This is a genomic window from Brevibacillus fulvus, assembly GCF_016908525.1.
Classification (GTDB): domain Bacteria; phylum Bacillota; class Bacilli; order Brevibacillales; family Brevibacillaceae; genus Brevibacillus_G; species Brevibacillus_G fulvus.
Genome location: NZ_JAFBEB010000012.1, coordinates 57,672 through 115,342, shown reverse-complemented (window position 1 = coordinate 115,342; position 57,671 = coordinate 57,672). Strand labels below are relative to the sequence as shown.

The 57,671-nt window shown below is 48.5% G+C and carries 57 protein-coding genes, 1 pseudogene and 1 riboswitch (1 of these 59 only partly in view); of the genes and pseudogenes, 56 read left to right on the top strand and 2 right to left on the bottom strand.

Annotation, left to right across the window (positions count from 1 at the left end):
• The first annotated feature begins 44 nt into the window (after positions 1–44).
• From JOD01_RS15630 to JOD01_RS15590, 9 genes and pseudogenes are all read left to right on the top strand, one after another.
• Positions 45–718: pseudogene (locus JOD01_RS15630) on the top strand (SOS response-associated peptidase).
• Positions 719–999: 281 nt separating this feature from the next.
• A complete protein-coding gene (locus JOD01_RS20060) occupies positions 1,000–1,701 on the top strand; it encodes a flagellin (protein WP_204519242.1) in 702 nt (233 codons plus the stop codon).
• A 10-nt stretch (positions 1,702–1,711) separates the two neighbouring features.
• Positions 1,712–2,260: a flagellin gene (locus tag JOD01_RS15620; protein ID WP_338028573.1), complete on the top strand. Its 549-nt coding sequence runs from the start codon at positions 1,712–1,714 to the stop codon at positions 2,258–2,260.
• A gap of 138 nt (positions 2,261–2,398) precedes the next feature.
• Positions 2,399–4,393 (top strand): hypothetical protein, encoded by a 1,995-nt coding sequence (locus tag JOD01_RS15615; RefSeq protein WP_204519241.1) that lies wholly within the window; start codon positions 2,399–2,401, stop codon positions 4,391–4,393.
• A 1,019-nt stretch (positions 4,394–5,412) separates the two neighbouring features.
• Positions 5,413–6,057 (top strand): hypothetical protein, encoded by a 645-nt coding sequence (locus JOD01_RS15610; RefSeq protein ID WP_204519240.1) that lies wholly within the window; start codon positions 5,413–5,415, stop codon positions 6,055–6,057.
• 924 nt (positions 6,058–6,981) lie between these two features.
• On the top strand, positions 6,982–7,617 hold the full coding sequence (locus JOD01_RS15605) for a hypothetical protein (protein ID WP_204519239.1): 636 nt from the start codon (positions 6,982–6,984) through the stop codon (positions 7,615–7,617).
• A gap of 505 nt (positions 7,618–8,122) precedes the next feature.
• Positions 8,123–8,479, top strand: coding sequence for a hypothetical protein (locus tag JOD01_RS15600; RefSeq protein ID WP_204519238.1), 357 nt, complete (start codon positions 8,123–8,125; stop codon positions 8,477–8,479).
• A 437-nt stretch (positions 8,480–8,916) separates the two neighbouring features.
• Positions 8,917–9,573 carry an amino acid ABC transporter permease gene (locus tag JOD01_RS15595; RefSeq protein ID WP_204519237.1) on the top strand — a complete coding sequence of 219 codons (657 nt, stop codon included), beginning with the start codon at positions 8,917–8,919 and terminating at the stop codon, positions 9,571–9,573.
• Positions 9,574–9,617: 44 nt separating this feature from the next.
• A complete protein-coding gene (locus JOD01_RS15590; protein WP_420829094.1) occupies positions 9,618–10,385 on the top strand; it encodes an ABC transporter substrate-binding protein in 768 nt (255 codons plus the stop codon).
• A 71-nt stretch (positions 10,386–10,456) separates the two neighbouring features.
• On the opposite strand, the gene JOD01_RS15585 is transcribed toward JOD01_RS15590, so the two are convergent.
• On the bottom strand, positions 10,457–11,314 hold the full coding sequence (locus JOD01_RS15585; RefSeq protein WP_204519236.1) for a Cof-type HAD-IIB family hydrolase: 858 nt from the start codon (positions 11,312–11,314) through the stop codon (positions 10,457–10,459).
• Positions 11,315–11,669: 355 nt separating this feature from the next.
• Positions 11,670–11,720 (bottom strand): putative holin-like toxin, encoded by a 51-nt coding sequence (locus tag JOD01_RS19730; RefSeq protein ID WP_239565496.1) that lies wholly within the window; start codon positions 11,718–11,720, stop codon positions 11,670–11,672.
• A 524-nt stretch (positions 11,721–12,244) separates the two neighbouring features.
• Here JOD01_RS19730 and JOD01_RS15580 point away from each other — a divergent pair.
• The 47 genes from JOD01_RS15580 to JOD01_RS15350 all read left to right on the top strand — a co-directional run.
• Entirely contained in the window at positions 12,245–12,784 is a 540-nt protein-coding gene (locus JOD01_RS15580; RefSeq protein ID WP_204519235.1) for a hypothetical protein, read from the top strand.
• A gap of 170 nt (positions 12,785–12,954) precedes the next feature.
• On the top strand, positions 12,955–14,085 hold the full coding sequence (locus tag JOD01_RS15575; RefSeq protein ID WP_204519234.1) for a copper amine oxidase N-terminal domain-containing protein: 1,131 nt from the start codon (positions 12,955–12,957) through the stop codon (positions 14,083–14,085).
• Positions 14,086–14,272: 187 nt separating this feature from the next.
• Positions 14,273–15,430, top strand: coding sequence for a cation:proton antiporter (locus JOD01_RS15570; RefSeq protein ID WP_204519233.1), 1,158 nt, complete (start codon positions 14,273–14,275; stop codon positions 15,428–15,430).
• Between the two features lie 113 nt (positions 15,431–15,543).
• Positions 15,544–16,242, top strand: a complete 699-nt coding sequence (locus JOD01_RS15565) for a DUF421 domain-containing protein (RefSeq protein ID WP_204519232.1) — start codon at positions 15,544–15,546, stop codon at positions 16,240–16,242.
• Between the two features lie 113 nt (positions 16,243–16,355).
• On the top strand, positions 16,356–17,288 hold the full coding sequence (locus JOD01_RS15560; RefSeq protein WP_204519231.1) for an aldo/keto reductase: 933 nt from the start codon (positions 16,356–16,358) through the stop codon (positions 17,286–17,288).
• A gap of 261 nt (positions 17,289–17,549) precedes the next feature.
• Entirely contained in the window at positions 17,550–18,926 is a 1,377-nt protein-coding gene (locus JOD01_RS15555; RefSeq protein ID WP_204519230.1) for a copper amine oxidase N-terminal domain-containing protein, read from the top strand.
• Positions 18,927–19,142: 216 nt separating this feature from the next.
• On the top strand, positions 19,143–20,831 hold the full coding sequence (locus tag JOD01_RS15550; RefSeq protein WP_204519229.1) for a phospho-sugar mutase: 1,689 nt from the start codon (positions 19,143–19,145) through the stop codon (positions 20,829–20,831).
• A gap of 91 nt (positions 20,832–20,922) precedes the next feature.
• On the top strand, positions 20,923–21,882 hold the full coding sequence (locus tag JOD01_RS15545) for an accessory Sec system S-layer assembly protein (RefSeq protein WP_204519228.1): 960 nt from the start codon (positions 20,923–20,925) through the stop codon (positions 21,880–21,882).
• Between the two features lie 48 nt (positions 21,883–21,930).
• A complete protein-coding gene (locus tag JOD01_RS15540; protein WP_239565489.1) occupies positions 21,931–22,926 on the top strand; it encodes an SLAP domain-containing protein in 996 nt (331 codons plus the stop codon).
• Positions 22,927–23,016: 90 nt separating this feature from the next.
• Positions 23,017–23,997, top strand: coding sequence for an SLAP domain-containing protein (locus tag JOD01_RS15535; RefSeq protein WP_204519227.1), 981 nt, complete (start codon positions 23,017–23,019; stop codon positions 23,995–23,997).
• Between the two features lie 186 nt (positions 23,998–24,183).
• Positions 24,184–26,742, top strand: coding sequence for a S8 family peptidase (locus tag JOD01_RS15530; protein ID WP_204519226.1), 2,559 nt, complete (start codon positions 24,184–24,186; stop codon positions 26,740–26,742).
• A 24-nt stretch (positions 26,743–26,766) separates the two neighbouring features.
• Entirely contained in the window at positions 26,767–27,219 is a 453-nt protein-coding gene (locus JOD01_RS15525) for a hypothetical protein (protein WP_204519225.1), read from the top strand.
• Positions 27,220–27,273: 54 nt separating this feature from the next.
• Positions 27,274–27,374, top strand: a riboswitch (SAM riboswitch).
• A 126-nt stretch (positions 27,375–27,500) separates the two neighbouring features.
• Positions 27,501–28,709 (top strand): methionine adenosyltransferase, encoded by a 1,209-nt coding sequence (metK, locus tag JOD01_RS15520; protein ID WP_204519224.1) that lies wholly within the window; start codon positions 27,501–27,503, stop codon positions 28,707–28,709.
• A 195-nt stretch (positions 28,710–28,904) separates the two neighbouring features.
• Complete coding sequence (locus tag JOD01_RS15515; RefSeq protein ID WP_239565488.1) at positions 28,905–29,948, top strand: polysaccharide deacetylase family protein; 1,044 nt, start codon at positions 28,905–28,907, stop codon at positions 29,946–29,948.
• Complete coding sequence (locus JOD01_RS15510) at positions 29,932–31,077, top strand: sensor histidine kinase (protein ID WP_204519223.1); 1,146 nt, start codon at positions 29,932–29,934, stop codon at positions 31,075–31,077. The genes JOD01_RS15515 and JOD01_RS15510 overlap by 17 nt, the downstream gene beginning before the upstream one ends.
• A gap of 28 nt (positions 31,078–31,105) precedes the next feature.
• On the top strand, positions 31,106–31,813 hold the full coding sequence (locus tag JOD01_RS15505; protein ID WP_204519222.1) for a response regulator: 708 nt from the start codon (positions 31,106–31,108) through the stop codon (positions 31,811–31,813).
• A gap of 81 nt (positions 31,814–31,894) precedes the next feature.
• Positions 31,895–32,272: a glycosyltransferase family 2 protein gene (locus JOD01_RS15500; protein WP_204519221.1), complete on the top strand. Its 378-nt coding sequence runs from the start codon at positions 31,895–31,897 to the stop codon at positions 32,270–32,272.
• A gap of 87 nt (positions 32,273–32,359) precedes the next feature.
• Entirely contained in the window at positions 32,360–34,240 is a 1,881-nt protein-coding gene (locus tag JOD01_RS15495; RefSeq protein WP_239565487.1) for an ATP-dependent helicase ComFA, read from the top strand.
• A 61-nt stretch (positions 34,241–34,301) separates the two neighbouring features.
• Positions 34,302–35,009, top strand: a complete 708-nt coding sequence (locus JOD01_RS15490; protein WP_204519220.1) for a ComF family protein — start codon at positions 34,302–34,304, stop codon at positions 35,007–35,009.
• Positions 35,010–35,082: 73 nt separating this feature from the next.
• Complete coding sequence (locus tag JOD01_RS15485; RefSeq protein ID WP_204519219.1) at positions 35,083–35,499, top strand: TIGR03826 family flagellar region protein; 417 nt, start codon at positions 35,083–35,085, stop codon at positions 35,497–35,499.
• Between the two features lie 161 nt (positions 35,500–35,660).
• Complete coding sequence (gene flgM / locus JOD01_RS15480) at positions 35,661–35,936, top strand: flagellar biosynthesis anti-sigma factor FlgM (protein WP_204519218.1); 276 nt, start codon at positions 35,661–35,663, stop codon at positions 35,934–35,936.
• Between the two features lie 19 nt (positions 35,937–35,955).
• Positions 35,956–36,459, top strand: coding sequence for a flagellar protein FlgN (locus JOD01_RS15475; RefSeq protein ID WP_204519217.1), 504 nt, complete (start codon positions 35,956–35,958; stop codon positions 36,457–36,459).
• A gap of 12 nt (positions 36,460–36,471) precedes the next feature.
• Positions 36,472–38,022 carry a flagellar hook-associated protein FlgK gene (gene flgK, locus JOD01_RS15470; protein WP_204519216.1) on the top strand — a complete coding sequence of 517 codons (1,551 nt, stop codon included), beginning with the start codon at positions 36,472–36,474 and terminating at the stop codon, positions 38,020–38,022.
• A 33-nt stretch (positions 38,023–38,055) separates the two neighbouring features.
• Positions 38,056–38,955 (top strand): flagellar hook-associated protein FlgL, encoded by a 900-nt coding sequence (flgL, locus tag JOD01_RS15465; RefSeq protein WP_204519215.1) that lies wholly within the window; start codon positions 38,056–38,058, stop codon positions 38,953–38,955.
• Between the two features lie 18 nt (positions 38,956–38,973).
• Positions 38,974–39,552, top strand: a complete 579-nt coding sequence (locus JOD01_RS15460) for a DUF6470 family protein (protein ID WP_204519214.1) — start codon at positions 38,974–38,976, stop codon at positions 39,550–39,552.
• A gap of 19 nt (positions 39,553–39,571) precedes the next feature.
• Entirely contained in the window at positions 39,572–40,000 is a 429-nt protein-coding gene (fliW, locus tag JOD01_RS15455; RefSeq protein WP_204519213.1) for a flagellar assembly protein FliW, read from the top strand.
• An 8-nt stretch (positions 40,001–40,008) separates the two neighbouring features.
• On the top strand, positions 40,009–40,251 hold the full coding sequence (csrA, locus tag JOD01_RS15450; protein ID WP_204519212.1) for a carbon storage regulator CsrA: 243 nt from the start codon (positions 40,009–40,011) through the stop codon (positions 40,249–40,251).
• Between the two features lie 163 nt (positions 40,252–40,414).
• Positions 40,415–41,239, top strand: coding sequence for a flagellin Hag (gene hag, locus JOD01_RS15445; protein WP_204519211.1), 825 nt, complete (start codon positions 40,415–40,417; stop codon positions 41,237–41,239).
• 80 nt (positions 41,240–41,319) lie between these two features.
• Positions 41,320–41,616 carry a hypothetical protein gene (locus JOD01_RS15440; RefSeq protein WP_204519210.1) on the top strand — a complete coding sequence of 99 codons (297 nt, stop codon included), beginning with the start codon at positions 41,320–41,322 and terminating at the stop codon, positions 41,614–41,616.
• 11 nt (positions 41,617–41,627) lie between these two features.
• A complete protein-coding gene (locus tag JOD01_RS15435) occupies positions 41,628–43,643 on the top strand; it encodes a motility associated factor glycosyltransferase family protein (RefSeq protein ID WP_204519209.1) in 2,016 nt (671 codons plus the stop codon).
• The gene (locus JOD01_RS15430) at positions 43,643–44,008 is read left to right on the top strand and encodes a DUF8042 domain-containing protein (protein WP_204519208.1); all 366 of its coding nucleotides are present in this window, start codon (positions 43,643–43,645) and stop codon (positions 44,006–44,008) included. The genes JOD01_RS15435 and JOD01_RS15430 overlap by 1 nt, the downstream gene beginning before the upstream one ends.
• Positions 43,995–45,380, top strand: coding sequence for a motility associated factor glycosyltransferase family protein (locus JOD01_RS15425; RefSeq protein ID WP_204519207.1), 1,386 nt, complete (start codon positions 43,995–43,997; stop codon positions 45,378–45,380). Before JOD01_RS15430 ends, JOD01_RS15425 begins: the two co-directional genes overlap by 14 nt.
• A gap of 12 nt (positions 45,381–45,392) precedes the next feature.
• Positions 45,393–46,406, top strand: coding sequence for an SDR family NAD(P)-dependent oxidoreductase (locus JOD01_RS15420; protein ID WP_204519206.1), 1,014 nt, complete (start codon positions 45,393–45,395; stop codon positions 46,404–46,406).
• A gap of 13 nt (positions 46,407–46,419) precedes the next feature.
• Positions 46,420–47,148 carry a cytidylyltransferase domain-containing protein gene (locus JOD01_RS15415; protein WP_204519205.1) on the top strand — a complete coding sequence of 243 codons (729 nt, stop codon included), beginning with the start codon at positions 46,420–46,422 and terminating at the stop codon, positions 47,146–47,148.
• A gap of 53 nt (positions 47,149–47,201) precedes the next feature.
• Entirely contained in the window at positions 47,202–48,746 is a 1,545-nt protein-coding gene (gene fliD / locus JOD01_RS15410; RefSeq protein WP_204519204.1) for a flagellar filament capping protein FliD, read from the top strand.
• Positions 48,747–48,758: 12 nt separating this feature from the next.
• Entirely contained in the window at positions 48,759–49,139 is a 381-nt protein-coding gene (gene fliS, locus JOD01_RS15405) for a flagellar export chaperone FliS (RefSeq protein WP_204519203.1), read from the top strand.
• Positions 49,140–49,154: 15 nt separating this feature from the next.
• Positions 49,155–49,523: a flagellar protein FliT gene (gene fliT, locus JOD01_RS15400; protein ID WP_204519202.1), complete on the top strand. Its 369-nt coding sequence runs from the start codon at positions 49,155–49,157 to the stop codon at positions 49,521–49,523.
• A 19-nt stretch (positions 49,524–49,542) separates the two neighbouring features.
• A complete protein-coding gene (locus tag JOD01_RS15395) occupies positions 49,543–49,890 on the top strand; it encodes a flagellar protein FlaG (protein ID WP_338028572.1) in 348 nt (115 codons plus the stop codon).
• Between the two features lie 53 nt (positions 49,891–49,943).
• A complete protein-coding gene (gene pseG / locus JOD01_RS15390; protein ID WP_204519201.1) occupies positions 49,944–51,083 on the top strand; it encodes a UDP-2,4-diacetamido-2,4,6-trideoxy-beta-L-altropyranose hydrolase in 1,140 nt (379 codons plus the stop codon).
• Positions 51,084–51,086: 3 nt separating this feature from the next.
• Positions 51,087–52,148 carry a pseudaminic acid synthase gene (gene pseI / locus JOD01_RS15385; RefSeq protein WP_204519200.1) on the top strand — a complete coding sequence of 354 codons (1,062 nt, stop codon included), beginning with the start codon at positions 51,087–51,089 and terminating at the stop codon, positions 52,146–52,148.
• Positions 52,149–52,166: 18 nt separating this feature from the next.
• Positions 52,167–53,114, top strand: coding sequence for a dTDP-glucose 4,6-dehydratase (locus JOD01_RS15380; protein WP_204519199.1), 948 nt, complete (start codon positions 52,167–52,169; stop codon positions 53,112–53,114).
• Positions 53,115–53,126: 12 nt separating this feature from the next.
• On the top strand, positions 53,127–54,332 hold the full coding sequence (gene pseC / locus JOD01_RS15375; protein WP_204519198.1) for a UDP-4-amino-4,6-dideoxy-N-acetyl-beta-L-altrosamine transaminase: 1,206 nt from the start codon (positions 53,127–53,129) through the stop codon (positions 54,330–54,332).
• Positions 54,333–54,357: 25 nt separating this feature from the next.
• Positions 54,358–54,894, top strand: a complete 537-nt coding sequence (gene pseH, locus JOD01_RS15370; protein WP_204519197.1) for a UDP-4-amino-4,6-dideoxy-N-acetyl-beta-L-altrosamine N-acetyltransferase — start codon at positions 54,358–54,360, stop codon at positions 54,892–54,894.
• A 107-nt stretch (positions 54,895–55,001) separates the two neighbouring features.
• The gene (locus JOD01_RS15365; protein ID WP_204519196.1) at positions 55,002–55,781 is read left to right on the top strand and encodes an AAC(3) family N-acetyltransferase; all 780 of its coding nucleotides are present in this window, start codon (positions 55,002–55,004) and stop codon (positions 55,779–55,781) included.
• Between the two features lie 33 nt (positions 55,782–55,814).
• Positions 55,815–57,098, top strand: coding sequence for a DUF4910 domain-containing protein (locus tag JOD01_RS15360; RefSeq protein WP_204519195.1), 1,284 nt, complete (start codon positions 55,815–55,817; stop codon positions 57,096–57,098).
• 40 nt (positions 57,099–57,138) lie between these two features.
• Positions 57,139–57,372 carry an acyl carrier protein gene (locus JOD01_RS15355; RefSeq protein WP_204519194.1) on the top strand — a complete coding sequence of 78 codons (234 nt, stop codon included), beginning with the start codon at positions 57,139–57,141 and terminating at the stop codon, positions 57,370–57,372.
• On the top strand, positions 57,372–57,671 hold the beginning of the coding sequence (locus JOD01_RS15350) for an SDR family NAD(P)-dependent oxidoreductase (protein ID WP_239565486.1). 444 nt of this gene lie beyond the right edge of the window; the window shows 300 of its 744 coding nt (coding positions 1–300); the start codon lies at positions 57,372–57,374; its stop codon lies off the right edge, out of view. The genes JOD01_RS15355 and JOD01_RS15350 overlap by 1 nt, the downstream gene beginning before the upstream one ends.

Sequence of the window (57,671 nt, the reverse complement as noted above, 5' to 3'; positions counted from 1 at the left end):
GGGTTATTTTTTGTTCGGGTATGATGGTTATAGGAGGGTCGACGATGTGCGGACGATTTACTTGTTACCAATCCGGATAAACTAATGAGACGTTTTTTTCTGGACGAGATTCCTTTTTAACCTAAAACCACGATACAATATTGCTCCTGGTCAACTCATCCTGGCCATAATAGCCGATGGGGGGAAAAGGCGAATCGGGCAACTTCGCTGGGGTCTTGTTCCCTTTTGGGCAGAAGACGAAAAGATTGGGTACAAAATGATCAACGCCAAAGCAGAAACAATACAGGAAAACCCAGCTTTTAAAAACCTTTTTGTTCGTAAACGTTGCCTTATCCCGGCAGATGGATTTTACGAATGGAAACAGACTGAAAAGGGAAAACAACCCATGCGTATCATGATGAAAAACGGGGAATTGTTTTCTTTTGCCGGCCTGTTTGACACCTGGACAAAACCAAACGGTGAAAAGCTGCACAGTTGTACGATTATCACGACAAAACCAAACGAGATTGTTTCTGATATCCACGACCGGATGCCGGTTATCCTGAGGCAGGAGGACGAAGATCTTTGGCTCGATCGCGAGTGGTTTGACCCTGACCTGTTGGGGTCATTGCTGGTGCCTTTTGATGCTGGCCAGATGCGAGCTTATCCGGTTTCAACGATGGTGGGTAGTCCGAAAAATGACGTTCCTGAGTGCATAGAGGAGGTTTCATGGCAATAGCCAAAACCTCTTTTTTTCGTCAAAGGCTTCGACATGTTCCATTTCTTAAAATTGCATTCATAAACCATGCTTGTTTTTTATTGCAAGCAAACCATACTTAATTCCATCAAACTCCACCGTCATGCTGTTTTCTTCTGAGATACGAATGTGCGATCCAACTATTGTCATGAAAGGTGTTTGTGTGTACTCGATCTAACGTACAATGGATAATGTTTTACAATATAGGCAGTCATTGCCGATAAGAAAGGTATACGAACTATTTTTTGTAAGGATGAGCTTTCATGATTATTTCGCACAACTCGGCAGCGCTATACACTTTTAACAGACTAAGAATAAATAATAGAATGTCCGCTAACGCTATGGAAAAATTGTCCTCAGGATTGCGTATAAATAAAGCTGCTGATGATGCAGCCGGATTGGCAATCTCTGAAAAGATGAGGGCTCAAATAAGAGGATTAGAACAAGCTAGTAGAAATATACAGGACGGTATATCACTAATTCAAACTGCTGAGAGTGCTCTAGGAAGTATTCACGATAGTTTACAGCGGATGAGAGAATTGGCTGTTCAAGCAGCTAATGATACTCTTAATGCTTCAGATAGGAAATTAATTCAATCAGAAATTGAACAGATAATAAATGGGATCGATGAAATTGCTAACCATACAAATTTTAACGAAATAAAGTTGCTTAATAATAAAGAAACAAATAATGTTGGCGCCGTCGTTACCGTCACATCCCTTGGTGGAGGTAAGTCGAGAGTTGAAATCAATACGCCCTTGGGTAAAACACCAGAGGAAACGGCAGATAATTTGATTCAATCATTTGATGCAGTAAAAAATGGACTAATTGGTGATTCTGAATCAATTAGAATAGCAAGTGAGTTTGAAATACTTAAGCAAAATGCCAGTGAAGTATTAATTGGGAACATGGCTGGAAAAGGATATCTTGTAGGCACTTATAATACATTGACAAACTCAATGTAGTACTGCTTTCGTGGGTTTAGGATTTATTATTATTGGGGGCACCACATACTCAGGCTATGGTATGACTGATCAAATTACTAATTTCGATAGAATTGGGTTTGTTGATATTGGAGATTCACCAGGAGACAGTCTTGTATTTCAATTTACCGAAACAGTTATACCAAAACCTAGTTTAACTTTACAAATAGGAGCTAATGCTTCACAGACATTACCCATTGAGTTAATTGACACCACGGCAATATCATTAGGCATTAAAGATATTTCTGTTGATACTAGAAATAATGCAAAAAGTTCTATATCCAAGATTGATATTGCAATTCAAACAATTTCCTCGGGACGTTCTAAATTTGGGGCTTATCAAAATCGTTTGGAACACGCTATGAATAACGTTGGTAACTACACAGAAAACCTGATAGCATCTGAATCACGGATCAGAGATGCAGATATGGCAAAAGAGATGATGGAATTGACGAAACAAAATATCTTAGTGCAAGCATCACAGGCCATGTTAGCACAAGCAAATCAAATATCAAATGGTGTATTAGAGTTATTGAAATAGAGAAAGAGTTAGCAAGTTTAAGGTAAAAGCAGCTCAAATTAAAATAGCAGGTTGCGATAAATTAACAATAACAGCTTGCTTTTTATTGCAAGCAACTGTAAAGCTTCATTATTTTATACCCTTAAGAATCAAGGTTTATTGAGCCTTTTCATAGATGATGCGTTAAGTGCTATTAACGCTCAAGAAATCAAGGTAACTTTCAACAAGGAACTTGATAAAACAACTGCTGAAGATCCAGATAACTACACTTTGGCAGACGCTAGTCATCCAGCTGATGTTGTATTGACTGCGGATAAGAAAAGTGTCCTCTTGTCTGTAACTGCAATGGCGAATACAAATACTTACAGTGTAGATGTAACTGGAGTATTGGCAGCTGATTATGCAAAGTTGGCTGAGGATTATGAAGGTGCAACTCAAGTATTCCTTGATCAAAAAGCTCCTACACTGGTAAACGCAGAGTTCCTTAAAGGCAACCTTGTTCTAACTTTTGATGAACCAGTTGCTGAAACGATGAGTGTTAAAGTTGACGGAGTAGTTGTTGCTGACGCTGACGCTGGTACAACATCGATTGATCCAGTAGATGCTTCTGAAGATCTTGGCGATTATACGGTAACCGTAGCACTCCCAACTGCATTGCAAACGGCAGGTACTCACACTGTTACCGTATATGATGCACAGGATACAGTAGATACAGATCCAAATACTCTTTCTGTATTTACTAAAACATTCACCATTACTACTGACACTGTTGCTCCCGCTGTAGCTAGTGTAACTGCTTATACCGCTGATACTTTTAAGGTTAAGTTTAGCGAAGAATTGACTACTGACACGCAACTTTCTGATTTGATTACTGCTGGTAAAGTTGTTATTAAAAAGGGCAATCTGACTTTGCCTACAGTTACTGCGGAAAAAGATGCTACTGACAAAACCAATACTACTTACAAAATCACAGTTGCTGGGGATACTACAAACCCACTGTATGGTGATGGTGAAACTAGTGTTGCTCTCAATGTGAGCATTAAGGGTTACCAAGATAAAGCTAACCTCTTTGGTAAAGATTACTCTGGTTCTGTAACTCTGACTAAAGATGCAGGTGCTCCAAAGGTACTTTCTGCTAACTTGAACAAAGTTGTTGGTAAAACCATTACTGTTAAGTTTGATGAAGTAATTGCTGGTGCCGATGCTACAAAAGTAAAAGTGTACAAAAATGGTGTTAGCCTTCCAGTTGCTGGTGCTGCAGTAATTGATGATGCTGATGATGATACACTTCAGATCACAATTACAACAACTGATGGTTCTGATGTAGATACTGATCCAGATGATTTGACTGCAGGTACTTATAGTGTGGCTCTTGCAGCTGGAGCAGTTTGGGATGCAGATGAAAATAAAAATGCTGCAGTAACTACGTCTGCAACTTTGGATAATGCTAGTAAGTACCTCACTGGGGTTGCTATTGATAATGCTACTGAGCCAAATGTAATTTCTGTCAATTTCGGCACAGAAATGAACGATGATGCTAAAGCATTGAGCAACTACAAGTTAGATGGTGTTGAACTCCCTGCTGGTACAACTATTGATTTTGTAGGCAGCAAAAATGTAGTTAACATCTACCTGCCTGCTAACAAGTATGTAATTGATTCTCAAGCTAAGCTTTCGATTAGCACTTCTTTGAAAGCTAAAAACGGATTGGTTGTTGCTGATGGTGCGGCAACAAAAGCTTATGAGGAAATTGTTGATATTACTGACAACATTGCTCCTGAACTGAAATCCGCGAAGTTCGTCGTTGCAGATGAAGATGCTACATCTTCAAGCGCTATTGAGTTGACATTTAGCGAAGGTTTGGCTGAGCAAGATGCTGATGCAGATGGTATCCTGGACGATTACACTCTTCTTGTAGATGGTGTTAGTGTCTCTGTTGCTGGTAATAATGCAGTAACAGTAGGAGATAAAACTCTTGTAATCACTACTGCTGAAACTATTAACACTGCTCAAAAAGTAGAAGTTAAACTTGTTGCAAAAGGATCTAAAAACCAAGAAATTAATACAACTGATGATTCCGCTCTTGCAAATAAAGTTGTAGTTGGGGCACCAGTTGAGGTTTCTGGTAAAGTAGTAGCACCACAACTCCCTTAATAAAAATAACGAAACGTTACCTAATAAGTCTTAATTGACGAAATAGGTGGAGAAGCCCTTCAGCCAAAGTATTGGCTGGAGGGTCCTTTCTAACTGTTCTGTTAAACAGGCAGATGAAATCTCTGCCCTAGGCAAACAGTCAACTGTCTAGTGCCTAATCCTCCTGTGTTCGGGATCGGCTACCAATCGATCTGGGATGAAGTCAGGTGAAGTCGTAACGCTAGATGTGCGTGCGGGGCTCTTTAAAAGATGGCTATGGTTAGGATGACGAACCCATGTTGAAGCGATAGTTTGTTAGTGGCTGCTACGAAATGCTAAGCTAGGGGGTTAGCAGACATCCCTGTACTTTAAATGGTGCAGAGGGGTACAGTATAATTGGCTGTTAAACTGTATCTTCTATTATCGGAGAGTGGGAACCTAAGGTCATAAAAATGAGGGATAGACAGAGCGGAACGTTTGAAGTCTTACTAGATGAGGCTTGGTAGGGCCAGTGAGGCTAGTAAGATGGCGGCGGGTTCATAGTAGTGTGGATGGCTTGCCGTTCGTACCCGCAGTGGTAACACAGGCGGGGAGGGGAAAACTGGCCGGAACGAAGGAACCCAGTCAGCGGATAAGAGGAGTACGAGAACTTACAATGGGCGTTGTTTGTTTCTCAATTGACAAGGTATCCAATCACCAACGAGGACTGCAGAATGTACGTTTCTGCAGTCCTTTTTGGCGTTGCCTGCTTTTTACTCGCCAAGAGGGGCCAACCTTGTTGAGAGGTGGCCTTTTTTCATGCCGCTGGAATTCAGGGGATTTGGAATAAACTTCAACTGGAAGCTTTGGCGCAAACATCTTATGATATACTTTGCCCATTGTATTTTTGTGATTTTTTCTCTGTTGATGGAACGCCGTGTGCGATGAAAGTCGCCCGTACGGTGTAGGCCCGGATTGAAAGCCGCTTGTTTGTGGTATAAAGCGGGAATAGCCTTGATGCGCCTGCGATTACTGGCTATACAGTAACGCGAGGCGGCGATTTGGACAAAACCCAAATAACTTATGTAGCAGGAGGAAGTAATCACCTCGCCTATGAAGTTAGCGGAACTGCTTTTTCGACACCTGCCGTAGGAAGCGTTCCGACGGGATTAACGGATTACTCCTCCGGTACGGATATCTTTGTACCTGCTGCGAATATGCACATTGGATTGTACGAGTTGGATGCCGATGATGAAGTCGTTAAATTCCTTGATTATACGGTGCCGGCTGGTAAAATTCTTTATCAAGGTGCTATGCAGCCAGACGCAATTGCTGGTGCAACGATTGCAGAAACCTTGTTCAGCTTTGCCGAGCCGGATGACGATGTTGCCAAAGACTTTACCCAGTACTACATCGGTTTTGTGAATAACGGTGAAGGCTACGAGGAGGCTTTTGATGCTGCCTATGCAGCGGCAGGAGCAACGTTTGTTGACAAGTTGGAGTCACTGACTGCCGCAGGAAGTTTGAAAAAGATCGACGTGACTGCAGGTGATGATGGCGCTGCAACTGAAATTGGCGCTACGCTGACTAATAGTATGGATGGACTTGCGTTGGCTAGCGGTAGCACCTATGTACCGATTGTATTTACGGTTGGGACAGACGATTACGCTTGGTGCGCTCATAACAGTTCTGTAACACTTCCATAATTAGCTGGCAAACTGTACATCATGAACGTACCTGAGGAAACGTTTTAGCATTGTCCATGTCATATTTTTTAAAGGGTCTGCCTTGTCAAAGGCAGGCCCCTTTTTCATGTTTACAGTAAAACAATTAGTTGGGGTAAACTTCAACTGGAAGATTAGGTAAAGACGTATTATAATTTACATTGCCCATTGTACGTTTGTAATTTTTATCTTTGTTGACGGAACGCCGTGTGCGATGAAAGTCGCCCGCACGGTGTAGGCTCGTTTTGAGAGTCCTCTTGGATAAAAGACGAGAATAGCGCACCAACGACTATTAGTGATTTAACCTACAATCAACAAAATCTAGTTGGAACCGAAGTAACTCTTTACTATACTCCTCTAAATAATCTCCAACAAACAATGTTGCAATCAGTTGATGGAGGTACAAATTGGAGTGAAGCAAGTGTTGTATCCTCACAGCCTGAGAATGGATATAGGAAGACAGTAATTGCTACGACAGCAGGGACTAATTACAAGTTTAAGGTAGAAATCAAGGATAACGATCATTTGATAGGTTATTCAAATACTGTGGATTGTAATCCTGAGGATGCTTCGTAAACTACCAGAAATACGCTCAAAATTTTTTCGAAAAGGTCTGCCTTGTCAAAGGCAGGCTTTTTTCACGTTCACAAGAAAACAATTAGTTGGGCTAAACTCCAACTGGAAGATTAGGTAAAGACGTATTATAATTTACATTGCCCATTGTATTTTTGTAACTTTTTGCTTGTTGACGGAACGCCGTGTGCGATGAAAGTCGCTCGCACGGTGTAGGCTCGGAATAATTGCCCGACAAGCAAAACAGGGAACAAAGCCGAGAATAGCGATCATGCAGCACCAAACGGACTTAGCGCCGGGTTGACAGGGGGTCAGAAGCTGGGGAGTACATCCGTGGCTTCACTAACGCTCACCGATGATGATGCGGGAAGCGAGGGAGTGGATCATTACAAAGTCTTTGTTTCCGTGAATACGATGCCGGGAACCGACCCTGCGGCGGATTCTTATCAAACGGTGTCCTCTGCGGGAACACAAGACATTGACTTGGCCAGCCTTGTGAACGGACCGGTTGTACCGTCGGATGGCGATAGTGTTATCTTTACAGTAGTGGCTTTTGACGCGGCCCATAACGCATCCAGCCCAAGCGGTAACGACAGTACGATGGTTACTTGGGACCAACAAGGGCCTAATCAACCGACTGGTCTTACTTTTGTGGATAATCCGGACTCGAATACGATGTCGTACTATTGGGACGATCAGAGCGGTGATCCGGATTTGGATCACTTCGAGGCCTACTACAATAAAGACACAGAACCAACGACCACTGAGTATGGTTACCACTCCACCTATACGAAAACGTATAGAGGCAACAATTTGATCCGGGGTACAGGAAAAATCCTGGACGTTCTTGGTGTGGAAGATGGAGACACCGTGTTTATAAAGGTATATGCGGTGGATAAGTTTGGCAATTGGTCGGAAGCTGCCACAGTCAGCGCGGTGTATTCTTTAAGCAATACCACGAACAATTAACATTCGTTGGGATTTTTGGCAAGTCTCCATTTTGTGGACAGGAAAGAAGCATCCTAGGCTGCTAGGCCGCAAGCTGGCGTCGAAATTCCATCGGCGTCAGCTTTTTTCTGTTAAGCTGAGCAATTGTGCAAACGGTTGACGCAATATTTGCAATTCCGTTTCGTTTTTTGCTTGCCATTATGGTAAAATATGACTGCCCATTGTAAGTTTTATCCTTTTTATTTGTTGACGGAACGCCGTGTGCGCTGAAAGGCGCCCGCGCGGTGTAGGCTCGCTGCGAAAGCCCTGAGATGATGAGAGGGCATAAGCCGAGAATAGCGATCCAGGCGCAATGAATCCGCCAACCGCTTCAGGTGTTAGCGATAATGGCCTATATCGTTCCGATGTAACGATTACCTTTGCTTCGACTGTGACGGCTACCCTGGATGGAATTGTGTTTAGCTCGGGGGGAGTGGTCTCAGCGGAAGGGGATCATAGTCTTGTTTTGACCAACAGGAGCAACGGGATGACGACCACAATTAACTTTACAATTGACAAGAGCGGACCGACAGCCACTGTGGAAAGCAGCTCGGCAACTGTCCTGGAATTTGCCATCGGCGAAGATTTGTATTTGGGAAGCGGCGATAGCAAAAGCCCAATCAACACCGGTTTTGATATGAAATCGCATTTGTTGTATTCAGCCGGCGTCACGATTGACACTGCGGAATATGACGGAAATGAAGATAAAGTGGTTGTCACGTTGTCTGCTCCGGCGCCAACTGATGCAACGATTACCTTCAACAAAGGAAACAAATGTGACGCCGCGGGCAATCCGATGGCCGCTGATGTTGTCGCCACGTTTGACGGCAACGATTGGAACTGATAGCAGTTTTTTTCGACGAAGAGGGTCTTCCTCATCCGGGGAGGCCCTTTTCTTTCTGTCGATCGGGAAATGCGCCATTAACGGGAGGCAATTTCCGAAACAGCCTCGACCGCCGCTTACTTCTTCAGCCATTCTTTTACGGTTAAATAGAATGTTGCAGGAATCATCCGTAAAATACCGATTTACTCGGTAATACCGCAGGTGATAGAATAGATAAACTTGTAAAAAAATAAGGGAGAATCAAATGAAAAGTCTGCAAACCCCCCCTTTCCAGTTGGAAAGGGGTTTTTTGTGCCAATCCTTAACCGCTTTGTATAAAAATCTGTTGAATGAATCGGTGCGAGTGGAATATTTTTTGTCCGCTTTGTACAATTACATAGTTCGAATATTCTGTTAATATCAGACGTATAAAAACCTTTGCACAGGAGCGACTTGGAATGAATCAGTTTCTGGAAAGCTTGATTGGCACGTTCTTCGGGTTTCTCAAGGCGACTGGGGTGACACTGGAGATTACGATCGCTTCCCTTGTCCTTGCTCTTTTCATTGGACTTGTTTTTGCTTTTATGAAGTTGTCGGACAAACGCTGGTTGCGATGGGTTGCCAATGCGTATATCGGGTTGATCCGGGGGACTCCGCTGATTGTGCAGATTATGTGGCTTTATTTTGGAATCACCCACTTGATCGTCCTGTCCAAGTTTTGGGCAGGAGTATTGGCGCTTGCCATTCATAGCGGTGCGTACATTGCGGAAATTTTCCGCGGAGCGATTCAGTCGATTGACAAAGGGCAGATGGAAGCGGCCCGATCGCTGGGGATGTCCCGCGGACTGGCCATGCGAATCGTTGTTTTGCCGCAAGCATTCAAACGGGCCGTTCCGCCGCTTGGCAATCAGTTTATTATCGGTCTGAAAGACTCTTCTCTGGTTGCGTTTATCGGCGTGGCTGAACTTTTTAGCGTATCGATGAGCGAAGCGGCGGCGACTTTTCGTCAACTGGAATTTTACTCGATCGCTGGTCTGTACTACCTGGTGCTGATTCTGGTTTTCAGCCTGCTGCTGTCCCGTTTGGAAAAACGTTTGGATCAAGGGGGAAGATGACAAAACTTTCCGCAGGAAACGCGTGAGAATAAGGGGGAGATTCTATCGTGAAAGCAGTGCGATCTTTTTTCTGGTCTGGTTTGCTCCTGGTCGGTCTGGTTGTTTCCGGGTGCGGGAGCACAGCATCGGTTGACAGCCAAGGGGACTTCACTTTTGCGATGAGCGGGCTGTATCCGCCTTTCAACTATCAGGAAAATGGCGAGCTTGTCGGCTTCGATGTGGAGATTGGCAATGCCTTGGCGAAAAAGATGGGGATGAATCCGAAGCCGGTGACCAATCCTTGGCAAACGATCTTGGCTGCCCTTAACACAGACAAGTTTCAAGCCATTATCGGAAGCATGGCGATTACCGACGAGCGGAAAAAAGAAGTGGACTTTTCGGAGCCTTATTACGAATCCGGCGCGCAAATTTTTGTAGCCAAAGGCCAGACGGCGATTTCCTCGACGGATGATTTGCAAGGCAAAAAAATTGGCGTGGTTGTTTCCAGCACATTTGAAGCAGTCGCCAAAAAATACTCGGATCAGGTGCAAACCTATGACAGCGATGTTACAGCTTTGCAGGATTTGCTCGTTCCCGGGCGACTCGATGCCGTGATTACGGACGAACTGGTTGGCAAATATGCCATTACCAAAAACAAGCTGGCCATTCAACCGGTAGGCGAACCGCTCTATCTTGATCAAATGGGGATTCCGGTGAAAAAGGGCAATGCAGCGTTGCTCAACAAAATCAACAAAGCGTTGCAAGAAATCAAGGAAGATGGCACCTACGCCGAGATCAGCAAGAAGTACTTCGGGGAAAATATCGCGGAGTAAGCGCTCAGCATCCAAAAGGGGAGCAGCTGTAAGACAGGCTGCCCCCTTGTTTGCTCAGAGGCCGAACCGGTTTATTTGTTCAAGATGTATTTCCTCAACCCATAGGCGACGCCGTCTTCCCCGCAACTGAGCGTCGTATAAGTGCAGTGCTGTTTGATTTCGGCGGCGGCATTTCCCATGGCGATACTTGTGCCGGCTGCCTGAAACATGGACAGGTCATTGTAGTTGTCCCCGATGGCGACCGTTTCCGCCGGCGAGATGTGCAGCAAGCGAGCCAGGTGGACCAACGCGTTTCCTTTGCTCGCCGCGGGATGAGCGATTTCCAGTTTCGTCCAACCGGATGTGGTGAGGGAGATGTCGGTGCGCTCTTCGAGTTTTTGGCGCATCGTCTGCAGTTTGCGCCGGTCAAACGAAAAGGCGAAAATTTTGTAGATGCCGCTATCAGCCAACTGCTTGTCGCGTATCTCTGCTACCCACTGGATGCCGTACTGTGCGAACTGGATGTTGCATTGCTCCAACGCCCACTCCCGCGGAAACGAGTCGTCCCGCTCAGCGAGTTTGCCGATTTCATCCCGCAATTGCGCCTTTCCGTCCTGTTGAATGACGATATGCTCGTTTGTGTAAAGCTCGGCGTAGATGTCTTCTTGAAACAGCATGGTTAAAATTTCGCTGACCACATCGGCTGGCAACGTTTTTTTCTCGATAAGCTTGCCGCCGTGAAAGGTGACTGCTCCGTTCCCGGCCATGATGGGACAGTCCAGCCCGCTTTGCTGCAGGATATGTTGCGCATCCTGCAGTGCTCTTCCGGTACAGATTGCGACGATATGCCCCAACCGCTGTGCTTCAACGATCGCCTCGCGATTGGTTTGGCTGATTGTCCCGTTTTCGGAAAGCAAAGTTCCATCCAGGTCAATTGCGATCAGTTTCATCTTTTTTCCCCCATCCCCGTATCCCTCTGTTATTTTTAATGGCAGCGCGACGCTGACAGCTTCGCTAAGTATACCAGTTGGCCCATGATGATGCCACGGCAGTGCCGAACAGGCAAATCGCCGCAAAAATTCGCACGGCAATCATTTTGCTTTGCCGCACTCTTGTGGTAAGATAGGCTGTAAAGAGGCCATCTTTGCTTGGCCGTCGTGTGTATTTCCGGATGCCGACTGCGTACACTAAAAAAGACCGCAGGTGTTGCAGCACCTGCGGCTGTACAATAGAGCTTCCCCTCAGGGGGCGGCTCATGGAATAGCAGCGAATAGACCGCCTGGCTTCCCCAAGCTCAAGGGCGGTCTATTTCTGTTTGAGGTAAGTCAGCAAAGCCAGGATGAACATGCCAAACATGAACATCAAAGACAGCGCTTCATATACCTGCACAGCATCACCCCCTTTCGGCAGGGGATGAGCCGACCACCCTTGAGAAGCCGTGCTCTATTGTACATGGAAAATTATAACATGACGCCGAGGGATAAAAAAACCCTCAGCCTGAAGCGGCTGAGGTCTTCGTACGGGGTAGTACGTAGAAAGATATGTTACGTGAATAAACAAAGTATAATAGATATTTATATCCTTGACTAGAAGTACATATAGGTATTTGTGCCTAGTCTTGGAATAAAAAAAGAACGTCCGACTTTTGTTGCTGTTCAGTCGCACGTCGCAATCCCCAAGTTTGTTTATCCTAGACGTAATGGATTACATTACAATTATCGGTGCCATTTTCTCCTTTCTTCAGTCGCAAATTATGGAAATTTATTCGTGAGCTATTTTGCGGACGCACTGACATTTTGCTGACACATACCTGCTGTACGCTTATGAATGCGAGGAGGAAGACCCTTCCATACATATGTCACGAAAGGCAGGAAACATGAATGAAATCGATGTCCAAATGGATGTTGCTGACATCTTCAGCGGCAGCTGTGCTGGCCCTGACCGGCTGTGGCCAGGCGCAAACCGATACAACCACACAAACGCAGGCGCAAGCTCACACAAACGCGTCCGATACCGCCAAGACAGGTCAAACCAATCAAGGCGATCCGGCACAGCAACCCGGCGCAATGAAAGGGGCGCGCATGGATCAAACGCAGATCATGGAGCTGGTCGCCCAGTATGCCCCCGAGTTGACGGAGCGTTTTAACCAGGCATTTGCAAAGCGGGAAGCGAACAAGCCGGAGATGCCGGCCGATGCCAAGCTAGGCGATGGATCGCAGCAAGGAACACCGCCGCAGCAAAACGGAACACCGCCAAAAGGCGGGAGACAGGGGCACGCCAATCTGAATCAGCAGTTACAGGAAGCAGTAGCGGCAAAAGATCAAGCGAGCATAAAAGAGCTGCTGACGCAATTGCTGGAACAGATGGAAAACATGCCGCAAAAACCGCAAGACAGCCAACAACAATCCAGTGCGTCGTAAGGGACAAACTGCCTATGCTTGCAAAAGCAGGTTCAGGTTGCCGGAGTCAATTCCGGCAGCCTTTTTCATTTGAGTTTGCTCCATAAGTACCATTTACAGATTTGGCGGAAGTTTAGTAATTTGGTAATTGTATGAAAATTGAAACGGTTGTAAAAGGGGAGCGGAGTCATATGAAAATAAGCCCTACAATGAGATGGCTTGCTGCGGTCACTGTTTCAGCTGCTGTGGGATTGGGGGCGGTTTATTCTCCGCCAGCGGCCTGGGCAGCATCGGGAAACAAGCAAGTGGTGCAGCAGATCAAATCGACGTATGACGCTTTTAAGGAGAAGGAAAAAGCGGAGTATCAAACGTTGAAGGATCAGGCGGGGGCGGATTATCAGCAGCTCAAGGAATTGGCGCAAGCGGACTATACGCAGCTGAAGAAGCTTGCCGAACAAGATTACGCCACGCTGAAAAAGCAATACAGCAGCAAACAGTTGGATGCGTATTACGGACAGATCAATCGATTGGGGCAGGCGGTTGATCGCTATTACGGGCAAATAAACAGGCTTGGTCAGTCGCTTGATGCGTACTATGGCGAAGTTTTCCGTCTGGGAAATGCACTGGATCGCTACTATGGGCAAGTTTACCGTTTGGGCGGTCTGCTGGATCGATACTACGGGCAAGTGTATCGCCTGGGCGGCAAATTGAATCAGTATGAACGAACCGGCGGCAGCGCATCAGCCATTCGCCAGGAATTTGCACAGCTGCACGCGGAGATTTCCGGAAATCTGGAACAGTTCAAACAAGAGACGCGCGCTCAACTGCTCAAGCGGAGAGCGGCCACGATTCAAACCGTGTGCGCGACCAAACAACAGACGATCGCGGCATTGAATCAAACGAGGAAAAAACTGGTCGGGCAAGCAAAAAGCTACGGCAGCTTCGAAATCGACAGCGTTTGCCAACCGGCGATCAAATTCGTAGTCAATGGCGTGGAGCAAAAGCTGAACCCTGCCTCCGCCCCGGTTGCGGATGATTTTCTCGTGCCGGTTTTTCCGGTATTGGATTTGCTCGGAGCCAACTATGCCATTGCTTCCGACGGCCAAACGATCAGGATTGCCAAAGGCAGCGCAAATTTGCAGCTGACAGCCAACAGCGCCGCTGCCACCATCAACGGAGCTGCCAAGCAAATCCTCGCCCCGCCACGCTGGAAGGGAGATACCTATTTGATCCCGATTCGGCTGGTCGGGCAAGCTCTCGGGGCAAGCGTCACCTGGCAGGATGCGACCAAAACGATTACCATTGTCACCGGCAAGCCATAATCCGGTTGTTTTCTGTCGCTTGATCTGTTACCATATTCATAATTGCTTATATGAATCTGTTTGGGGGAGACTGTCACCAAGGGCTTCCTCTGTCCGTTTGAAGGAGCCTGTGGTTGCGGGCTCCTTTTATTTTTTGCCAAAATTTGAAAACAGATGGGAATACTAGAGGGAAAAGGAGAGATGCCGCATGTTGATCTTACAACTGGCCGTTATTTTGTTGGCCTCGAAAATTGCCGGTGAGATAAGTGCCAGACTCGGTCAGCCCTCGGTTTTGGGGAAACTGTTGGTTGGGATTGTTTTGGGCCCAAGTGTACTGGGACTTGTGACAGACACCGAGATTCTCGGTGAACTCAGCCAGATCGGTGTGATTTTACTGATGTTTATCGCCGGCTTGGAAACCGATGTCGATGAATTTAAACGGACTGGCAAGGCATCTGTCTATGTGGGGATCGCTGGCATTATCGTACCGCTTTCTTTGGGGTATCTGGCCGCATTGATGATGGGTCTGCCGCCGCTGGAGTCGATTTTCCTGGGATTGCTGCTCTCGGCAACCAGCGTCAGCATTTCGGTGCAAGCTTTAAAAGAGCTGGGTAATTTGCGATCGCGGGAAGGGACGACGATCCTGGGAGCGGCAGTCATTGATGATGTGTTGGTGATCATTGCTCTGGCATTTGTCATGAGTCTGGCCGGGGGCGAAGTCCATCTCGGGATGATTGTTTTGAAAAAAGTCATCTTTTTTGCAGTGGCTCTCTTGATCGGATGGAAGGTTGTTCCTTGGGTGCTGAAACGATTTGCCCCACTGCAGGTTTCCGAGGCGGTGATTTCAGCGGCGTTGATTATCTGTTTTCTATTTGCATACCTGGCGGAGTATGCAGGTGTAGCGGCAATTATTGGCGCTTACATCGCTGGTGTCGCTATCAGCCTTACCAACTACAGGCATGAAGTATTTGAAAAAGTGGAGACGATCAGCTATTCGATTTTTGTTCCGGTATTTTTTACCTCGATTGGCGTCAGTGCGGAATTTGCCGGGATCGGTGAGCATGTCTTCCTGATCATCTGGTTGAGTCTTTTGGCGATTTTAAGCAAGCTGATTGGAGCTGGGCTCGGCTCAAGATTGGCCGGATTTGCTTGGCGCAGCTCCTGGGGCATCGGGGCGGCGATGGTATCCAGAGGGGAAGTTGCTTTGATCATTGCCGCCATCGGCACACAAAGCAATTTGTTGTCGGAGGAACTGTTTGCTGTCATGGTCGTAGTGGTTCTGGTTACGACCATTGTCACTCCACCGATGATGAAATGGTTTTTCCGAAAAAGCGGCGAGCGGGAGGCGGCGGCAGCGACAAAGTAGGAGGCGCAGGCTGGGATAATCTCCGGCCTGTGATTTTACTGACGATAAACATTCATAAATGTCCTGCTGATCGATCATCATACTAGCAACTGCCAATGAAAGGAATGGTTGGAATGTCTGCGTGGGAAATGGTGTTGCGGACAGTCGTTGCATTTGTGGTTTTATATGTCTGGGCCAGAATCCTGGGGAAAAAGTTGATTTCCCAGATGACTTTCTTTGATTTTGTCGCGGGCATTACCATCGGTACGCTGACAGGCAGCGTCATTTTTACGTCCACTATTCCCTTGTGGGTTGGACTGCTTGGGTTATCTGTCTTTGCGTTGTTGTGTCTGCTCACAGGAATCTTGTCGTTGAAAAGCTATCGGTGGAGAGGTGTGCTAAATGGCAAGCCCTCGTTGATCATTAAAGACGGGAAGATACAGGAACAGGCTTTGAGCAAAAACCGTTTGACCATAGATGACGTATTGTTTCTGTTGCGGGAGAAAAATGTCTTTTACCTCGATGAGGTGGAACTGGCTTATTTTGAGACAAACGGTCAATTGTCGGTTTTAAAGAAGCCGGATATAATGCCGGTCACGCGCAAAGATATGAAATTCCACCGTTCCTCGCGCGGTTTGCCCCATAACCTGGTCATAGACGGCAAAATTATTGCGGAGAATTTGCAAGCCATTCATAAGGACGAAAAGTGGCTGCTGTCGATTTTGCGGGCACAGGGGGTATCTGACATCAGTGAGGTCGTGTTTGCGCAAATGGATGATGGGAATTCGCTGTACTTTGATTTGCGGGATGACCGTTCTCCCAGGTTACATTGACGGCATTTGCGCGGCGGTGTCGGCGAAACTGCACTTCGAAGCATTTTTCTCTCCGCTGAAAACGGGACGGTTTGGTATAATGGATACAAATGGAAAAAAGGAGCTGAAGCTGGATGGAGAAGAAAACGCGTCTAGGCAAAACAGATTTGTATGTCAACAGAATCGGACTGGGCACCAATGCGGTAGGCGGTCACAATATTTACCCCAATTTGAGCGAAGAGACCGGCAAAGAAGTGGTTCGGACAGCGTTGGATCATGGGATCAACTTTTTGGATACGGCGTTCATCTATGGACCCGAGCGTTCCGAGCAATTGATCGGGGAAGTAATCAAGGAAAAGGGCAATCGGGATCAGGTGATCATTGCCACGAAAGGGGCTCACAAGTTTGTTGACGGGAAGGTCGTGTTTGACAATTCTCCGGCATTTTTGAAGGCTTGTGTGGAAGACAGTCTGAAACGCTTGCAAACCGATTACATAGACTTGTTTTATATTCACTTTCCCGATGAAAACACACCGAAGGACGAGGCGGTCGGTGCCCTGAAGGAATTAAAGGATCAAGGGAAAATCAGGGCAATCGGGGTATCCAACTTCAGCATGGAACAGTTGAAAGAAGCCAATAAAGACGGGTATGTGGATGTATTGCAAGCGGAATACAATTTGTTGAAACGGGAAGCGGAGAAAGAGTTGCTGCCGTATACGGCTGAACAGCAAATCTCATTTGTCCCTTATTTCCCGCTTGCAGCCGGCTTGCTGGCAGGGAAATATACGAAAGAGACGAAGTTCAACGATGGCCGCGCCAAAAATCCGCTGTTCCAAGGCGAAGAATTTGAACGAAACTTGGCCAAAGTGGAACAACTGCGCGAGATTGCCGCTGCGAAACAGGCGGAAGTGGCCCACGTCGTGTTGGCCTGGTACTTGACCCGCGACTCGATCGACGCGTTGATCCCCGGCGCCAAACAACCGGAACAGGTGGTAAACAATCTGAAAACATTAGAAGTCGACTTGACGCCGGCTGAGATTGAGCAAATCAGCAAAATTTTTCAATAAAGCTTCTGGATGCAAACGGGTGAGGTTCGCAGAGAGCCTGCACCCGTTTTTGTTTCCAATATATGTTTAGTTAAAATTTTTAATAAATATCTAAAATGGAGACTTCGTTATGTCGATTTAGGTAATAGCGTTACTTGGTTTTCATTGTGTTGCCGAGCTAACAAATTTAAAAATCATGAAAATTTTTATGGTTCTTTCTGCAACCTTTTTAACCGGTAGTGCCGTCGATAATGTGCTTACATACCTAAGGAGGAAGACAACATGAAAAAAATGATTTCTGCATCAATGGCAGCATTGCTCGTTGTTTCCGCCGTTCCGGCAGCTTTCGCAAAAGTCAGCGTTGAGGCTGGCGCCAAAGTTACGGTGGCGAAAGCGGATAAGGGGAAAGGCGGCAGCGACAAAGGCAACAGCGGCAGCGACAAAGGCAACAGCGGCAGCGACAAAGGCAACAGCGGCAGCGACAAAGGCAACAGCGGCAGCGACAAAGGCAATAGCGGCAGCGACAAGGATAAGAAGGGCAGCGAAACAACAGAGCAGGCTTCCCCAACAGACTCTGTTGACGAAACTGATGCAGCGGAGACCGACACGGAAGCCGCTGAGGAGACGGATGCTGCGGACGAGACGGACGTTGCGGATGAAGCCGATGCGATCAGCGACCAAGAAGAAGCGACGATTTCCAGTAAAGTAAAAGAAGCGGTCAAAACGAAAAAAAGTTTGATCGAACTGCGACAGCAATTGAAAAAAGCGAAGCAGGTGACGCCTGAACTGCAAGCGACTTACGAACAATTGGTCGACTCATTGGAGCAAACCGCCGATCTGCCGCAAGCGCTTGAGGTACAAAAGGAACTTTTGGTGAAAACGTATCAGGCCAGTGCTGCTTCCTCTACCGAAGCAACCGCGGAAGTCGGCGAGGAAGCAGATACAGCGGAATTGTATGAGAAGCTGGGCGAATTGTACGAAAAAGCCGGTGTTGAAGGCATCAAAACTTTTGTCAATGGACAAGAGCCGCAATTTGATGTGAAACCTTTTGTTCAGGGGGGCCGAGCGATGGTTCCGGTCCGGGCGATCAGTGCAGCGTTGAAGGCAGATGTCCAATACGCGGCCGACACACGCACAGCCGTGATTAGCCGGGGCGATGTGGAAATAACGCTTTATCTGGACAAAAGTGAAGCGGAAGTCAATGGCCAAACGGTTGCGCTGGACACAAAACCGGTTGTTAAAAACGGCCGTCTCTTCCTCCCGCTGCGTTTTATCAGCGAGCAGTTGAACGCAAAGGTGGCGTATCAACCGGAAGGTGACGTGATCGTCATTGAAGACCCTTCTGCAGAAGATGCCGAACAGACAGGGGATGACGCAGCAGAAACCGGGACAGGCTCCGACGCGGATACGGCTGCTGACAACGCGGATACAACCGATACAGCTGATGCAGAGGCCGCAAGCGAGGAAAATTCGGAAACGGCAGAAGCTGATGCTGAAACCGCTGCAGATACCGTAGATGAAGCGACGGAAACAGATGCAACCGCCGCGGATGAAACGGTAACGCCGCCAGCATCCGCTGAACCGGCCGCTGACTCCGATTCCGAGACAGCGGACACAGCGGATACGCAAAACAACACCGAGCCGACAGCGGCCAACTAACCGCTCAGTTTCAAGGCCGGGTGGGAGAAATTGATATTGAAGAATTAGGCAAAAACACCGATATAATGAATAATCCGTTCGTTCATTTTCTGAACCCTTGGTCAATAGAGGCCAAGGGATTTTTTGTTTGAATATATTTCCTGCGTGTGGTTAATTAAGATTGTGAGCTTTTATCGAAAACGTTTTCATATAAAACAGTGGGGTGGAGATCGGAACATGGATGCTCATCTGACAGCGTATCAACGTTGGGCTAGCTTTGAACAAATCGATCCGGATTTGAAGGCCGAATTGCGGACGATCACGGACGAAAGAGAGATCGAAGACAGATTTTATCGGCATCTGGAGTTTGGCACGGCCGGCATGCGCGGGATCATTGGCGCCGGAACCAACCGCATGAACCTCTATACCGTCCGCCGGGCCACCGAGGGTCTTGCCCGGTATATCCGAAGTCAAAACAAGCGGGAAAAAGGAGTGGTGATCGCCTATGATTCCCGTCACATGTCCCGTCAGTTTGCCGAGGCGGCCTGCGGTGTCTTGGCCGCGCACGGGATCAAAAGCTGGCTGTTTGCCGAGCTTCGTCCGACCCCGATGCTGTCTTTCGCGGTCAGACATTTGCATGCGGCAGCCGGCATCATGATTACGGCCAGCCACAATCCTCCCGCTTACAATGGCTATAAAGTTTACGGCGAGGACGGAGGACAAATCTCGTCTTCGACGGCGGCGCAAATCTTGCAACAAATCGCCGCGGTCGAAGATGAACTGCGCGTCCCGTTTCTCTCCTATGCAGAAGGGGAAAATCAAGGATTGATTGAGCAGTTGGGAGAAGAAATCGATCAAGTTTATGTAAAGCAGGTGCTGTCGCTTTCGCGAAATCCGGAAAAGGTTCGGCAAATGGCTGATCACATGCAAATCGTGTATACGCCTTTGCATGGAACAGGGAATAAGCCGGTCCGTCGGGTATTGGCTGAATTGGGCTTTTCCCAAGTAGCCGTCGTTCCTGAACAGGAACTGCCCGACCCCAATTTTTCGACGGTCACCTCGCCCAATCCGGAGGAACATCAGGCGTTTGTTATGGCGCTCGAGCTGGCTCGCCAATCGAATGCCGATCTGGTGCTGGGCACAGATCCCGATGCCGATCGGGTAGGGATGGTTGTCCGGACCGCACAGGGAGATTATCAGATTTTGAACGGCAACCAAACCGGCGCGCTGCTGCTCGCTTATTTGCTGGAGCATGCTGCGGCCACCGGAAGCTTGCCGGAAAATGGAGTCATCCTCAAAACGATCGTTACCTCCGATCTTGGGCGAGCGATCGCAGCCTCTTACGGGGTCGAAACGGTGGAAACGTTGACCGGATTTAAATATATCGCCGAGAAAATCGCAAACTATGAACAGACGGGAGAACGGCAATTCCTGTTTGGCTATGAAGAAAGTTACGGCTATTTGATTGGCACGTTTGTCCGTGACAAGGATGCCGTGCAGGCCGCGCTGCTGCTTTGCGAAATGGCCGCTTATTACAAGAGCAAGGGCAAGCGGCTGGATCAGGTTTTGCAGGCGCTTTATCAGCAGTTTGGCTATTTTGTCGACGATCTGCTGTCCTTTACCTTTAAAGGAAAAGAAGGTCAGCAACAAATGGCCAAGCTGATGACAAGACTGCGGCAGGAGCCGTTGACCCGGATTGCCGGTTATCCAGTCGTATCCGTTCTGGATTATGCGCAAGGGCGTGACGGTTTGCCGCCGTCCGATGTGCTGAAGTTCATTCTTGAGGATGGCAGTTGGCTGGCCATTCGTCCTTCCGGTACCGAGCCAAAGATCAAATTTTACTTGAGTTCGCTTGCGCAAGAGGAGGACCGGGCGCACGAAAAATTGCAGCAGATGAAGCGTTTTGCTTTGGAACTGGTCGAGTGAATCGGTTTGCTTGGGCAACTTTTGTGCAGAGGGAATCAGTTGTGTTATAGTTGGTCACATAGTGTTGATCATAGTGACAGGGAGCGAAGTCATGTTATCATATCTTAAACATTTGCTGGGAAAAAGCCCTTCGCCGGATGAGCTGAAGGAGCAAGTCAAAGAGGAATCTGTCCTGCCTGCCAACAAAGCTCCGGAGCTGATCGATGGCAAAAAGGCGGGCGAATCGAAAGCTTCCGCCGAAAACGAAACAAGACAATCCACTCCTCTCTCTTTGCATCAAACCTGGGAGGAGAGGCTGGACGCGAAAGCCAAATATGCCTTATCATTTATTGCCAGTGATTTGCCGCCGATTGCGGAAGGCAACATCTCGCTCGCCGGGCTCAATCTCTCTCCGCACGAGGACGGAGTGGAAGTGACTGCTTTTGTACGCAATGGACTGCCGCATCCGATCCGGTTGGCAAAAATGAATTTGGTCATTTTAATTAAAGATAATGAGTTATTCGCCCGACAGAACTTTGATCTGTCGGAACTTGGGGAAATTCCTGCGTTTCATGCCAGACCGTGGACATTTGTTTTTCAGCGGGAAAACTTCCTGCAGGTAAATGTTGCGCTGTTAAACTGGAAAGTGGCGTTTGAACTGGCTCAGAAAAAACTGGTCTTGCCCCAACAGCTGGAATTGGAAGAGTCCTGGATTCAGGCGCTGTCCGACGAGCAAAAAAACGGATTGATCAAGCTGGCGCAGAAATTGCCGCCTTTGCAGCAAGGGGAAGTAAACGTGCAAAGTGTACAGCTTCGTCGTCACGAAGACGGTTCGCTGCATGTGCTGCTGTTGTTCCGCAATGGCTCGGACCGGTCGCTGTCTTTTGAAAAGCTGCCGTTGATCCTCTATGATGCCGAAGGAAACGAGGCAGCCCGCGGACTGTTTGAATTGAATCGTTTTGTTGTCAATGCGGGAACGAGCAAACCTTGGCTGTTTATCTATCCGCCAGAAAGCATTGTCAATGAAGCGGCGGACTTCTCCCGCTGGAAAGTTGCGGTGCCTCAAGGGTAATGCCGGTTTGGCGGGGTAGCCTGTTTGACCCTAATGAAAGAAACACCTATGATGAGAAAAGAAGGCGCAAGCGCCTCGATGGAAGGGGGTTCTGTCGTGTTTTCCTTTTTACGAAATTGGATAAACAAGGACAAACAAGAATTGAAGCAAGAAATCCAGGAGCAATCGACCGTGGAAACGGAAAAACTGGAAGAAAGCCAAATGGAACTGGAAGGAACAACTGCACAAAAACAAACAGCGAACAAATCGTTACGGAAGGTGACAACCGAGTTATCGCTTCATCCGGCCTGGGAGCAGCACCTGGACGCTGAAAAAAAATATACGCTTCGCTTTTTGCAGGCTGAGCTGCCAGCGATGATTGAAGGTACCGTAGGGGTGGCCGGATTCAGCCTCATTCCGCAGGAAGGCGGCGTGACGGTGGCGATGTTTTTCCGCAATGCCTCTGCCTTTCCGGCCAAATTTAAAAATGTGGGGTTGTCGATCCATTTAGATAACAAGCCATTTGCCCGCCATCAGTTTAACCTAGAAGAGCTTGGTTCGATCCCGCCTTATCACAGTCGGCCGTGGGAAGTCTTTTTCCCGCAAGACAGTTTTCTCCATGACAATTTCTCCTTCAAACGCTGGCAGGTATTGCTGAAGTTTGGCAAACATGTCTGGCCGAGTCATCTGGATTTGGACCCGGAAATGGAAGAGCGGATGACGGAGAAACAGAAGGACCATTTGGAGGAGTTGGCGAAAAGTCTGCCGGTGATTCCTGCGGGGACAGTCGATTTCCACAGCTTTTACACCGGGAAGACGGAAAAGGGTGAACTGGTTGTTGGCCTGCTGTTTCGCAATGGAATGCGCAAAATCTACAAACCGAACAAATTGCGTTTGCGCCTGAAAGATGCGCAAGGGGATACCGTCGTCTCGGGGATTATGGATACGACGCATATCCGGGTGTTGCCCGGCACATCCCGTCCGTGGCTGGTTGTTTTTCCGCCGGAGATGGTGAAAAAGGCGGATGCCGATCTAAGCGCCTGCCATGCGGAAGTGTCTGAGTAAGCGATGGCTTGACAGAGATGGTTGATCCTCCCGCTCGGTTGTACTTGGCGGCTGCAGCGGGGGCGGTTTTCTGAAATAGGAGGTATTTGGATGAGTTGGTTGTTGGAAAATTGGTTTGGTTCAAAGGAAAGCCTGGCGCAAGTGCGCGAGGAAATACATGAATACATGGGCAACGAGACGTACCTCGGATTGTCGGGGATCGAGAGTCCGGAGCAATCGGCCAATCGCGTCGCTTCGAAAGAACTGTTCCTGACCTTGCACGGTCCGTGGGGAAGCAAGCTCGATGAGATGGAAGCGGAGCTGCTCACCTATATTTATGAGCAACTGCCTCCGGTTGTTCGCGACGAGGTTGGCATTATACCGTTCTATGCTAACCCGCTGGAAGACGGGTATTTGGTGTTGACCTTTATTCGCAATGCAACCGATCACGATATTTTGATCAACAAACTGCCGCTGACGCTGGTCACGCCGGATGGCGATATCGTGGCCAGAAAAACATTTGATATGTTGTCATTTGGGGAAATTGGCGATTTTTCCAGCCGCCCTTGCGAGTTTTTGTTCCATTGGAACGATTTTCTGAAAGTGCCAGACCCTGATGTGGAGCTTCGCATCGTCTGCGAACCGAGTGCGAGAAAACGGCCGACTGGCTTGAGACCGGCCAACCGGGCGGACGGTTTGACGGAACAGGAACTGGCTCAATACAACAAGCTGGTCCACCAAGAACCGGTTACCGACAATGTGATCGTCAAAGTTCTGGATATCAAAGCGGCGGAAGCAGGCGGACTGAGAGTGGTTGTCCTGTTCCGCAACGGGTTTGATCAAGGAATCAGCTTTACGGAAGTACCGTTGGTGGTGAAACATAAAAATGGTGCGGAAGTGGCCCGCGTCCGCTTTGGCTTGCGAAATATGCGAGTCTCCGCAAAGGGTCACAAAATATGGAGCTTCCACATTCCGGAGAAATCCTTGAAGGACCCGAATGTCGATCCGGCTGAGTGCATAGCTGTCGTTCCGGAAGTAAAAAGCATCGCCAGAGATGTGTTTGCCAAGGGATCAAAAGGCTTGATTCAATAAAAAATGCGTAACGAAATGGGCATCCTCCGACGTCTTATAGAATAGACGCTGGGGGATGTCTTGCTTTCTCGGTTGTCGAAGAGGTTTTTTCTGGTGGCACTACGTTCTTGAAACCGATTGTGCTACACTAAAAAAGATCGATTTCTTTCTGACCGATGAGGGGGAGGAAAAGGAAGGAAGAATTTTATGAAAATCGTTAAACCTTTTTCCGTCATTCTGCTAACCGTACTGATACTTCCTTTCGTAATGGCTGTTTGTCAACAGGCAGAGGCTGCTGTGAGCGCCAACGATCATTATTATCCGAATCAATCCTATCTAAAACGCATTCGGGCAGATGCTGCCTGGAGCTATGTAAAGGGCAATACGGGCATAACCATCGCTGTGCTTGATTCCGGGGTCGATTACAATCATCCCGACCTTAAGGGAAATTTGCTGCCCGGCATCAATCTGGTCAACCCCGGCCGTTCCGCCCAGGATGACGAAGGGCACGGCACCAGCGTTGCCGGTATATTGGCGGCCAAAGGCAACAATCAGATTGGGGTTGCCGGCGTATTGTGGAACGCCAAAATTTTGCCGATTAAAGTCATCGACAAAAACGGTTCCGCCGACAATGTGGACCTGATCAGCCAGGGGATTGAGCTTGCTGTCAACCGCGGCGCTAAAATTATATTGATGTCCCTGGAGAGCAACTCGTATTCCAAAAGGCTGGAGGCGGCGGTAAAACGGGCGGAAGCGCGCGGTGTCCTGCTGGTGGCTTCCACAGGAAACGAAGGGAACCGGGTCGCATATCCGGCTGCTTATCCAACCGTCGTAGCGGTCGGAGCGCTCGGCAGCGGCAATCAGCCCATTTACCAGTCGAATTATGGTCCGGAATTGAATTTGCTGGCCCCTGGTTCGAATATTTATACGACCAAGTTGGGGGGAGGCTACGGATATTTTTCCGGTACCTCGGCAGCGGCTCCCCAGGTAGCGGGAGCGGCAGCGCTGGTATGGGCTCGCAACCCCAAAATGACGGCGGTAGAGGTGCGGCAGCTGCTGTATCAGACAGCCGCCGATTTGGAGGCGCCCGGTTGGGATCGGAAAACAGGGTATGGCCTGCTGGATGTGGGGAAAGCCGTTCGCAGCAAATTGGCGGCGGACAGCGGCGAACCAAATAACAGTCAATATGGCTCCAAGCCTTTTCCGATCGAATCCCAGATTCGGGCACAGCTAAGCCCGGCTGATCCGATCGACTGGTACTATATGGATGTGCCATATGACGGCAAAGTGACCTTTACCGCCTCGCTGACGTCTTCATCGATCTCAGCGATGGCCGCAACCTTTTATCCGGCGAACAAGCAGCCGGTTACCTACTATGTTGGGAACGGCGATACGCTGATCGTTCCGGCAAAGCAAGGGAGAATGTACATAAAACTGCAGCGGAGCGGGGGCGTCAATAATTTTATTTACCTGCTGACCAGCAAGTTCTCCATAGATCCGGACAGTTATGAACGCAACAATGACGCCTTGACGGCCAGACCGTTGGTGGGCAATCAAATAAACGTCGTCGGCAATTTTCATGAGGAAGGAGACACGGACTGGTTTTCCTATTATGTAAGGCAAAACGGCCGGCTTGCGGTCAGTGTCACCGCCGATACCAACCGGATTGACCTGGAATTGAAGGTTCGCCGGCAAGACTCCGGCTGGGACATTCATGACAGCGGCACCCGCTCCGATCCGACCGAACGCGCTGTGGAAGAAGTAACGCCGGGCAAATATTTCATTCAGCTGTCCGAATATTGGAGCAACGCGGTAAACGCTGAATACAAGATGAATTTGACATATACGCCCGAATATCGGGACACGAATGAGCCGAATGACACCAGCCGGACGGCCTCCCGTTTGCTGAGCGGTTCGCTGATGGTGGGAACGCTTCCCAAACAAACCGACTATGACTGGTTCTACTTTGATGTCGACAAGCCTTCCTATGTGCTGATCCAAGCGCCGATGGTTCCCGTTTCTTCCGGAGTCCGTCTGTCGTTGTACAGCGGCCAAGCTTTCACCAAGCCGCTCCTGACGCAAAACCGGGTTGCGGAACTGTCCGATGCAGGTCAACCCGTTGCCGGTATCCGTCTGAATAAAGGCAGATATTATATTCGCTTAAACAGTGTGAATCCGATCAAATATGATCCGTATCGGCTGGTGGTGAACAAGCAGGTATTGGTCGACGGATTCCGCGATATTGCCACGCACTGGGCTCGTCCGGAAATTGCGCGGCTAAGCGCCAAAGGGGTTGTCAAAGGTTTCGCTGACGCTACGTTCCGCCCGGATGCCGCCGTAACCAGAGGACAATTTGCTTCCATGTTGATGAAGGCGATCAAAGCGAATGGCATGTCGGTCACGCCATACTCAGGAAGTCGCCGCTTTGCGGATTTGTCTCGCTCCCATTGGGCGTATACGGATTTGATGACGGCGTATCGGTTGGGCATTTTGCAAGGATACCCCAATAACACGATCAAACCGGATCAGCCGTTGACCCGGGCGGAAATGGCCTTGATGGTGGCGCGGGCGCAAAGCATTTTCATGTATAAGCACAGCTATTCCTCTTATCGTGATGTTTCGACCGGCCATTGGGCATCGCCGGCAATCGAAGCCTTGACTTCGCGAGGCTGGCTGCATGGGGTAAACGGCTCCGTGTTTAAACCGAACCAGTATGCCCGTCGGGGGGAAATGGTCGTCTTGTTAGCGAAAGCTTACCATTTGTAAAATTCATGAGGAGTGGAGCATAAGGTGAACAAGAAAAGTAAATTACTATCAGCAGTTGCCGCAGTCTTTGCGATTGTTTTCGCTTCCCAGGCGTGGGCGAGCAGCGCGGGGGCACCAGGAGTCCCCGGCTCCGCCGATGACCCGGTCGTTACCAAAAGCTATGTGGACGAAAAAATTGCCGAAGCTGCCGGGAGCGGCGGCAGTTCACTCACCGTGGTGGAATTGAAAAAAGGCAAAACCTTGTATGGGTTTGAAGGGACTGAGTTTATCGTCAGAACCGGGCTTGTCCTGGCGGTGGAAGGAAAAAACGGCGACGGTCTGACCGATTTGACGGGCGGAGTCGATTTAAAAGGCGGAATGGTTGTTTCGCCTAACCATTTGCTCCTGATTGCGCGTTCCGATTCCCGGGGTTTGCGCTTGATGGATGGCTCTAATCCTTCTTATGTAATCGTGCGCGGAAAATATGAATTAAAATAAGAAAACATTTGACACTTCCGGTAAAAACCGCTATTCTATACTGCGTAATGGATACTCTTATCCAGAGCAGGAGGAGGGACTGGCCCGATGAACCCCGGCAACCGTTTTGGGCGGTGCTAACCAGCAGAATGGAACTCCATTCTGGCCGATAAGAGGTTGGGGAACGCATACAAAAAGCACCTTTTCCTCAAATGGTGGGAAAAGGTTTATTTTTTGATTGTGATAGAAACCTGCTTCGGCTAGCAAACTATCCTTATGGTGATTTAAAAGGAGGCAGAAAGATGACGTTACAAAAAGGCCGTCGTTTGTTTACTTCGGAATCCGTAACAGAAGGACATCCCGACAAGATTTGCGACCAAATTTCAGATTCAGTTCTCGATGCCATTTTGGCAAAAGATCCAAATGCCCGCGTAGCTTGTGAAACGTCCGTAACGACCGGTTTGGTGCTCGTTGCCGGCGAAATTACCACAAATACTTATGTAGATATTCAAAAACTGGTTCGCGATACGATTCGCGAAATCGGTTACGATCGCGCGAAATTCGGCTTTGATGCCGATACATGCGGTGTAATCACGGCGATTGGCGAACAATCGGCTGATATTGCGCTGGGCGTTGACCAAGCGCTGGAAGCAAGAGAAGGTCAAATGACTGATGAGGAAATCGAAGCGATCGGTGCCGGTGACCAAGGCTTGATGTTTGGTTTTGCCTGCAACGAAACGCCGGAGTTGATGCCGTTGCCGATCAGCATGGCGCACCAATTGGCTCGTCGTCTGACCGAAGTGCGCAAAAACGGTACGCTCGAATATTTGCGTCCCGACGGAAAAACGCAAGTGACCGTTGAATATGACGGCGACAAACCGGTACGCATCGATACCATCGTTATCTCGACGCAACATTCACCGGAAACGAGCCTGGAGCAAATCAAAGCCGACTTGCTGGAGCATGTGATCAAACCGGTGGTGCCTGCGCAATTCCTTGACGAACAAACCAAATATTTCATCAACCCAACCGGTCGTTTTGTCATTGGCGGCCCTCAAGGGGATGCCGGTTTGACCGGACGCAAAATTATCGTAGATACGTATGGCGGTTATGCGCGTCACGGCGGCGGAGCTTTCTCCGGTAAAGATCCGACGAAAGTTGACCGTTCCGGCGCATATGCAGCCCGCTATGTAGCGAAAAATATTGTCGCAGCAGGATTGGCCGATAAATGCGAAGTACAGGTAGCCTATGCAATCGGTGTGGCGCAGCCTGTATCGATCAGTGTCGATACGTTTGGCACTGGCAAAGTTTCGGAAGAAGTATTGGTTGGCTTGATTCGGAAACATTTTGACCTGCGCCCGGCAGGAATTATCAAACAGCTCGATTTGCGCCGTCCGATCTACAAACAGACAGCTGCTTACGGTCACTTTGGCCGCAACGATCTGAACGTGCCTTGGGAACGTACGGACAAAGCGGAAGTTTTGAAACAGGAAGCGGCCAGTTTGGCTTAATCGTTCAGCAGACAAGAAAGCCTGGTAAAACGCCAGGCTTTTTTTTATTTCCTGTAAAAAGATATGCGGTCGCCATCGGCGGTATGTCGCTATTTACCTGATTTCCCAGCAGCAATATAAAGGAATTGGCTCGGAATTGTCGAAAAGTGTATCTTAGGTAAAAAAGCACTTGTCTGCATCAAAGGGGCGTAACTGTTGAACAAAAGGATTTTATTCCTCTTCACCTTTTTGGTAACATTGGCACTGGTAATTGCCGGTGGCGTTGGGATAGCCACAAAATCTGAAAAAAATGCGGCTGAACTGCAACATTTTGCGCAGGAAAATACGTCTAAAGAGCAGACGCAGCAAGGGAAGCGCGAGGATACGGTGCAACCGACGGCCGCTGCCGAGCCGCAATCGGCGAAGCCGGTTGCCAAACAGACTTGGTATGAGAATCAAGTTGTCGTCTTGATGTACCATCATGTAACCGATCAGTCGGATCAACCATATGTGATCACACCGGAAGGCTTTGCAGCGCATATGCAATTTCTGAAGGAGAACGATCTGCATCCGATCAGTTTGACGCAGTTTGTGCAATTTGTGCAAACAGGGGTAAGTCCTGTCGACAACGCGGTTTTGATCACCTTCGATGATGGTTACGAAAGCTACTATACAGAAGCCTTTCCTATTCTCAAGCAATATCAGTTTCCGTCGGTAAATTTTTTGATTACAGGTCGGCTCAAAGATAGCTCCGAGCGAAAGCGGCCAAACGTGACACCGCCGCTTACTTATCAGGAAATTCAGGAGATGCGAGCTTCGGGCCTGGCTGAGTTTGGCTCGCACACGTACAGTTTGCACGGACAAGAAGCGAAAAACGAGTGGGGGGAGTTGGGACCCGAGACGGCGCCTGTCTACTTGGAAGATTTGGGACGATTAGAGGACACACAGGAGTATCGAGATCGTTTGTATGTCGATTTCTTGATGTCGCGGATCGGGCTGGGCGATTTGCTGGGTGAACGGATTCAGACCATTTCGCTGCCTTTCGGGTTTACCAATGAGGTCGTCATTGAAACGGCAAAACAAGCTGGTTATGAGTATGTGTTTAACTCCCACCCCGCTGTCGTGAAACCGGGAGTTGATCCATTCAGCATTCCGCGCTTCGATGTTGGCTTGCGTGAGATTGACGCCGGGAAGCTGCGGGAATTATTCGCGAAAGCCAGAGATAGCTTGAGGGAGGGCGATCATGGACGCGGGACTTGATGTGAATTTGCTTGAAGGGGTAATCAAGAAGACAATCGCCACGGTGGAATCAAGCAAGCGGCAAATTTTTGAGATTGCCGAGCACGCCAGGCGAGAAGGACATTCCATAAATTCTGAGTTATATGAAGTCCGGCTGCAATTAGCGGATGTGATCAATCGTGTGGATGAATTGGAATTGAATTATCGAAAGGCACGCCAGAAACTGGTAATGGTCAGCCGTAATTTTCACGATTACACGGAAGACGATATCCGGGTTGCTTACGAAGAAGCCAACCAGTTTCAAGTGGAGCTGTCCATCTATCGGGAACGGGAAAACAACTTGCGCAGACGGCGGGATGATCTGGAGCGCCGGTTGCGCAATCTGCATGAAACGATCGAACGAGCGGAAAGTTTGATGACACAAATTGGGGTGGTACTTGGTTACTTGACCGGGGATTTGAGTCAGGTGGATCAAGCCATTGAAGCTGCCAAACAGCATTATTTAATGGGGTTAAAAATAATTCAGGCGCAAGAAGAAGAACGCAAGCGTGTCGCTCGGGAGATTCATGATGGTCCAGCCCAATCGCTGGCAAACGTTGTTTTGCGGACGGAAATTGTGGAAAAAATGCTGCAAAATGAACGGGTACTCGAGGCGGAGATGGAATTGCGTGAGCTGAAAGAGATGATCCGCTACAGTCTCTCCGATGTTCGTCAAATTATTTTTGATTTGCGGCCCATGGCGCTCGACGATTTGGGACTGATCCCCACGTTGCAGAAATATATCCAAACGATCGAAGAACGGACAAAAATCAATATTGATCTGGTGGTTTTTGGCAAAGAGAGCCAGTACAATATGGATAGCTCCGTCAAGGCGGGAATTTTTCGCTTGATTCAAGAGTGTTTAAATAATGTGCATAAACATGCAAAGGCGAATTTTGTGCAGGTGAAAGTGGAATTTACTGGCGAAGCGGTTGTGCTGGTCGTCAAGGATGACGGTGTCGGCTTCAAGCAGGAGCAGCAGATCAACGTTGGTTCCTTCGGGCTTCTCGGGATGAAAGAGCGCTGCAAGCTGCTGGACGGTAAAATGGATATTCACTCGATGCCTGGAGAGGGAACAAAAGTTATCTTTCAAATTCCGTTGAAAGTATAGTGGAGAATAGGGAGCAGGAGGAAGAGCTATGGAAAAGTTGCAGGAAGAGATTCGGATTGTCTTGGTGGATGACCATCAATTATTCCGCGAGGGAGTGAAACGGATACTGGAGATGGAACAGGATTTTCGGGTGGTTGGCGAAGGGTCCGACGGGGAGGAAGCCTATTACTTGGCGGAAGTACATAAACCCGATGTCATTCTGATGGATATTAATATGCCAAACATGAATGGGGTAGCCGCATCCGAGAAAATTGTTGCTGTCAGTCCTCGTACACGAATAATTATCTTGTCCATCCACGATGATGAAGGCTATGTGTACCGGACATTGCGTTCCGGCGCGTCAGGTTACTTGCTCAAAGAGATGGGGACCAACGATCTGGTGGATGCGGTGCGCGTCGTCGCCAGAGGCGGAGCCTACATCCATCCGAAAGTGACGGGCAAATTGATCGATGAGTTTCGCCGCCTAAGCGAACAAGAAGATGCCATCGGCAAAGAGTTTTCTTATGATTCCAACCTGGCGATTGATCCGGAAGTGATTGAAGCATTGACGCGCCGCGAGCGGGAAGTCTTGCAACTGATGGCGGAAGGAAAAAGCAATCGGGCGATCGGAGAATTTCTGTTTATCAGTGAAAAAACCGTCAAAAACCATGTCAGCAGCATCCTGCAAAAATTAAACGTTCAAGACCGCACCCAGGCGGTTGTGATCTCGATTAAAAACGGCTGGGTGAAACTGTAAGAAGCAGCGAATAAACAGGTGAAGAGCGGTACCTTGAGCGAGCAATCCGGCATACCTTGTAGTAAAGAGGAGGGGATGACCGTGATTGAAGAGTTTTTGCTCTGGTTACTGGCCGCTTATGGCTGTGCTTCCCTCTTGGTTGCCCTTTTGGAACGAATGGCTCGCGAATCTTTTTCGACTGCTGAGCGGCCGTTTGTTCATTACGAAGTCCTGCTGTTCAATTCGGAACAACATATCGAAAATGTGGCACGACATCTTATACATTCATCCAGGCGAAAAGGGGTGCCGATCCAAATTTCGTTTGTGGATTATGGTTCCACTGATGATACGCTGAAAATTATGGCTGTACTGGAACGGACCCAAAGTTATTTGACGGAGGAAAGGGAGCCTGACCGGAAGCTGACACCGCCGATTACGATAGACTTGCGGCGAATGGCAGAACAGGAGAGCATCGTGTAAGCTCTCCTGTTCATTTTTTTGCATACCAGCCAGTCTTTCGGCAAACTGATCGTAAACGAGGCAGCCGGACTCAAGTCGAGCCGGCGTATGGCGAGAGGTGAGGGTGTACCGATGCGGGCCTATCTGCTGTATGTGAAGGAGGAACGGGGCAAGGCGCAATCTTACATAACCCCCTGTTTTGAAGTGGACAAGCTATTCTGGCAACAATCGGACGGTGGAACGTTGCATATCCTCGGCAGCAGCACTTCTCTGGCGATTGTGTTTGCGCTCAGGGAAAAAATCAATCAACACGTGCGCAGCCGACGACTGACTCCCGAAACGCTGCGCCAATTGCGCGAGCTGGCCCATGCTTCTGTGAAGGAAGCGAGTGTCCTGTACGGCAAAGAGGACGGGCAGCAGGAATGCGGGCTGCCGTTTCAATTCACCAGCGAACAGGCAGAGCGGGAGCAGGCAGAGGCGTTTGCCATGACCGCGGAACAAATCCGAGCAGAAGCCGAGGATTTACGCTCGCGCTTGCAGGGCAGATCATTGCTTTGGGAGGAGCTGCGCTATTTTTTGCAGCAGCATGCAGTAGTCCTGGAGGAAGTTCTCCCGGCCTTGCAATGGCTGGCTCTTGCCAATAAGTTGGAATGGCGGCCGGGCATTTGCATCGGCTGGCGCAAAGGCTGGTGGAAACATCGGCTGCTGCTAAGGTGCGACCGGTGCGGGAGCAGTCGCGTTTGCAAAACAGAATGCCATACATGCGGGCAAGCCTGTGCGTTTTGCACGGAGTGTCTGACAATGGGCAGAAGCAAGTGTTGTACGCCGTATATTTGCGTTCCGGCGCAGCCTTCGCATAGAAAAGCAACGACCGCAGGCGAGAAACTGTTGCGCTGGGATGGGCGCTACACTCCTTGGCAAGCGATCGCCGCGGAGCGTGCCCGCCGCTTTGTCTCGGCCGATGACAATCAGGCTTTTCTCGTCTGGGCGGTTTGCGGCGCGGGGAAAACGGAGCTGCTCTTTCCCGCGATGGAACAGGCGTTGAGCGACGGAGGACAAATTTTGCTGGCTACCCCGCGCAAAGATGTCGTTTTGGAATTGTTGCCACGGCTCAAGCGCGTCTTTCCAGGCTGTAAAGTGATTGCTGTCCACGGTTCAAGCGCGGAGAAATGGGAGGAGGGGCAGATCGTCATTGCCACGACTCATCAAGTGCTGCGGTATTATCGCAAGTTTCCGTTGGTCATCGTCGATGAGGTAGACGCCTTTCCGTATCACCGAAACCCAATGTTGCATCGGGCTGTCGAGCGGGCGGTTGCCGAAGGGGGCAAACGACTGTATCTTAGCGCGACACCGCCCGCCATTATGCAGCGCGCATTGGTCGGGTCCACAAACAGAAAGGCGCTTGTCTCAGCGACGCATGTTTTGTTGCCGCAACGTTATCATGGCCATCCACTGCCCGTCCCCACCATTCAGAAAATCCCCAGGCTGGACGGCAAACTTCGCAATGGAGACCCGCTGCCGTTGTTGCGGGACCCGGTCGCCTTATCCCTGCAGCAACACCGGCCAATCTTTGTATTTGTGCCCTATATTGAACAAGTCGAAGTTGCGCTTGCCTTTTTGCAGCGATCGATTCCCGATCATGCACGGCGAATGGCTGGCGTATATGCGGCTGATCCCGAACGCGAGCGTAAAGTGCAGCGTTTTCGCCGAGGTGAGTATGGTTTGTTGGTCACGACGACGATTTTGGAACGCGGCGTCACCATTCCGTTCAGTGATGTTGTGGTGGTAGGGGCGGACGCTCCTGTGTTTGATGAGGCTTCTCTCGTCCAGATCGCCGGCAGGGCGGGGCGTTCGCACGATTCCCCCGACGGTTTGGTCTTGTTTTTATGCACGAGATGGACGAAAGCGCAGCGATTGGCGCTGAAACAAATCCGGCAGATGAACCGTCTAGCTAGACAAATGAAAGAAGTCGATGGTTATGTGGACTGAGGATTGTTTGCTTTGCGGCCGACGGAAGCGTGCGCCGGGTCGTGAACGGGAAGTTGCCGCAATGGCAAACAAATTGGTGGCTCAAGCGTTCTTTCCGATTGTTTACCGATTATTGGAGCAAGCTGCAATCTGTTGTTCGTGCCTTCGGCAATTTCCGTTGATCGATGCACCGTTCTGTCATCGCTGCGGCCGCCCGATGGCAGGCAAAAGAGAAGGGGTGTGCGGGGATTGTCAGCGATTCGGGCGAGATTCTCTCACGCAAAACCGCAGTCTCTTCACATACAACGAATGGGGGAAAGCGTTGATCAGCCGTTTCAAGTACCGGGGAGACGAACGGCTGGCCCAACTGTCAGGCTGTCTGCTGAGCGTTGCTTTCTATCGTTATTATGCGGACAGGCGGTTTCAGATCATTGCCAATGTTCCGCTGCATCGGCTGCGATTGGAGGAAAGAGGATTTAACCAGACGCAAAAGATGACAGAAATTCTCGGGAAAAACATAAAAGTTCCCGTTTTGCCACTGTTGGATCGGGTAAAATCAACCGATAAATTAAGTAAGACACAGGGAAAAGCAGCCCGATTTCGCAGTATGAAAAGCGCTTTTCGGCTTAATCCGGAACCATTCACTCGTTTTCAAGGCAGGACCGTATCCGTCTTGCTCATCGATGATATATACACGACCGGCTCCACGATTCGCTCTTGTGCGGATACGATTCTATATTCAGGCGTCGTTTTTCCTGTCGAGGTGTGCAGCTTGACTCTGTTTCGGTAAGAAAAAGAGCTGCTGTACGCGATCATCCATCAATGAAGCGGAAAAAATTTAACAGTAGAAGAGGGTGTAGGCTATGGGATTGGGTCAACTTGACAATTGTCCGCGCTGTGATGCGCTGTTTGTAAGAACAACTCGCGATGTTTGCCCGAACTGTTATCGGGAAATCGAAGCGGAATACGAGAAATGCGTGAAGTATTTGCGCAAAAGAGAGAATCGCTCGGCAAATATCCACCAGGTGAGCGAGGCGACAGGTGTTTCGGTGAAACAGATTACCCGGTTTATTAAAGAGGGACGCATCTCCCTCGAAGGCAATCCCAATCTCGGCTATCCTTGCGAACGATGCGGAATTATTATCCGTACCGGCAATATGTGCGATTCTTGTATGAAAGAGTTGAGGCGGGAAGTGGAACAGCAGCTGGAAGTGGATGAACGGCTTGCCCATGACAAGACGCAGCAGAACATCGCATATCAGAGCAAAAAGGAACGATAGGTAAATTAGAGTGATTATTAAATGAACTAATCATTTCCCCGAAAAATGCCGATGATAGTACTAAGTGTACACGAATGGAAAACGGCATTTTTCTTTTGGATGACAAAGGTCAAATCGAATTGATCGGACACGCCGATGGTTGAGGAAAGGAATGATGTACGATGCGTGTGAACGAGCCAAATCGCCCTAATTTCGTTAACAACTACAATAAAGTTGCCAAAGCATATTCCGCTCAGGATCAGAAAAAATCGATGGGCAAGGATGAAGTGCAAATCTCCAGCGAGGGATTGGAATTGTTAAAGCAAGGGGAAGAAGCGGACGCAGCCGAACGTAAGGAAAAAGTGAACGAGCTGAAGAAACAGATTGAACAAGGTACGTATCATGTGCCAAGTGATAAGATTGCCGAAAAATTTCTCGCTTTTTGGAAGAAGTCTTAAAACATAAAGGGTGAACTCTATGTCGTGGCTGGCGGAACTCTCTCCCATCCTGGACAATTTGCTCCGGTTGCATCAAGCTCTTTATACGCTGGCGATCGAGAAACGAAAGGTCTTGTTGAAAAACGATATCGATACGTTAAATGCGATAACGCTGCAAGAACAGAAGCTCATCAAGGCGATCGAAGCAGCGGAAGCGTCCCGGATTGAACGGGTGGAACAGCTGTTCAAGGAGCGAAACCTGCCGCTCTCGCAGCGGACGCTGACCGATCTGATCAAATCGTCGACAAACAATGAAGAAAAAACCAAGCTGGCGGCTTATCGCGAGGAAATGCTGCGGTTGATTGACGACCTGCGCAAAGAAAATGAATTGAACCAGCAATTGTTGCAGCAGTCGCTCGCCTTTGTCAATATGAGCCTCGATTTCTTTACCGATGATCCGGTTGAAGATTTTATTTACAAAAAACCGGTACAATCCGCAACTAACTCAACGAGCAACCGTTCGTTTATCAATAGAAAAGTGTAAAGGGGTGCTATCATGGCTTCGACATTTCACGGAATTGAAGTGAGCAAACGCGGGCTGTTTGCTCAGCAAACGGCGCTGAATACAACCGGTCACAATATTTCCAACGCCAATACGGAAGGGTACACCCGCCAGAGAGCAAATATGCAGGCGACAACGGGAATTCCGTATGTCAGTTTGCAGTCCAGCACCGAAGCGGGAATATTGGGAACTGGCGTGCAAGTGACGGATTTGCAGCGTCTGCGGGATTCTTTTATCGATGTTCAATACCGGGCGGAAAATAAAGATTATGGTTATTGGGAAGCAAAAGCAAGCGGATTAACCCAGATTGAGGCGATCATGAATGAACCGTCAGATACTGGTTTGCAAAGCGTTATGGACCAATTTTGGCAATCGTGGGAAGATTTGTCCAATGATCCGGCCTCTCTCTCATCCAGGGTCGTTGTTCGGGAAAGAGCAATCGCTGTTGCGGACACGCTTGCTGCCAATGTTGACTCACTGACGCAGCTGCAAACCGATTTGGACGACAAAGTAGCGACCGATGCGATGCAGATCAACTCGATTGCCACTCAGATCGCTGACCTTAATACGCAAATCAGCAAGCTGGTTCCGACCGGTTATGAGCCGAACGATCTGTACGATCAACGGGATGTGCTGATTGACAAATTGTCCAAAATGGTAACGACAACCGTTACGCAAACAGACAACGGCATGGTTAACGTGATGATCGACGGCCAGGCGCTTGTTACGGGCAGACAGAAGAGCGATTTTACCGCTGTCAAAAACGCAACAACCGGATTTTATGATTTAACGTTGGGGGGCCAGGCGTTTACTCCGCTCTCGGGAAGTTTGTTAGGGACGATGGAGGCGCGGGGAATTGCCCAACCGGACCCAACGACGGGAAACATGGTTGTGACGGGAGATATTCCGGCAATGCTGCAGCGTCTGGACGCCTTGGCAACGAATATGGCTAAGGAAATCAATGATCTGCATCGTACGGGTTTAAGTCTTAACGATATTCAGAATCGAGCTGCGGATCCGACAGCCGCTCTGCAAGATCTGCCGTTTTTTGTGGATCGTACAGCGGCAACTGCCGACCCTTCCACGAAAACATATCCGACCAACGCCAAAAATCTGATGGTGAATCCGGCGATCATGAACAGTTTGAATACGATCGCTGCTGCTCAAGCCGATTCAGCCGGACAAGCGGTTGAAGGTGACAACCAAAATGCGCTCGACATCGCTGCTTTGAAGTTTAAAACATTGTCTATTACGGTCGGCACCTCCGGGCAACCGGAGTCAACTACTCTCGATGACTTTTACCGGTATACCATTGCTCAGCTTGGCGTCGACAGCCAGGAAGCGCAGCGGATGGAGGAAAACACCGAGCTGCTGGTTCAGCAGATCGAGACGCAAAGACAATCTGTCTCCGGCGTTTCAATCGATGAAGAGATGGCAAACATGATCCAGTTTCAACATGCTTACAGCGCTTCTGCGCGTGTAATGACGAGCATGGATGAAATTCTTGACAAAATGATCAATGGCATGGGTCGCGTAGGCTTGTAATAGCGGGGAACAAGTAGAAAAGGAGTGTTAATGATGTCGCTTCGGGTCACTCAATCAATGTTAAATTCCAATATGTTGAAAAACCTGTCCAAATCGATGGGGCAAATGGACAAGTATCAAGGGCAGTTGTCTTCCGGACGAATCATTACTCGTCCTTCCGATGATCCGGTTGTTGCTTCTCGCGGGATGCTCTATCGGGCGTCGCTGTCCGAAAATGATCAGTACCAAAGAAACGCTGATGAAGCGCAATCGTGGATGGAAGTTACCGACAATTCATTAAATGAAATCAGCAGTGTTTTGCAACGTGTCCGCGAACTGGTGGTCAACTCGGGAGACGGCGCTTTATCCGCAGATTCCCGCTACGCTATGGGAGAAGAAGTTGCGCAGATCAAGGAGCAACTGGGCAATATCGCCAACCAGACAATCGGTTCCCGTTACATATTTGCCGGAACGGATACGAGCAATCCGCCTTACAATCAAGATACAGGTGTCTTTGAAAATACGAACAGTTCCGAGTTTACCCTGGAATTAAGTCAGCAAGTGACGATCCCGATCAACGTCAATCCGCAGAAGATTTTTAACTATAAAGGGGAAAGCGGAACGGCGGATACGATCTTTGACTTGCTTGACGATCTGGCCACTCGTTTGAAGAATGGAGAAGATGTTTCCGCAAAGGTGGGCGAATTGGACGATCAGATGGACAACATCGTGGCGGAACGCGCTTCGCTGGGAGCGAGGATGAATCGGATCGAACTGATTCAAGAGCGTTTGAGCAGCGCCGAGACGACCGTCACCGATTTGATGTCGCAAAACGAAGATGCCGATATTGCGGAAGTCATTACGAATCTGAAAACGCAAGAGAACGTGCATCGCGCCGCCTTGGGAGCAGGGGCGCAAATCATTCAGCCGTCCCTTCTTGATTTCTTGCGTTAGGTTGAGCAGGAGGCTGCTATGCATATTCCTCAACTACGAATGGATCAAACCTATGCCCAATTGGGACTGCATATTCAAAAGCCGGTACAGGAGATTCAACAACCGCAAGCGGATTTGAACATGAAGCAGGAACCGGCCATCCTGACCATTAGACAGCCAAAGGGAGAACTATCGATTGACACAACGGAAGCAAGATCCAACATCGATATGCGAAGTCCGGCGCGTCGTGTAAAAGATATCGCTGCTTTTGGTCATCGGAAGGCGATGGAGGCCATTGCGCGAATCAGCAGGGAAGGGGACCAGCTTGCCGCGATCGAGAAAAAGGGCAACCCGATCGCGGATATTGCGGTTCAAAATAGCGGAATCTACGAGGAGCAAGAGATTCTTGCCAAAGGGTCGCTGATCGGTGACGGTGTGGAAATTCACTACGAGGCAAAAAAACCGGAAATCAATGTGCAAGTGCGCGGGTTTCGGATGGATCCGGAAATCAAAAAACCGATCCTTCATTATACACCGGGGAAAGTGGAACCCTACATTTTACAGAAAAACAGTTTGCACATCGAAGTTGTTGGCTTACATATAGACCAAAAGCGTTAGACAAGGGAGGTGCAGCCTGATGCCTGCAGCATCCGCCGCTAGCTCAGAAAAGCTGAAGCTATATTTTGAGGAAGGTCTTCCTGGCTTTCCACAATTGCAGTTTTTCCAGCTTCATCAACAGGAGAAGGAAAGCCCCTTTTACCTTTTAGCCTCAATCGAAAATCCTTCCGTTGAGTTTGGAGTCATAGAACCGTTTCCATTTTTCCCGGATTACGAGTTCAAATTAAATGATGTCGATCGAGAGAGTTTGCGAATGAAAGAAGATACCGCCTTGGTGGTATTAAACATTGTCACGATCAGACCGGAAGGCCAAGTCACCGTTAACCTGAAAGCACCCATTGTGATTAATCTGGAAAACCGCATGGCCAAGCAAATCATATTGAATGATGACAAGTACACAATCCGGCAGCCGCTCTTCACCATCGGGGCGAAAGTGGCGAATGAGTAGGTGAATCGATGTTAGTCTTGTCTCGAAAAAAAAATGAATCGATTATGATTGGCGATCAAATTGAAGTCAAGATCATTGCCATCGAAGGAGAATTAGTGAGGATTGGCATCGAAGCGCCTCGATCGGTTCAAGTTCACCGCAAAGAGGTGTTTGATGCGATTCGGGAAGAAAACCAGTTGGCTTCCCGGCAAAAAGTGGACTGGTCTGCGTTCAAACAATTTCTCCCATCGGACAAAAAGCCAATAGAATAACAGGGGTTGAAAAAATATTCCTGAAAAAAAGTATTAAAAACTTGTCGGAACTTGTCCGATAAATATAGTGTAGAGGGAACTTAAGCGCGCGATTGAGTTGTCTCTAAATAATGGAAAAACGCCCACAAGGACGTGGACGTTAACAATCAAGGAGGAAAATAACATGATTATCAATCACAACGTAACGGCTTTGAACACCTACAACCGTTTGAGCTCCAACACTGGTGCACAATCCAAATCCATGGAGAAATTGTCTTCCGGTCTGCGTATCAACCGCGCTGGCGACGATGCTGCTGGTTTGGCGATCTCTGAAAAAATGCGTGCGCAAATCCGTGGTTTGGATCAAGCAGCTCGTAACTCTCAAGATGGTATCTCTTTGATCCAAACAGCTGAAGGTGCCTTGAGCGAAACTCAAGACATTTTGCAACGTATGCGTGAACTTGCTGTTCAAGCAAGCAACGGTACTTACACCACTACCGACCGTGCAAAATTGGGCGCAGAAGTTCAACAGCTCCAAAAAGAGATCAACCGTATCGCATCTCAAACTGAGTTCAACACCAAAAAACTGTTGAGCAGCGGTATCTCCGTTACTTTCCAAGTTGGTGCTAACTCCGGTCAAACAATCGGCATGAGCATCAACGCAATGAACGCAAGCAGCCTGGGTGTAGGTACGACTCAAGTTGCAGCATTCAGTACAATTGCCGCTACTGCATTTGACCAAGTGATCGCTGACATCAACAGCGCAATCAACAAAGTGTCCAACCAACGCGCAAGCCTTGGTGCTTACCAAAACCGTTTGGAACACACAATCAACAACTTGAACACCTCTTCCGAAAACTTGACTGCAGCTGAATCTCGTATCCGTGACGTAGATATGGCGAAAGAAATGATGAACTTCACCAAAAACAACATTCTTTCCCAAGCTGCTCAAGCTATGCTGGCTCAAGCAAACCAATTGCCACAAGGTGTTCTGCAATTGCTCCAATAATAGTTTCTTTAAAAAAGCCAACCGAGTCACTTGGTTGGCTTTTTTTAAAAATTACATTTTATTTTGGGAAGTGAAGACAAGTGGAAGCCACTTATGAACAGGAGATCGATTTGTTGCAGAAAACGATCGACCATATCTGTTATGCCTTTTACCGTTATGAAATCAAACCGGGCCTGGCCTCGTTTGAATCAATGGTTTCCCAGCTTATGCCGATTTTAACTCGTCACGCCCATGAGGAAGAACGAATTCAAGAGATCAATCAGTTACTGGAAATGATCGTCGTGGCGGTCGAGAAAAAAGACTATTTGATTGCAGCTGACTTGTTGCGGTACGAACTGCTGCAAAGAATCGCGCTTTTGACAAGCGTGAGCGCGTAAAGGGGATTCATATGACCTATTTTCAGACAAACAAACAGTTCTTGATGGAATACAACCAATGGCTGTGCGAATTTATGGAAGAATCCATCCAAACCGACTCTGTCGAGTGTTTGCGTATTAACGATAATATTTTATTCAAATTGCAAGATCAAGACGAATCTGAATTTTATACCGCCAGTATTTATGATCCCGAATATGAAGCAACACAATTTCTTGATGGTGTGAATTTTGACAATACCGCCTATATTTTAATGGGCGTCGGATCATCCGCGATCATTAAACAAATATTGAAAAATAAAACCGAAGCGTCCTGGTTTTTTATTATAGAAAAAGATACAAAATTGGTCAAAAAGCTGCTGGAGGAAATTGACTTCACTCCTTACCTGGAGGGGAAACTGCAGCGGGTCGTCTTTATTACCGGCGACATGGAAGATGTTGAGAAAGTCATTTTGGTTTATATCAACTCCCTGGTGGGGTACTATTTTCTGCAAACCGATATTTTACGGACTTTTGCTACGTTCCGTATTGATCGGGAGTTTTATGAGGAAGTTACGCAACTGTTAATCAACACGATCCGTACGCATATGACTTCGATGGGCAATTCGATTAACGATACGCTGATGGGCATCCGCAACGAATTGCGCAATGTGCCGATCGCATTGAAGTCGCATCGACTGCAGGAACTGAAAGATGCCTATAAAGGCAAACCGATCATTTGTGTGGCTTCCGGGCCATCTTTGGATAAACAAATTCCATTGTTGAGACAAGTCAAGGGAAAAGCGCTCATCATCTGTGCGGAGTCGGCATTGCGCGTTCTGTTGAGAAACGGCATTACCCCGGATATCGTCGGGATTCTGGAGCGTGGGCCGAATTCTTATGAAATCAGTATTCAGGACTTGGAGATTCCTGAAGAAACAGCTCTGATGGGGCTGATGGTGATGGATGAACGCATTCCCCGCGCCTGGAACAAACATGTCGTACCCGTGTTCAAGGATAATATCGCCCATAGCCGCATTTTGAGCAAAGCGCTGGGGGATATGGGGACTTTGTATAACGGAAATTCCGTTGCTCATTTGAACTTCTCCATTGCCCATTACTTTGGCGGTTCGCCGATTGTTTTGATCGGACAAGACCTCGCATTTTCCGAGGAGGGAGCAACGCATAGCAAAGACAGTTTGTATATGCTCCATGCCGATCCGCAGGTGTTGGAAAATGAACGCAAGCAGCTGCAGGAAGGACTTCGTGAAGATGTCGGCTTTTTTGACCGGACCGTCTATCTCGATGGTTATTACGGCGGAAAGGTCAGATCCAAAGAACTGTGGCGACAATTCCTCAGCTGGATGGAGCATTTGATTGCTGTCTTGCCGACTCCGCTCGTGATCAACGCTACGGAAGGCGGGGCGTACATTCGCGGGGCGGTCAATATGCCATTTCAGGAAGTGGTCGAGATCTACTGCCAAGAGCCGATTGTTTCGATTCCTGAACTATTTTCACAATTGCCGCCGGTTTCAGTCGAGTCTGATCTCAAAGAGCGACTGGTCAACATGATTGATGCGCTTAATGAAGAATTGTCGATCATGGAACAGGTGAGTCAATTTGCCGAGGAAATCCTGCGTGACGCTGAACAACTGCAACATGAGCTTGCAGTCGATGCGGGAAAAGTATTTTTATTGGATATGCGGGCCGGCAGAATTATGCGCAATGTGGAGAAACTGTTGAAACAAGTGTTGAAGAAACCGCTGCTCATGTTTTTCTTCCGTCCTCTGTTATCGAATTATCATGTGAAAATGAATCCGATTTCGCGGGTGTCCTCCGTGGAGAGACTCCAGTTGATTTTAACGCACCAAACGTATTTCTTAAAACGGTTGATCGAGGCCAAAAAAGAGGTATTTGAAGTTTATGAGGACGGTGTTCGTTTTGCCGTGACCGAATTGGGCTTCGATCCCGATGAGCTTTCTCTCAATGTTCAACCGAAGTGGGAAGTGCTTGATGAAGAAGAAGATGAGCAGATGGAGGAGGCTTACTAATGGCGCAAGAGATCGTGCAAGAGACGCTGGATAGTATTAAAGAATATTTGCCCAAACTGATTCGGGCTTCCCATATGATTGCCGAAGATATTCAGTCCAATCAGGGCACATGGGTTGATACGCTGATGCAATATATTGAAGGTATGAATTGGCTGATTCAGGCGATCAACGGTATCCAAAAGGTGGATGAGGACGCATTGTCCAATTGGGAACTTGCCAGTCTCTCCGCAATCTTTCATCAAATGAACGAAGCGCTGGAGCAGGAGGATTTTGTCATGCTCAGCGATTTGCTCCAATACGAAATCAGTCCTTTGCTCAATTCTTACGATGAGCAATTACGGGGGAATTCCGTTGAGCCCTCCTAAACATATCATTCAGCAGGATGTTATAAAAGGTCAAGCTCCATCTGTATTCCCGGAGCAGGCGAAAAACGGGCTATGGACGGCGACGGTGCGGGAGGCAGATCTCCCGCCTTTTTATCTGCACAGCCGCTACGATCCGCTGAAAGAGGCCCGGCAGTTTATGATGCCGCATCTGGAGAATATCCGCCAGGAGCAGCCGGATATGGTTGTTGTTTATGGAGCCGGTTGCGGTTATCATCTCGATGTCTTGCTTGAGTCGATCGCTGAGTTGACCGTTCCGATCGAAGTGTGGGAGACGAATGTGCCGATGTTTTTGCAACATGGAAAAATGGCGATGTATGAAAAGGCTCTTCGCAGTGAGCGGGTTGCTTTTGTGGTTACGGAACATTTGGCTGTTTTTGCGGAACGGGTAGAGAAGTGGCCGGAACAAAATGTGTATGTGATTGTGCATCAACCGTCTTTGCGGGCCATGCCCAAACATTTGGAAGCGCTCAAACAGGCTTTGCAGGACTATGCGATCAGTCAAAACAGCGCTGTCGCTTTTACCAAGCTGCTGGCGCATAACTTTGCGCAAAATACAGCGGTAGACTGGCCGTCCATTTCGGCGTTTCGCGATCTCCGCGTTCCAGCCGTACTGGTTAGCGCCGGGCCGTCCCTGAAAAAAGCTTTGCCTTATCTCAATGAACTGAAAAAACATTCGCTGGTGGGCTCTGTCGGTACGGCAGCCGCGCTGCTCTGGCAGAATGGAATTATCCCTGATTTTGTAGTCATGAGCGATCCGAAACCGGGAATGATGCACCAGTTGCAAGGGTGGGAGTCGGAGCAGGTCCCGCTGTTCTTCTTGAGCACGCTTTATGCGGAACTGGTGGCGCAATACAAGGGTCCCAAATTTATCGTTTTTCAGGAAGGTTACGCCCCGGCGGAAGAGCGGGCTGCCCAACGACAGGAACCAACCATTCAAACGGGAGGATCGGTTGCGACAACTTTGTTTTCTTTGGTTCGCTCGTTCGGGTGTCAACCGATTTGCCTGGTTGGACAGGACCTTGCCTATACCGACAATCAAACGCACGCGGAAGGTACGCCGGCTTTTGCGCAATGGACCGGCGAGGCGCGTGGACAACGGGTGAAATCGTTTGACGGAGCCGGAACGGTTCTTGCTCCGCGCAATTTGCTGGCCTATAAAAAGTGGTTTGAACGGCAGGCGGCGGAAAGCGAAGAGACGTTTTACAACGCGACAGAAGGCGGGGCTTTCATCGAAGGATTTGAGCACCTTTCGTTGCCGGCATTTTTGCAAAAAGTCAGCAGTACGGAAGTGACAGAAGTTCGTGCGGAGTTTAACCGGCTTGTCCATAATGCTACTCAAGGAAGCTTCTAGGAGTTGAGATCAATGAACTACGAAGGCAAGAAAATTTTAATCATCGGCGGGACAGGCACTCTGGGGCAATACTTAACCCGCTTTTTGCTCAGCCAAAATCCGAAAGTGATACGGATCATGAGCCGTGATGAGCACAAACAGTTTGAAATGCAGCAGCGGTTTAGCGAGCAGAAGGAGAAACTGCGTTTTCTGATCGGCGATGTGCGTGACGCCCAACGTCTGCAACGAGCGATGGAAGATATCGATTATGTGTTTCATCTGGCGGCAATGAAACATGTTCCGTTTTGTGAATATAATCCGTTTGAAGCCGTGCAAACCAATATTATCGGGACGCAAAATATGATTCAGGCCGCGATCCAGATGGGCGTAAAAAAAGTATTGTTTACCTCCACCGACAAGGCGATCGCGCCGACCAACACCTACGGAGCGTCGAAATTGATGGCCGAGCGGTTAATCTCGGCAGCGGAATACCAAAAAGGTCCGAAACAGACGACTTTCGCTTCCGTACGCTTCGGCAATGTGATGGGATCGCGCGGCTCGGTTATTCCGCTGTTTTGCAAGCAAATTTTGGAGAGACGCATGGTTACCGTCACAGACTTGCAAATGACCCGGTACATGATGACGGCAACGCAAGCAATGAAGCTGATGTTAAAAGCAAACGAGCTGTCCCGCGGAGGAGAAGTGTTTGTTCTGAAAATGCCGACCATCTTGTTGAGCGATTTGGTGCGCGTGGTCATTGAAGAGGTTCAGCATAAATACCAGATCAACGATCCGGTGCAGGTTACGGAAGTTGGTTTGCGCCCGGGCGAAAAGCGGTATGAGGAATTGATGACGGAAGAGGAAAAATTGATCGCGTTGGAACTTCCGGAAATGTTTATCATCCCAAGCTCTTTTCATGAGTATCCTCCGCTGCATTTATATCCGAATGCCCGGAAAATGGCGACTCAGGAGGTAAGCTCCCACAACGAACAGCCGATTGATGCGGAAACGTTACGCCAATGGATTTTGGAAGAAGCGTTGATTTAGAGGGGGAAACAGCATGCGCAGCGTCGTAATCATACAGGCTCGAATGGGCTCCACCCGTTTGCCGGGAAAAGTCATGAAGGAATTGATCGATCAAACCGTCCTTGCTCACGTTGTCCAACGGGCGAAAGCCATTCCTGGTATCGATGAGGTGGCTGTGGCGACAACGGTCAAACCGGACGATGCCGTCATTGCTGAGGAAGCCAAACGGTTGGATGTGCCTGTTTACCGCGGCAGTGAACAAGATGTGCTGTCCCGTTATTATGAAGCGGCGGCACAATTGAAAGCGGATGTCGTCATGCGAGTCACATCGGATTGTCCTTTGCTCGATCCGCATGTGTCCGGCGCTGTTTTGCGAAAGTTTCTGGATACGCCAGGCATTGACTATGCAAGCAACACGCTGGACAGAAGATTTCCGCGTGGATTGGATACCGAAGTTTTCTCGTTTGCGGCGCTTGCGCAAGCGTTTCAGGAAGCAAAGCAAGCGCATGAACGGGAGCATGTCACTCCTTTTTTGTACGAAAATCGGCAACGCTTTGTCTGCGGGGGAGTAGTGAATGAGCAAGATCACTCGAACTACCGCTGGACGCTCGATACCGCTGAAGATTGGCAGTTGATTCAGGTCATCTACCGGCACTTGTACCAATCGGGGGGAATTTTTGGCTGGCAGGAAGCGCTCGCGTTGATGGAGGCTCATCCTGAATATGTAAAAATCAACGCACATATCGAACAAAAAAGTAAATGAAAGCAAATATTCAACCGATAAGATAAGTAGAAGATTGAAACGGAGGGGATAAAATGACGATACGGATCACCGGTTTGGCTTCGGGTTTGGATATTGACAGTTTGGTAAGCGAACAGGTAAAAGCAAAACGCGTTCCTCTCGATTCGAAAAAACAAAAGTTACAGACGCTAACCTGGAAAAGAGAAGCATATCAAGAGGTCAATACAAAAATAAACAGTTTTTTGAGTGAAGCGCGGAAATTAACCTTGCAAGCGTCGTTCCTTACGAAAAAGGCAAGTTTGAGCGCGTCCGACTCTGAAAAGGTTTTGGTCACACCAGCGACTGATGCTTCAACCGGAAACTTTACGTTAAAAGTAAAACAAATCGCCAAAAATGCAACGGTCAGCAGCAGTCAGCGGTTGGGTTTGTCCGATAATATGACAAGAGCGGTAGCTACCTCTGACGTGACGCTGAAAGTCACCGGACAGGTGGGCGCTGTCGATGTCGCGATCTCCAATGGCGATAACATTAGCCAGATTGTTTCCAAGATTAACGCGCAATCAACCAAAACCGGCGTAAAAGCAAGCTATGACAAATTGCTCGACAAGTTTACGCTGGTTAGCACCAGCACGGGAGAAGCTGCCAAGGTAGGTTTGGATGTTACCGGTGATGACGACTTTTTGAACAAATTGGGATTGGCTTCCACTGGTACAACGAGTTTGGCCCCGGTCACTGGTCAGGATGCGATCATCGACTTCAACGGCAATGGCGATACGCATGTTGCGTCAAACTCGTTCACTGTCGGCAATATCAGTTTTACTTTGTTGCAAGACCCCGATGCCAACGGCACAGACAGCGAATATACCATTTCCGGCTCTGTCAACAATGACGTCGACACCGTAGTGGAGACGGTTAAGGGCGTTATCGACAAGTATAATGAATTGATTTCCAGTTTGAACACCATTGTAGATGAGAAGAAAAACAACGATTATCCGCCATTGACCGATGAACAGAAGGAAGATATGGAGCAGGATGCGATCGACAAGTGGGAGGAAAAGGCAAAACAAGGCCTCTTACATAACGACAGCGTGATTACAACCAGTCTTGATCAGATGAGAAGATACTTGTCCGATTCGGTATCGGGCCTCTCCTCTTCTCAGTATGACTCCTTGGCTGATATCGGAATCACGACAAAACAATCAGACGGTTCGAACGATCTGGCTTATTTGGAAAACGGCAAACTGTATGTGGATGAGGACAAGCTGCGTCAAGCGCTGTTGGAAAATCCGGACCAGGTGTCCAACCTATTTACCAAGTCCGGAACTACTGATGCCAATGGCAAGCTGACCAATCCTTACGAAGCGGGAGTTGGGACGCGCCTTTTCAGCGCGGTAAATGAGTTTACCAAAGCGATTTCGGAGAAAATCCAAATTGTGCCAACGAGAAGTACGCTGCAGGAACAAATTGAAACGTATACGCGAGATATTGAAGATCTGGAAGACAAGCTGGATGAATATGAAGAACAGCTTTATCTGAAGTATTCTTCCATGGAGTCTTCTTTAAACAATTTGAATTCGCAGTCCTCATATTTGAGTTCGTTCTTCTCAACAGGATCTTAATGGAGGTACAAAATGTATCAGACATCAGCTCAAAATGCCTATAAGCAAAATCAGTTTACGACGGCAACTCCGGAAGATCTGACATTAATGTTGTATGAAGGGGCCATCAAATTTACCAAACGGTCGAAGCAAGCCATTGAAGCGAAAAATTTCAACAAAGCTCATGATTACAATACCCGGGTTCAGGATATTATCAGCGAATTGATTATTACGTTGGATCGACAATATCCGATTGCCGAACAAATGCTGCTGCTTTATGACTATATGAGACGTCGGCTGATTGAAGCCAACGTCAAGAAAGACGTAACGATTCTCGATGAGGTGGAAGGATTCCTGCAGGAATTTCGCGATGTCTGGAAACAGGCTATGCTCATTGCAAGAAGCCAGAAATAGCAGGAGGAGCTCGCGATGGCATCAACGATAAACGAGCTTTTTGATGAACTGCAGGAGATGACCGTTGCCTTGCGCAATGAGCTGGTACAATCGGGCGATGGGGTCGAAATTACCGAACGGGTACAAGCCCTGATCAACGGTCGGAAAACCGTGCTGGCTCAATTGGGGAAACAGCTTGGCCAGCTGGCGGATACAGAGCCATATCGAGCGAAGTTTGAGCAGTGGAAAGAAGTGGAGACTGCGATTGAAAAGATGATCTCCGACGCAATGGAAGAGCTCTCTCAGAAAATCAAAGGTTCCAAGCAGAAACGAACGCTTACTAGACAATACCATTCCTACCTGCGGGTCATGCCTTACGGTTCTTTTATCGACAAGAAAAAATAAAAGAGAAGGAGGGGTCTTTGTGGAGATAAGGGGGGACAGCCAGACAGCAAAAGCGGACATCAAGGAAACGAACAATCTACTCCAACAAAGCCAGTTAGGCAGTGCACAAGAGGAGCCAGCCAAACAGCAAGAGAAAACGTACAGCAAAGAGCAAGTTGACAAAGAAATTGAAAACTTGAACAAATGGCTGGAAATCAAAAAGACTCATCTTAAATTTATCAAGCATGAAAAACTGGATAAATACTACGTCCAGGTCATTAATGACGGAACGGGAGAAGTGATCAGAGAAGTTCCGTCCAAAAAGATCATGGACATGGTCGCCAGTTTTTATGAAAATATCGGCTTAATCGTGGATGAAAAAAGATGATGAAAACTTCCCCGCCAAGGGGGTTTTCTTCTTTAAAGAGGCAGTGAAGGAAGGTGCAGGAAATTCCTCAGGCAGTCATTCGAACCGACTCTTCGACTTTTATCGGCAGCGGGCATGTCATGAGATGCTTAACACTGGCCAAGGAATTGAAACGCCAAGGATGGACCGTGTCATTCATCTGCCGGGACTTTCCGGGAAACTTGACGGAATACATTCGCCAGGAGGAATTTGCGGTGCATCTCTTGCCGAAAGTGGAGGAGTCGCAAGCAAAATCTCTCTCTTTCGATCCGGCTAGTTGGTTGGGGGTTGACTGGCAGACTGATGCCCAGCAGACAGCGGAGGTGCTGGAAGCTTTGCCCGAACCGGCAGACTGTCTGCTTGTTGACCATTATGCCATCGCTGCAGAGTGGGAACGGTATCTGAAAAAATCGGTGAAATTGCTGTTTGTCATCGATGATTTGGCACAGAACATTCATGCCTGTGACTTGTTGCTGAATCAAAACATGACCGCCCATCTCGACACTCGTTATGAAGGGAAGGTTCCTGCTGGAGCCCGGTTGTTGTTGGGCCCTGATTATGTCTTACTCCGGCCGGAATTTGCCCGGTTGCGAAGCGCTGTACAGCCGGGGGAGCTTGACCCTTCACGTCTGCTGCTGTTTTTTGGCGGCAGCGATCCCGGCAATCAGACGATGAAGACAATGCAGGCACTAATTACCATTAAAAATATTCCGTTTACGGTCGACGTAGTGGTTGGCGCCAGCTATCCTTATATTAACGAGCTCTATCAATTTTGTGAACAGTATCCGCAATTTACCCCGCACGTGCAAACAAAGGAAATGGCCTGCTTAATGCAAAAGGCCGGTTTGATTGTCGGCGCTGGCGGCACCAATACGTGGGAGCGGCTTTGCTTGGGCAAACCGTCAATTGTTTTGGCAGTTGCGGAAAATCAGATAGAAACTGCGATGTATTTGCATGAACTTGGTCTTATTGATTATTTGGGCGAATCGGACAAGGTTTCGGCAGCGGAAATTGCCGGGAAAGTAAGCCAATTTCTGCATGATCCGAAACAATTGCATGAGATGTCGCAGAAATGCTTTGCAGCGGTGGACGGCTTGGGCGTTCAGCGGGTAACGGAGGTTTTGCGGCAGTCTGTTGAGACAGCGATTACAGAAGAGATGCTCTGGGAGGAATAAGTGATGGGCAGTACGGGATTTTCAGTCGGAACAAAAAAGATCGGACGTGACCAAGAACCGTTCATTATTGCGGAAATGTCCGGCAACCACAATCATTCGTTGGAAAGAGCGCTGCAAATCGTGGAGGCTGCGGCGGCAGCCGGCGCCCATGCGCTTAAAATTCAAACCTATACAGCGGATACGATGACGATTGATTATGCGCAAGGAGAGTTCTTTATCAAAGAAGAAGACAACTTGTGGAAAGGAAAATCGCTGTATCAATTATATCAGGAAGCGTATACACCGTGGGAATGGCATCAGGCGATCTTCGACAGATGTCGGGAATTGGGGATGATCGGGTTTAGCACTCCTTTTGACGAAACTGCTGTCGATTTTTTGGAAAGCTTAAATGTCCCCTTGTATAAAATCGCATCCTTTGAAAATATCGATTTGCCTTTAATTCGCAAAGTGGCGAGAACCGGTAAACCAATCATCATCTCGACGGGGATGGCCAGTCTGGCCGAACTGGATGAGGCGGTACGGGCTGCAAGAGAAGAAGGCTGCGAGCATTTGGTGTTGCTCAAATGTACCAGCACGTATCCAGCTTCGCCGGAAAACTCCAACCTGCGGACGATTCCGCATATGAGAGAGTTGTTTGGAGTAGAGGTCGGATTGTCCGATCATACGATGGGCACCGGAGTTGCAGTGGCCAGTATCGCGCTTGGCGGAACCGTGGTCGAGAAACACTTTACGCTGCGGAGAGCCGATGGCGGAGTAGATTCGGCCTTTTCACTGGAACCTGAAGAATTTGCCAGTTTGGTAACCGAAACGAAACGGGCTTGGCAAGCGTTGGGCGAAGTCAAGTATGGCCCTACCGAGAAGGAAAAAGATTCGCTTGCGTACCGTCGCTCCTTGTACGTCGTTGAAGATATCAAGGCGGGAGAAGCTTTGACGAAGCAAAATATCAGATCGATTCGTCCGGGAAAAGGATTGCCGCCCAAATATTACGATCTTGTTTTGGGGAAAAAAGCAAGACGCGACATCCCCAAAGGAACACCCGTAGATTGGAACTTATTCGAAGATTAAGGAAGGATGAAACCAACAATGAACGTACTGGTAACCGGAGGCGCAGGATTTATTGGACGTTGGGTGGTCAAGCGCTTATTGCAGGATGGACATCAGGTATGGGTATTGGATGATCTCTCCAACGGACGACGTGAAAATATCGAGGAATTCTTCCAACATCCCGGATTTCGCGAGTTTATCCATGGGGATATCAAAGACGAAGCGAAGCTGCAGAAGCTGTTTGCGGAGCATTCCTTTGCCATTTGCTATCATCTCGGAGCGAGCATCAATGTTCAGGACAGTATTGACGATCCGCGGACGACATTCGAGAACGATGCGGTTGGAACCTTTTACGTCTTGGAGCAATGCCGCAAACATCAAGTGAAGATCGTCTTTATGAGCACTTGCATGGTATACGATCGCTGCTCCGACGAAAATGGCATTACGGAACTGCATCCGATCAAACCAGCTTCGCCTTACGCTGGCTCGAAGATTGCTGGTGAAAATCTCGTACTCTCCTATTATTTTGCCTATGGTTTGCCTACCGTCGTGATTCGTCCGTTTAACACGTATGGTCCTTTCCAAAAGACCGGCGGAGAAGGCGGCGTTGTGGCGATCTTCGTAAAACGGAAATTGGACGGCGGAACGGTCCAGATCTACGGGGACGGTACACAAACCAGGGACTTGCTTTATGTGGAAGATTGCGCGCGATTCGTGGTCGAAGCCGGTTATTCCGATGCCGTCAATGGACAAATCGTCAACGCGGGACTTGGCCGAGATATCAGCATCAACGAACTGGCCATGTTGATCATGCAAGATCCCGAGCGAATCCAGCACGTTGAACATATTCATCCGCAATCGGAAATCCAAAAACTGCTGTGCAATTACGAGAAGGCAAAACGATTGCTGGGCTGGCAGCCGGAAATCAGCTTGGAAGAAGGCATCCGGCGAACCGAAGAATGGATTGCGTCTACTAATTTGATCTAGGGGGAAGCCCATATGCAGATGAAGCGGGAGACACTTGCTATACATGGGGGGAGCCCTGTTCGGGATTCGCTGCTTTCGTATGGACGGCAGTGGATTTCGGAAGCGGATATACAGGCAGTCATGGAAACTTTGCGTTCTCCTTTTTTGACGCAAGGGCCCAAAATTGCCGAATTTGAATCGAAAATCGCTGAAACAGCAGGAGCCAAGTACGCCGTTGCCTTTTCCAACGGGACTGCGGCGCTGCACGGAGCCTGCTACGCGGCCGGAATTGGCGAAGGTGATGAAGTGATCACCACGTCGATGACGTTTGCCGCCAGCGCCAATTGTGTTCGTTATTGCGGCGGAACGGTTGTTTTTGCAGATATTCTCGCAGATGAGTACAATATCGACCCTGAGCAAATTCGCGCCAAAATTACCAAACAGACGAAAGCGATTATTCCGGTTGATTTTACCGGACAACCTGTCGATCTCGACGAGATTATGCAAATTGCCAGGGAGCATAATTTGGTGGTCATCGAGGATGCAGCTCACTCGCTGGGAGCTTCCTACCGGAACAAACCGGTCGGAAGCATTGCCGACATGACGATGTTCAGCTTTCATCCGGTGAAACATATCACGACAGGAGAAGGGGGAATCATTGTCACCAACTCCGAGGAATATTACCAACGGTTGCTGCTGTTCCGCAGCCATGGGATCACCCGATCCGCAGCTTTGCTTGAGAAAGAAGCGGAAGGACCGTGGTATTATGAAATGCTCGATCTCGGCTACAACTATCGCATGACCGATATGCAAGCGGTTCTCGGTGTCTCTCAATTGAGCAGATTGCCCGAGTTTGTTGCTCGCCGACGCGAAATCGCGGCGCGCTATAATCACCATTTTGCCGGACATCGTCTGGTTGTTGCTCCACAGCAGAGAGAAGATCGGGAGTCAAGCTGGCATCTCTACGTCATCCAACTGGAGCTTGACAAATTGAACGCAACCCGCAGCGAGATTTACCGAGCTCTCCAGGCGGAAAACATCGGTGTCAATGTCCATTACATTCCGGTTCACCTTCATCCTTACTATCAAAAGCTGGGTTACCAGCGGGGAGACTGTCCGGTTGCCGAGAAGTTGTACGAACGGATTCTCACGCTTCCGCTTTTTCCGGCGATGAGTGAACAGGATATCCTAGATGTGCTGCAAGCCGTGGATAAAGTATTGGCTGCCTACGAAAAGTAGGCCGGTCAGTAAAGGGGAAAGACAGATGATTACGTTCAATAGACTGGCTGAAAAACATCTGGAACAGGTGTTAAAGTGGCGAACGCAGGAAGATGTGACCCGTTACATGTATACCGACGTTGCTTACGACATGGAGAAACAGAAAAAATGGTACGAGCGGGTCTCCCAATCCGATTCGGACAAGTATTGGGTAATCGCGGTCCAGCAAACACCAATCGGCGTCATCTCCTTGAATCAGATTGACACCGTAAACAAGCGGGCCAGCTCCGGTTTTTACATCGGCGAGGAAAAGTATCGCGTGTATGGCGGAATTATCCCTCTTTTTCTCTACAACTACGCCTTTAATCAGCTTGATTTGAACAAAGTAACGGCAGAAGTGATGGAAGGAAACGAGAATATCCGGAAAATTCATCTGCTTCATGGCTATCGGGAAGTCGGTTATTATAAAGATCATATTTATAAATACGGAACCTTTCATCATGTGTACTTGCTGGAACTTCTCAAGGAAGATTGGCAGCAAAAGGCAGACAAATATCAAAGATATACGGCTGTTTTCGAATAAGGCAGCCGCTCTTTTGCCTGCTGGAATATTTCGCAATTAAACATCGCCCGACCTTGGGTCGATAATATAAATAGGATAGAAGAATGCTTTGGGCTGAGGGGAATGCCATGGACACGAGCTATGTAAGTTACAAAGAGATTGTGGATCAACTGCCCATTTCAAGCGGAGACATCGTTCTTGTCGGCTCTGACATTACCAGATTGGCAGTCGAAGCGTACCGGCATCAAGAGAAGTTTGACGGCAATCTGTTAATTGACCAGTTGCTGGAGAGAGTCGGTTCAGCAGGTACGGTACTGTTTCCTGCTTATAACTGGTCGTTTTGCTCGGGGCAACCGTTTGACATCAGGCAAACGCCGTCGCAAGTGGGTGCGTTATCCAACCTGGCATTGAAACGGCCGGATTTCAAACGAACCAGACACCCCATCTATTCTTTTGCGGTCTGGGGAAAACATCAGGCAGAATTGGTCGCCATGCAAAACAAAAGTGCGTTCGGCGAAGATTCTCCGTTTGCCTTTTTACATAATCACCACGGTAAAATGCTTATTATCGGATTGGATTTTCAACGTTCCTTTACCTTTGTGCATTATGTAGAAGAACAAGCCGCTGTTGACTATCGCTACATGAAAGAATTTACCGCTCCTTATGTGGAGGAAAATGGCGTTTCCGAATTGCGAACTTACGCCATGTTCGTTCGTGACATTGAAAGAGGTGTCAGAACAACGATTGCCGGAATGGGCGACATTCTCGATCAAACGGGAATCTCCACTGTGCAATCTTTTAATGGGGTTGAGTTTCGGGTGGTTGATTTGGCGGGAGCCTATCAAGCGATCGAGAGCGACATCCGCCACAATGGGGCGAAAAATCTGTACTCCATCGCTCTTTCGTAAAGTCAAGACTAACGAACAGGCAGGTCTATTTTTATGCAAAATGAACCAGGTCAATCCATGTATCAGTTAATGCAGCGCCTTTTTCCCATTTGCAGAAGCATAACCGGCAATGGGGTGCGTGAGTCGCTCGCGATTATTAAAGAAATAATTCCTCTGAATATTTACGAAGTGCCGACCGGAACAAAGGTGTTCGATTGGGAAGTTCCGCGGGAATGGAATATCAACGATGCGTATGTGCTGGATGAAGACGGCCGCAAAGTGATTGATTTTCAGCAAAATAATCTGCATGTGATGGGGTATTCCGTGCCCGTCAATGAAAAGATGCCGCTGGCCGAACTGCAGAAGCATCTGTATTCGCTGAAGGAACAGCCCGAAGCGATTCCTTATATTACCTCTTATTATAAAGAGCGCTGGGGATTTTGCATCTCGGAAAAACAGCGAGAGCAATTGAAAGACGGAATGTATCATGTGGTCATTGACAGCAGCTTGACAGAAGGCAGTTTGACCTACGGCGAATTGATTATCCCCGGGGAGTCTGAAAAAGAAATCTTTTTGTCTACCTATATTTGTCATCCATCGATGGCCAACAACGAACTGTCCGGACCGGTCGTCGCTACTTATTTAAGCGAGTGGTTGCTTCGTCAACCGAGACGGTATACCTATCGGATCGTATTTATTCCGGAAACGATCGGTTCGATCACCTATTTGAGCCGAAATCTCGCGCAGATGAAGCAAAACATCATTGCCGGTTTCAATATCACCTGTGTCGGGGATGAACGCGCCGTTTCCTATTTGCCGACCCGCTATGGAAATACGCTGGCCGACAAGGTGGCATTGAATGTATTGAAGTTCAGGCATCCAGACTTTGTCCGCTACACATACCTTGACCGCGGAAGTGACGAAAGGCAATACTGCAGTCCGGGCGTCGATTTGCCGGTGGCCAGCCTGATGCGAACAAAATACGGGGTATATCCCGAGTATCATACATCACTGGATAACCTGGAGCTTGTCACCCCGGCAGGATTGCAAGGCAGCTTTGAATTGCTTCAAGAATGCATTGAAGCGCTTGAAGCCAATCGGAAATATCGCGTTACTTGTCTGGGAGAACCGCAGTTGGGCAAACGCGGCCTTTACCCGACATTGAGTACAAAGGAATCTGGCAAATTGGTTCGGGATATGATGAACTTTATTGCTTATGCCGATGGTTCCAACGATTTGATCGAGATCAGCAACCTGATCGGCGTGCCTGTGCGTACATTGCATCCTTTTATTACCAGCTTGGTGGATAACGGTTTGCTGGAAGTCGTGGACGAGTAACCCTTTTGCAATGATTAGCGAACGTAAAGGAGAATGAACCATGGAAGAGAAATTGAGAAATATTTTTGCGACAGCGTTGGATATTCCGGCGGAAAAAGTAGTGGATGACTTGGAGTTTAACAGCATTCCCGAATGGGATTCTATTGGCCATCTTGCGTTGATTGCCGCATTGGACGAAGCGTTTGGCATCATGATGGAGACGGAGGATGTCATTGATCTGAGCAGTTTTAAAAAGGCAAAAGAGATTCTGGCGAAGTACGGGGTAGAGGCGTAATGCTGCTGGAAGGAAAAATCGCATGGGTGACGGGAGCATCGCGCGGAATTGGCAAAGCGATTGCGATTGAGCTTGCCGCACAAGGCGCCGAACTTGTTCTCGCGGCCAGAAGCGAAGAGCATTTGGCGGAAACTGCCGAGCAAATTCGCGCCAAAACAGGTCGTGAGCCGTTCTTGTTGGGGTACGATGTTGCCGATTTGTCCGGTATCAAGCAGGCCTTTGTTCATTTTCAAGGCAAATACAAGCAATTGGACATTTTGGTCAACAATGCGGGGGTCATGGAAGATGCGCTGTTGCCG

Coding starts and splice junctions, on each gene's coding strand:
- pseH (WP_204519197.1), top strand. CDS start 54,358: ATGATTACGTTCAATAGACTGGCTGAAAAACATCTGGAACAGGTGTTA.
- JOD01_RS15420 (WP_204519206.1), top strand. CDS start 45,393: ATGAACTACGAAGGCAAGAAAATTTTAATCATCGGCGGGACAGGCACT.
- hag (WP_204519211.1), top strand. CDS start 40,415: ATGATTATCAATCACAACGTAACGGCTTTGAACACCTACAACCGTTTG.
- metK (WP_204519224.1), top strand. CDS start 27,501: ATGACGTTACAAAAAGGCCGTCGTTTGTTTACTTCGGAATCCGTAACA.
- csrA (WP_204519212.1), top strand. CDS start 40,009: ATGTTAGTCTTGTCTCGAAAAAAAAATGAATCGATTATGATTGGCGAT.
- JOD01_RS15365 (WP_204519196.1), top strand. CDS start 55,002: ATGGACACGAGCTATGTAAGTTACAAAGAGATTGTGGATCAACTGCCC.
- fliT (WP_204519202.1), top strand. CDS start 49,155: ATGGCATCAACGATAAACGAGCTTTTTGATGAACTGCAGGAGATGACC.
- JOD01_RS15475 (WP_204519217.1), top strand. CDS start 35,956: ATGTCGTGGCTGGCGGAACTCTCTCCCATCCTGGACAATTTGCTCCGG.
- JOD01_RS15435 (WP_204519209.1), top strand. CDS start 41,628: ATGACCTATTTTCAGACAAACAAACAGTTCTTGATGGAATACAACCAA.
- JOD01_RS15510 (WP_204519223.1), top strand. CDS start 29,932: ATGGACGCGGGACTTGATGTGAATTTGCTTGAAGGGGTAATCAAGAAG.
- JOD01_RS15560 (WP_204519231.1), top strand. CDS start 16,356: ATGGAGAAGAAAACGCGTCTAGGCAAAACAGATTTGTATGTCAACAGA.
- JOD01_RS15555 (WP_204519230.1), top strand. CDS start 17,550: ATGAAAAAAATGATTTCTGCATCAATGGCAGCATTGCTCGTTGTTTCC.
- pseI (WP_204519200.1), top strand. CDS start 51,087: ATGGGCAGTACGGGATTTTCAGTCGGAACAAAAAAGATCGGACGTGAC.
- JOD01_RS15595 (WP_204519237.1), top strand. CDS start 8,917: ATGAATCAGTTTCTGGAAAGCTTGATTGGCACGTTCTTCGGGTTTCTC.
- JOD01_RS15585 (WP_204519236.1), bottom strand. CDS start 11,314: ATGAAACTGATCGCAATTGACCTGGATGGAACTTTGCTTTCCGAAAAC.
- JOD01_RS15535 (WP_204519227.1), top strand. CDS start 23,017: ATGAGTTGGTTGTTGGAAAATTGGTTTGGTTCAAAGGAAAGCCTGGCG.
- JOD01_RS20060 (WP_204519242.1), top strand. CDS start 1,000: ATGATTATTTCGCACAACTCGGCAGCGCTATACACTTTTAACAGACTA.
- JOD01_RS15360 (WP_204519195.1), top strand. CDS start 55,815: ATGCAAAATGAACCAGGTCAATCCATGTATCAGTTAATGCAGCGCCTT.
- JOD01_RS15485 (WP_204519219.1), top strand. CDS start 35,083: ATGGGATTGGGTCAACTTGACAATTGTCCGCGCTGTGATGCGCTGTTT.
- fliW (WP_204519213.1), top strand. CDS start 39,572: ATGCCTGCAGCATCCGCCGCTAGCTCAGAAAAGCTGAAGCTATATTTT.
- fliS (WP_204519203.1), top strand. CDS start 48,759: ATGTATCAGACATCAGCTCAAAATGCCTATAAGCAAAATCAGTTTACG.
- flgK (WP_204519216.1), top strand. CDS start 36,472: ATGGCTTCGACATTTCACGGAATTGAAGTGAGCAAACGCGGGCTGTTT.
- JOD01_RS15540 (WP_239565489.1), top strand. CDS start 21,931: ATGATGAGAAAAGAAGGCGCAAGCGCCTCGATGGAAGGGGGTTCTGTC.
- JOD01_RS15490 (WP_204519220.1), top strand. CDS start 34,302: ATGGCAAACAAATTGGTGGCTCAAGCGTTCTTTCCGATTGTTTACCGA.
- JOD01_RS15565 (WP_204519232.1), top strand. CDS start 15,544: ATGTCTGCGTGGGAAATGGTGTTGCGGACAGTCGTTGCATTTGTGGTT.
- JOD01_RS15505 (WP_204519222.1), top strand. CDS start 31,106: ATGGAAAAGTTGCAGGAAGAGATTCGGATTGTCTTGGTGGATGACCAT.
- pseC (WP_204519198.1), top strand. CDS start 53,127: ATGCAGATGAAGCGGGAGACACTTGCTATACATGGGGGGAGCCCTGTT.
- JOD01_RS15460 (WP_204519214.1), top strand. CDS start 38,974: ATGCATATTCCTCAACTACGAATGGATCAAACCTATGCCCAATTGGGA.
- JOD01_RS15530 (WP_204519226.1), top strand. CDS start 24,184: ATGAAAATCGTTAAACCTTTTTCCGTCATTCTGCTAACCGTACTGATA.
- JOD01_RS15575 (WP_204519234.1), top strand. CDS start 12,955: ATGAAAATAAGCCCTACAATGAGATGGCTTGCTGCGGTCACTGTTTCA.
- flgL (WP_204519215.1), top strand. CDS start 38,056: ATGTCGCTTCGGGTCACTCAATCAATGTTAAATTCCAATATGTTGAAA.
- JOD01_RS15430 (WP_204519208.1), top strand. CDS start 43,643: ATGGCGCAAGAGATCGTGCAAGAGACGCTGGATAGTATTAAAGAATAT.
- JOD01_RS15380 (WP_204519199.1), top strand. CDS start 52,167: ATGAACGTACTGGTAACCGGAGGCGCAGGATTTATTGGACGTTGGGTG.
- JOD01_RS15600 (WP_204519238.1), top strand. CDS start 8,123: ATGACGACCACAATTAACTTTACAATTGACAAGAGCGGACCGACAGCC.
- JOD01_RS15545 (WP_204519228.1), top strand. CDS start 20,923: ATGTTATCATATCTTAAACATTTGCTGGGAAAAAGCCCTTCGCCGGAT.
- JOD01_RS15580 (WP_204519235.1), top strand. CDS start 12,245: ATGAAATCGATGTCCAAATGGATGTTGCTGACATCTTCAGCGGCAGCT.
- JOD01_RS15495 (WP_239565487.1), top strand. CDS start 32,360: ATGGCGAGAGGTGAGGGTGTACCGATGCGGGCCTATCTGCTGTATGTG.
- JOD01_RS15355 (WP_204519194.1), top strand. CDS start 57,139: ATGGAAGAGAAATTGAGAAATATTTTTGCGACAGCGTTGGATATTCCG.
- flgM (WP_204519218.1), top strand. CDS start 35,661: ATGCGTGTGAACGAGCCAAATCGCCCTAATTTCGTTAACAACTACAAT.
- fliD (WP_204519204.1), top strand. CDS start 47,202: ATGACGATACGGATCACCGGTTTGGCTTCGGGTTTGGATATTGACAGT.
- JOD01_RS15570 (WP_204519233.1), top strand. CDS start 14,273: ATGTTGATCTTACAACTGGCCGTTATTTTGTTGGCCTCGAAAATTGCC.
- JOD01_RS15550 (WP_204519229.1), top strand. CDS start 19,143: ATGGATGCTCATCTGACAGCGTATCAACGTTGGGCTAGCTTTGAACAA.
- JOD01_RS15415 (WP_204519205.1), top strand. CDS start 46,420: ATGCGCAGCGTCGTAATCATACAGGCTCGAATGGGCTCCACCCGTTTG.